At 64.0% G+C, this 55578-nt stretch carries 55 protein-coding genes (2 of these 55 running past the window's edge); 31 read left to right on the plus strand and 24 right to left on the minus strand.

The features are described from left to right. Positions 1-203, plus strand: the final stretch of a protein-coding gene (gene lplT, locus LNV09_RS02240) for a lysophospholipid transporter LplT (RefSeq protein WP_263555440.1). Its footprint begins 1087 nt before the window's first position; only the last 203 of its 1290 coding nucleotides appear in the window; the start codon falls outside the window, past its left edge; it ends in the stop codon at positions 201-203. A gap of 29 nt (positions 204-232) precedes the next feature. On the opposite strand, the gene LNV09_RS02245 is transcribed toward lplT, so the two are convergent. Next, positions 233-847 carry a GNAT family N-acetyltransferase gene (locus LNV09_RS02245; protein WP_263555441.1) on the minus strand — a complete coding sequence of 205 codons (615 nt, stop codon included), beginning with the start codon at positions 845-847 and terminating at the stop codon, positions 233-235. A gap of 111 nt (positions 848-958) precedes the next feature. Between LNV09_RS02245 and LNV09_RS02250 the strand changes: the two genes are divergently transcribed. The 4 genes from LNV09_RS02250 (at position 959) to LNV09_RS02265 (ending at position 2879) form a co-directional block, all read left to right on the plus strand. Further along, entirely contained in the window at positions 959-1639 is a 681-nt protein-coding gene (locus LNV09_RS02250; RefSeq protein WP_263555782.1) for a helix-turn-helix transcriptional regulator, read from the plus strand. Positions 1640-1723: 84 nt separating this feature from the next. Beyond that, positions 1724-1918 (plus strand): YgaP family membrane protein, encoded by a 195-nt coding sequence (locus LNV09_RS02255; protein ID WP_263555442.1) that lies wholly within the window; start codon positions 1724-1726, stop codon positions 1916-1918. Positions 1919-1965: 47 nt separating this feature from the next. Next, complete coding sequence (locus LNV09_RS02260) at positions 1966-2499, plus strand: lipocalin family protein (protein ID WP_263555443.1); 534 nt, start codon at positions 1966-1968, stop codon at positions 2497-2499. A 32-nt stretch (positions 2500-2531) separates the two neighbouring features. After that, positions 2532-2879: a carboxymuconolactone decarboxylase family protein gene (locus LNV09_RS02265; RefSeq protein WP_263555444.1), complete on the plus strand. Its 348-nt coding sequence runs from the start codon at positions 2532-2534 to the stop codon at positions 2877-2879. A 27-nt stretch (positions 2880-2906) separates the two neighbouring features. Here LNV09_RS02265 and LNV09_RS02270 read toward each other — a convergent pair whose 3' ends face one another. Together LNV09_RS02270 and LNV09_RS02275 are read right to left on the minus strand one after the other, a co-directional pair. After that, positions 2907-4019, minus strand: a complete 1113-nt coding sequence (locus LNV09_RS02270) for an acyltransferase family protein (protein ID WP_263555445.1) — start codon at positions 4017-4019, stop codon at positions 2907-2909. Positions 4020-4232: 213 nt separating this feature from the next. Further along, entirely contained in the window at positions 4233-5159 is a 927-nt protein-coding gene (locus LNV09_RS02275; RefSeq protein WP_263555446.1) for a LysR family transcriptional regulator, read from the minus strand. Positions 5160-5260: 101 nt separating this feature from the next. On the opposite strand from LNV09_RS02275, the gene LNV09_RS02280 reads away from it, so the two are divergent. Continuing rightward, positions 5261-6220 carry an alpha/beta hydrolase family protein gene (locus LNV09_RS02280; protein WP_263555447.1) on the plus strand — a complete coding sequence of 320 codons (960 nt, stop codon included), beginning with the start codon at positions 5261-5263 and terminating at the stop codon, positions 6218-6220. On the opposite strand, the gene LNV09_RS02285 is transcribed toward LNV09_RS02280, so the two are convergent. Together LNV09_RS02285 and LNV09_RS02290 are read right to left on the minus strand one after the other, a co-directional pair. Next, positions 6211-6552, minus strand: coding sequence for an NIPSNAP family protein (locus LNV09_RS02285; RefSeq protein WP_263555448.1), 342 nt, complete (start codon positions 6550-6552; stop codon positions 6211-6213). The genes LNV09_RS02280 and LNV09_RS02285 overlap by 10 nt on opposite strands. Next, positions 6543-7076, minus strand: coding sequence for a DUF1579 domain-containing protein (locus LNV09_RS02290; protein WP_263555449.1), 534 nt, complete (start codon positions 7074-7076; stop codon positions 6543-6545). Before LNV09_RS02290 ends, LNV09_RS02285 begins: the two co-directional genes overlap by 10 nt. A 120-nt stretch (positions 7077-7196) precedes the next feature. On the opposite strand from LNV09_RS02290, the gene LNV09_RS02295 reads away from it, so the two are divergent. The 3 genes from LNV09_RS02295 to LNV09_RS02305 all read left to right on the plus strand — a co-directional run bounded on the left by LNV09_RS02295 (position 7197) and on the right by LNV09_RS02305 (position 12094). Beyond that, a complete protein-coding gene (locus LNV09_RS02295) occupies positions 7197-8099 on the plus strand; it encodes a LysR family transcriptional regulator (RefSeq protein WP_263555450.1) in 903 nt (300 codons plus the stop codon). Positions 8100-8195: 96 nt separating this feature from the next. Next, complete coding sequence (locus tag LNV09_RS02300; protein WP_263555451.1) at positions 8196-10127, plus strand: sensor histidine kinase; 1932 nt, start codon at positions 8196-8198, stop codon at positions 10125-10127. Positions 10128-10186: 59 nt separating this feature from the next. Next, the gene (locus tag LNV09_RS02305; protein ID WP_263555452.1) at positions 10187-12094 is read left to right on the plus strand and encodes a sensor histidine kinase; all 1908 of its coding nucleotides are present in this window, start codon (positions 10187-10189) and stop codon (positions 12092-12094) included. A 210-nt stretch (positions 12095-12304) separates the two neighbouring features. Here LNV09_RS02305 and LNV09_RS02310 read toward each other — a convergent pair whose 3' ends face one another. The 5 genes from LNV09_RS02310 to LNV09_RS02330 all read right to left on the minus strand — a co-directional run bounded on the left by LNV09_RS02310 (position 12305) and on the right by LNV09_RS02330 (position 16989). Next, the gene (locus LNV09_RS02310; RefSeq protein WP_263555453.1) at positions 12305-13597 is read right to left on the minus strand and encodes a hypothetical protein; all 1293 of its coding nucleotides are present in this window, start codon (positions 13595-13597) and stop codon (positions 12305-12307) included. 100 nt (positions 13598-13697) lie between these two features. Further along, on the minus strand, positions 13698-15158 hold the full coding sequence (locus LNV09_RS02315) for an aminotransferase-like domain-containing protein (RefSeq protein WP_263555454.1): 1461 nt from the start codon (positions 15156-15158) through the stop codon (positions 13698-13700). Positions 15159-15167: 9 nt separating this feature from the next. Beyond that, positions 15168-15758, minus strand: coding sequence for a LysE family translocator (locus tag LNV09_RS02320; RefSeq protein WP_263555455.1), 591 nt, complete (start codon positions 15756-15758; stop codon positions 15168-15170). 104 nt (positions 15759-15862) lie between these two features. Next, positions 15863-16195, minus strand: coding sequence for a darcynin family protein (locus LNV09_RS02325; RefSeq protein WP_263555456.1), 333 nt, complete (start codon positions 16193-16195; stop codon positions 15863-15865). 20 nt (positions 16196-16215) lie between these two features. Beyond that, positions 16216-16989 carry an SDR family NAD(P)-dependent oxidoreductase gene (locus tag LNV09_RS02330; protein WP_263555457.1) on the minus strand — a complete coding sequence of 258 codons (774 nt, stop codon included), beginning with the start codon at positions 16987-16989 and terminating at the stop codon, positions 16216-16218. A 29-nt stretch (positions 16990-17018) separates the two neighbouring features. Between LNV09_RS02330 and LNV09_RS02335 the strand changes: the two genes are divergently transcribed. Both LNV09_RS02335 and LNV09_RS02340 read left to right on the plus strand, forming a co-directional pair. Further along, positions 17019-17615 (plus strand): Crp/Fnr family transcriptional regulator, encoded by a 597-nt coding sequence (locus LNV09_RS02335; RefSeq protein ID WP_263555458.1) that lies wholly within the window; start codon positions 17019-17021, stop codon positions 17613-17615. A gap of 24 nt (positions 17616-17639) precedes the next feature. Beyond that, positions 17640-18317, plus strand: a complete 678-nt coding sequence (locus LNV09_RS02340; RefSeq protein WP_263555459.1) for a DNA alkylation repair protein — start codon at positions 17640-17642, stop codon at positions 18315-18317. Here the strand turns inward: LNV09_RS02340 and LNV09_RS02345 are convergent. Continuing rightward, positions 18314-18973 (minus strand): PEP-CTERM sorting domain-containing protein, encoded by a 660-nt coding sequence (locus LNV09_RS02345; protein ID WP_263555460.1) that lies wholly within the window; start codon positions 18971-18973, stop codon positions 18314-18316. The genes LNV09_RS02340 and LNV09_RS02345 overlap by 4 nt on opposite strands. Positions 18974-19122: 149 nt before the next feature. Between LNV09_RS02345 and LNV09_RS02350 the strand changes: the two genes are divergently transcribed. The 7 genes from LNV09_RS02350 (at position 19123) to LNV09_RS02380 (ending at position 26649) form a co-directional block, all read left to right on the plus strand. Next, positions 19123-19482 carry a hypothetical protein gene (locus tag LNV09_RS02350; protein ID WP_263532546.1) on the plus strand — a complete coding sequence of 120 codons (360 nt, stop codon included), beginning with the start codon at positions 19123-19125 and terminating at the stop codon, positions 19480-19482. Positions 19483-19768: 286 nt separating this feature from the next. Further along, complete coding sequence (locus LNV09_RS02355) at positions 19769-20902, plus strand: TolC family protein (protein ID WP_263555461.1); 1134 nt, start codon at positions 19769-19771, stop codon at positions 20900-20902. Further along, positions 20899-21546, plus strand: a complete 648-nt coding sequence (locus tag LNV09_RS02360) for a hypothetical protein (protein WP_263555462.1) — start codon at positions 20899-20901, stop codon at positions 21544-21546. Before LNV09_RS02355 ends, LNV09_RS02360 begins: the two co-directional genes overlap by 4 nt. Further along, on the plus strand, positions 21543-22667 hold the full coding sequence (locus LNV09_RS02365) for an efflux RND transporter periplasmic adaptor subunit (protein WP_263532543.1): 1125 nt from the start codon (positions 21543-21545) through the stop codon (positions 22665-22667). The genes LNV09_RS02360 and LNV09_RS02365 overlap by 4 nt, the downstream gene beginning before the upstream one ends. An 8-nt stretch (positions 22668-22675) precedes the next feature. Beyond that, positions 22676-25825, plus strand: a complete 3150-nt coding sequence (locus LNV09_RS02370; RefSeq protein ID WP_263555463.1) for an efflux RND transporter permease subunit — start codon at positions 22676-22678, stop codon at positions 25823-25825. Positions 25826-25894: 69 nt separating this feature from the next. Continuing rightward, positions 25895-26269, plus strand: coding sequence for a hypothetical protein (locus tag LNV09_RS02375; protein ID WP_263555783.1), 375 nt, complete (start codon positions 25895-25897; stop codon positions 26267-26269). Next, a complete protein-coding gene (locus tag LNV09_RS02380) occupies positions 26266-26649 on the plus strand; it encodes a hypothetical protein (RefSeq protein WP_263555464.1) in 384 nt (127 codons plus the stop codon). The genes LNV09_RS02375 and LNV09_RS02380 overlap by 4 nt, the downstream gene beginning before the upstream one ends. Here LNV09_RS02380 and LNV09_RS02385 read toward each other — a convergent pair. The 5 genes from LNV09_RS02385 to LNV09_RS02405 are packed head-to-tail and all read right to left on the minus strand — an operon-like array spanning position 26646 to position 30330. Next, entirely contained in the window at positions 26646-28031 is a 1386-nt protein-coding gene (locus LNV09_RS02385) for an ATP-binding protein (RefSeq protein WP_263555465.1), read from the minus strand. The two genes, LNV09_RS02380 and LNV09_RS02385, sit on opposite strands and share 4 nt — an antisense overlap. Then, positions 28028-28705: a winged helix-turn-helix domain-containing protein gene (locus LNV09_RS02390; RefSeq protein WP_263555466.1), complete on the minus strand. Its 678-nt coding sequence runs from the start codon at positions 28703-28705 to the stop codon at positions 28028-28030. The genes LNV09_RS02385 and LNV09_RS02390 overlap by 4 nt, the downstream gene beginning before the upstream one ends. 42 nt (positions 28706-28747) lie before the next feature. Next, positions 28748-29491 carry a cytochrome b/b6 domain-containing protein gene (locus LNV09_RS02395; RefSeq protein ID WP_263555467.1) on the minus strand — a complete coding sequence of 248 codons (744 nt, stop codon included), beginning with the start codon at positions 29489-29491 and terminating at the stop codon, positions 28748-28750. Beyond that, positions 29463-29930, minus strand: coding sequence for a diheme cytochrome c (locus tag LNV09_RS02400; RefSeq protein WP_263555468.1), 468 nt, complete (start codon positions 29928-29930; stop codon positions 29463-29465). The genes LNV09_RS02395 and LNV09_RS02400 overlap by 29 nt, the downstream gene beginning before the upstream one ends. 10 nt (positions 29931-29940) lie before the next feature. Continuing rightward, a complete protein-coding gene (locus tag LNV09_RS02405; RefSeq protein WP_263555469.1) occupies positions 29941-30330 on the minus strand; it encodes a DUF1924 domain-containing protein in 390 nt (129 codons plus the stop codon). 96 nt (positions 30331-30426) lie between these two features. Between LNV09_RS02405 and LNV09_RS02410 the strand changes: the two genes are divergently transcribed. Beyond that, positions 30427-33036 carry a cation-translocating P-type ATPase gene (locus LNV09_RS02410; RefSeq protein WP_263555470.1) on the plus strand — a complete coding sequence of 870 codons (2610 nt, stop codon included), beginning with the start codon at positions 30427-30429 and terminating at the stop codon, positions 33034-33036. On the opposite strand, the gene LNV09_RS02415 is transcribed toward LNV09_RS02410, so the two are convergent. Then, complete coding sequence (locus LNV09_RS02415; protein ID WP_263555471.1) at positions 32949-34592, minus strand: SulP family inorganic anion transporter; 1644 nt, start codon at positions 34590-34592, stop codon at positions 32949-32951. The two genes, LNV09_RS02410 and LNV09_RS02415, sit on opposite strands and share 88 nt — an antisense overlap. 183 nt (positions 34593-34775) lie before the next feature. After that, complete coding sequence (locus LNV09_RS02420; protein WP_263555472.1) at positions 34776-34994, minus strand: hypothetical protein; 219 nt, start codon at positions 34992-34994, stop codon at positions 34776-34778. 237 nt (positions 34995-35231) lie between these two features. Between LNV09_RS02420 and LNV09_RS02425 the strand changes: the two genes are divergently transcribed. Further along, a complete protein-coding gene (locus LNV09_RS02425) occupies positions 35232-36302 on the plus strand; it encodes an ABC transporter substrate-binding protein (RefSeq protein ID WP_263555473.1) in 1071 nt (356 codons plus the stop codon). Positions 36303-36384: 82 nt separating this feature from the next. Then, positions 36385-38127: a GGDEF domain-containing protein gene (locus tag LNV09_RS02430; RefSeq protein WP_263555474.1), complete on the plus strand. Its 1743-nt coding sequence runs from the start codon at positions 36385-36387 to the stop codon at positions 38125-38127. 11 nt (positions 38128-38138) lie between these two features. Here LNV09_RS02430 and LNV09_RS02435 read toward each other — a convergent pair whose 3' ends face one another. From LNV09_RS02435 to LNV09_RS02445, 3 genes are all read right to left on the minus strand, one after another. Beyond that, entirely contained in the window at positions 38139-40112 is a 1974-nt protein-coding gene (locus LNV09_RS02435) for a tetratricopeptide repeat protein (protein WP_263555475.1), read from the minus strand. A 155-nt stretch (positions 40113-40267) separates the two neighbouring features. Continuing rightward, positions 40268-40744 carry an LEA/WHy family protein gene (locus LNV09_RS02440; protein ID WP_411969193.1) on the minus strand — a complete coding sequence of 159 codons (477 nt, stop codon included), beginning with the start codon at positions 40742-40744 and terminating at the stop codon, positions 40268-40270. Next, positions 40745-41407 (minus strand): alpha/beta hydrolase, encoded by a 663-nt coding sequence (locus LNV09_RS02445; RefSeq protein ID WP_263555477.1) that lies wholly within the window; start codon positions 41405-41407, stop codon positions 40745-40747. It lies immediately after the preceding gene. Positions 41408-41646: 239 nt separating this feature from the next. On the opposite strand from LNV09_RS02445, the gene LNV09_RS02450 reads away from it, so the two are divergent. Continuing rightward, a complete protein-coding gene (locus tag LNV09_RS02450; RefSeq protein ID WP_263555478.1) occupies positions 41647-42432 on the plus strand; it encodes a substrate-binding periplasmic protein in 786 nt (261 codons plus the stop codon). 25 nt (positions 42433-42457) lie between these two features. Here the strand turns inward: LNV09_RS02450 and LNV09_RS02455 are convergent, their stop codons facing one another. Together LNV09_RS02455 and LNV09_RS02460 are read right to left on the minus strand one after the other, a co-directional pair. Beyond that, on the minus strand, positions 42458-43408 hold the full coding sequence (locus tag LNV09_RS02455) for a DMT family transporter (protein WP_263555479.1): 951 nt from the start codon (positions 43406-43408) through the stop codon (positions 42458-42460). 46 nt (positions 43409-43454) lie between these two features. After that, positions 43455-44750, minus strand: coding sequence for a DUF4397 domain-containing protein (locus tag LNV09_RS02460; protein WP_263555480.1), 1296 nt, complete (start codon positions 44748-44750; stop codon positions 43455-43457). A 192-nt stretch (positions 44751-44942) separates the two neighbouring features. Here LNV09_RS02460 and LNV09_RS02465 point away from each other — a divergent pair, with 192 nt between their 5' ends. From LNV09_RS02465 to arsH, 8 genes are all read left to right on the plus strand, one after another. Further along, the gene (locus LNV09_RS02465) at positions 44943-47015 is read left to right on the plus strand and encodes an NADPH-dependent 2,4-dienoyl-CoA reductase (RefSeq protein ID WP_263555481.1); all 2073 of its coding nucleotides are present in this window, start codon (positions 44943-44945) and stop codon (positions 47013-47015) included. A 171-nt stretch (positions 47016-47186) separates the two neighbouring features. Further along, positions 47187-49514 (plus strand): sensor domain-containing protein, encoded by a 2328-nt coding sequence (locus LNV09_RS02470; protein ID WP_263555482.1) that lies wholly within the window; start codon positions 47187-47189, stop codon positions 49512-49514. Positions 49515-49597: 83 nt separating this feature from the next. Continuing rightward, on the plus strand, positions 49598-50482 hold the full coding sequence (ppk2, locus tag LNV09_RS02475; protein ID WP_411969209.1) for a polyphosphate kinase 2: 885 nt from the start codon (positions 49598-49600) through the stop codon (positions 50480-50482). A 62-nt stretch (positions 50483-50544) separates the two neighbouring features. Then, positions 50545-51312, plus strand: a complete 768-nt coding sequence (locus LNV09_RS02480; protein WP_263555484.1) for a phosphatase PAP2 family protein — start codon at positions 50545-50547, stop codon at positions 51310-51312. An 839-nt stretch (positions 51313-52151) separates the two neighbouring features. Further along, positions 52152-52475 (plus strand): ArsR/SmtB family transcription factor, encoded by a 324-nt coding sequence (locus LNV09_RS02485; protein WP_263555784.1) that lies wholly within the window; start codon positions 52152-52154, stop codon positions 52473-52475. 152 nt (positions 52476-52627) lie between these two features. Further along, complete coding sequence (locus tag LNV09_RS02490; protein ID WP_263555485.1) at positions 52628-53140, plus strand: arsenate reductase ArsC; 513 nt, start codon at positions 52628-52630, stop codon at positions 53138-53140. A 10-nt stretch (positions 53141-53150) separates the two neighbouring features. Next, positions 53151-53861, plus strand: coding sequence for an aquaporin (locus tag LNV09_RS02495; protein ID WP_263555486.1), 711 nt, complete (start codon positions 53151-53153; stop codon positions 53859-53861). Then, positions 53854-54585 carry an arsenical resistance protein ArsH gene (gene arsH / locus LNV09_RS02500; protein ID WP_263555487.1) on the plus strand — a complete coding sequence of 244 codons (732 nt, stop codon included), beginning with the start codon at positions 53854-53856 and terminating at the stop codon, positions 54583-54585. Before LNV09_RS02495 ends, arsH begins: the two co-directional genes overlap by 8 nt. Positions 54586-54771: 186 nt before the next feature. Here arsH and LNV09_RS02505 read toward each other — a convergent pair whose 3' ends face one another. Further along, on the minus strand, positions 54772-55242 hold the full coding sequence (locus tag LNV09_RS02505; RefSeq protein ID WP_263555488.1) for an Lrp/AsnC ligand binding domain-containing protein: 471 nt from the start codon (positions 55240-55242) through the stop codon (positions 54772-54774). Between the two features lie 104 nt (positions 55243-55346). On the opposite strand from LNV09_RS02505, the gene LNV09_RS02510 reads away from it, so the two are divergent. Continuing rightward, positions 55347-55578 carry the 5' end (the start) of an L-glutamate gamma-semialdehyde dehydrogenase gene (locus LNV09_RS02510; protein WP_411969194.1) on the plus strand. It continues 3380 nt past the right edge of the window, so the window shows 232 of its 3612 coding nt (coding positions 1-232); the start codon lies at positions 55347-55349; its stop codon lies beyond the right edge, outside the window.

Genomic DNA, 55578 nt, shown 5'->3' on the forward strand with positions numbered 1-55578 from the left:
TCCTGGGCCTGGGCGCGCTCTATACCGGCATGACGAGGATCGGGCTGTCGGCCTTTATCGCCATCTCGATCTTTGGTCTGATCGTGGCCGGCACGATGGCGTTGATCCGGCTTTGGCACAAGAGCAATTGCATCCATCATCGCGAAGAAGTCGAGCGCCTGATGGTGCTGGCGCGTTGCGATGAGTGCCATCCCGGCGTTTGAACCTCCTGCGAGCAAGCAGCGACGCTTGCTCAGCGCCCCAGCAGCTTTTCCATAAATACGCCGAAGGGATTGGCGCGGCGCTCATCGAAGGGGCCGCAGCGCTGAAAGCCTCCGCCTTCGGCCAGATGATGCAGCGCATGTTGGCGCACATCCGCCTCTAGCCTCAGCAGAGGGCGGCCCAGGCGCAGCGCTTCGCTTTCCAGCTTGCGGAGCAAAAGTTTGCCCATGCCTTGGCCGCGCCGGGCTGGTGCCACCATCAAGCACGCCAGCTCAGCGTACTCCTCGTGCAGCAGCAAGGCCCCGCAGGCAATGACCCGCATTTGGGCGTCACGCACCACGGCCAAGCGTGTGCTTGCCCGCCGCAGTGCGGCCTTGGCATTGCGGCGCGGCTCCTGTTGGGGCCGCAGCAGATGGTTCAGCTCCTGATCCAACTCGGTCAGCAGCGTTTGAACCTCGGCCTGAGCCAATGACTCCATTTGCACCGTCGGGCTCGGCGCCGGACGGCTGATCATGTCACCGGCACGGGCAACCCAGATCTGGCCGCGGCCGAAATGCTGGCCGTGCAGGGCCTGCAGCGAGCCGATGAAGGGGTTTTGCAAGGGCAGGGCACCGAGCTGAAAGGTGGATGCAGCAAGTCTTCTCATGGAAAGCTCCTTATCCGTGGTCTAGCGTTTAGCAGGGGGTTGATGCCCTCACTCACGCAAGTCGCGTGCCAATGTCTTGTGCGGGCTGATACTGGCCCGACAATGCGGACCATGCGCCGTGCCGACCGACTCTTTCAACTTGTTCATCTGATCCGCGGGCGCCGCTTGTCGACCGCCGATTTCCTGGCCGATCGCTTGGAGGTGTCGATGCGCACCGTCTACCGCGACATTGCCGCCTTGCAGGCGCAAGGGGTGCCGATCGACGGCGAGGCGGGCGTCGGCTACCGCATGCGTGCCGGCTTTGATCTGCCGCCCTTGATGTTCACCAAGCAAGAGGCGCAAGCGTTGGTGGCGGCCTTGCGCTTGGCGCAGGGCCAGCTGGACAGCGGCCTGGGCCGCCAGGCTGAGGAGGCGATGCTGAAGATCCTGGGCGTGATGCCGGCGGCGGCTCGGGCCGCCGCCGAGAGCTTGGCCTTGTATGCGCCGCTGAGCGGGCTGGATCAGACCATGCGCGATCGGCTGGCGAAGCTGCGTGAGGCCACCGAGAGCCGCCACAAGCTGCGACTCGACTACCTGGACTTGGGCGGTGCCGCCAGCGAGCGCGTGGTGCGACCCTTGGCCTGCTACTTCTGGGGGCCGACCTGGACGCTGGCGGCTTGGTGCGAGAAGCGCAATGGCTTTCGCAACTTCCGGGTTGATCGCATCCAGGGCCTGAGCTTGCTTGACGAGCAGTTTCGCGACGAAGCCGGCAAGACGCTGGCCGATATGCGGCGGGCCGAGAGTCAGGCTTGATCTGGCGCAAGTTTGTCCGCGGCGACGCCCCCACAATCTTCATCTGAGGCTGAACTTGGCCTTGCTTCTGTTGAAGGAGTTGCGATGAAAGCAAACGTGGGTACGGTGGATCGGGTGCTGCGGATTGCGGGCGGCTTAGTCCTGATTGCGCTGGCTGCGACCGGCACAGTCGGTGTTTGGGGCTATATCGGCATCGTGCCGCTGCTGACGGGCGTGTTCCGTTTTTGCCCGGCCTATCCTTTATTGGGCATGAATACATGTCCGATGAAAGACCGGTGAATTTGTCCTTTGCTATGGTGGCGGCCTGATCTCTGACCGGCCACCCCATGCGAAATCCATCTTTTGTCCTGGCAGCACTCTTGGCTTGCTGTGACTCGGTCTATGCGGCGCCGGAGCCTGCTGCTTTGCCGACGGTTGCTGCAGTAGATTTGCAACGTTATGCCGGCGCTTGGTACGAGATTGCGCTGCTGCCCAACCGCTTCCAAAAGCAATGTGTGGCCGATACCCAGGCGCGCTACCGGCTCGATGGCGAGCGGGTCGAGGTGATCAACCGTTGCCGCACAGCCAAGGGCGAGGTCGACCGTACGGCCGGTCACGCCAAGGTCGTGGAAGGCAGCGCTAACGCCAAACTCAGGGTGACTTTCTTTTGGCCGTTTTACGGCAATTACTGGGTGCTCGATCTGGACAGCGACTACCAGCATGTCTTGATCGGCGAGCCCAGCCGCAAATACGCCTGGGTCCTGTCGCGCACGCCGCAAATGGATGAGGCTGTGTTGCAAAAACTGCTGGACCGGGCGGGCGAGCTGGGTTTCGATCGCGCGGCGTTTCAGCGCACGCCGCAGACGCAGCCGCTGGACTGAACAGTCACTTTACCGATATCTGGAGCATCTGCATGAGCACCTTTGACCATATTGGGCTGATCAAAGACATCAACGCCAATCTCGCGCCGTTGAGAAAGTCGCAGCCCGAGGCGATGCAGGCCTTTGGCCGATTGGCCGGCGCGGCGATGAAGGACGGTGCGCTGAGTGCCAAGCACAAGGAGCTGATCGCGCTGGCTATCGGCGTCACCCAGCATTGTTCGGGCTGCATCGGCTTTCACGTCAAAGCGCTGCACAAGCTGGACTGCACACGGGCCGAGTTGGACGAAATGCTGTCGGTTTGCGTTTATATGGGCGGCGGACCGGCGCTGATGTACAGCGCCGAGGTCATCAAGGCCTGGGAAGACATGGCCCCAAAATAACCTGGATTAGCCCAACAACTGTTGCGCTCAGGAGCGTGAGGCCTTGGGCAGCAGGCGGGCCAGCAAGGGTGCCAGGCGCAGGCGCGCCGAAGGCGCTTCGACCCAGCGATAGAAAGGCACGGCCGCCATATTGCTCAGCGCCAGGGCAGCCAAGGCCGCCAGCACAGCTGACCCAGCATGCTCGGCATCGCGGTGCTCAAACAAGCCATTGACCAGCAGGCAAATCGGAAAATGCACCAGGAATAAGGCGTAAGAGTGGGTGCCAAAATGCGCCAACAGAGGCGCAGCACGCGGGTGGTCGGCCAGCAGATGCTGGCCGTTCTGATGGCGCTGCTGCAGCCAAGCGAGTGCCCAAGCGCACACCAGAGCCAAGGCGATGCGCTCGCGGAAGTCAAACAGCAAGGCCAGCAAGACGGCGGCGCTGATCAGGTACAGCGCGAGCCGGCGGTAGTTCACCAAACCCAGGAAGTGAACCAAAGCGCCGAGGCCGTAGGCACCGAAATAGTAGGGCGCCCAGTTGTCGAGGTCGGTGTTTCGGTTGAAGGCAAACAGCGAGGCCAGGCACAGCAGCAGGATCAGCGCCGGGCCGACGAGCCGGGCCTGTTGGCGGCTCAGGCTGGGCGCCAGACTGCGACCCAGCCAGAGCAGCGTCAAGAGCAGCGCAAAGAGCTGGAAGTCCACCGCCACGTACCAGGCGCCGACGGTCAAGGACTCAAATCCGAGCACGCCGTGCAGCAGCGTGGCATGGGCCAGCAACTGCGGCAGGCTGACCGAAGCGGGCACCAACTCGGGCAGCCAGGCAGAAATCAGCGCCGAGCACAGCAGCGTCAGCAGCACGGCGGCCATAAAGGGCAGGGTCAAGCGCAGATAGCGGCGCCCCAGTTGCTCGGGCACGCTGCCTTCAAACAACTGGCCGCGTGCGGACAAAGCGCGTGCGCTCAAGAAGCCGCCGACCACCAAGAAGACCTGCACCGCCATGCGCCCATAGTGATACAGAGCCGAGATCAGTTGTGGTGCTACGGTCTGCACGGCTTCGGCGATGGGCCCGTAGGCCGATAGATGGTGAAGCACGATCAGCTGGGCCGCGAAGGCTTTCAGCGCATCGATATGCAAGAGACGGGCGGTGTTTGGCTTGGGCATACCGAGGGTGCGCGCACGCCCAGCTTGTGGCAGGGCGTGCGAACTTGATCTTCTATCGCGAAATGTTTAATGAGGGCGACCACACGTGACACATAACGTGCAACTTGGGTCGGGCAGCGAAGCTGCCGCTGCGCAAAACCCGCGATTGTAGGAGTTTGGGCCTTGGAGCGCCAGGGGCCCGCCCCGTTTCGGGGGGGGTGTACAAAGCCAGCGCTAAACCAAGGGCGCCAGATGCTCCCGCAAGAAGTACAACAACGCACGCGCTGTCTCCGAGCCCGCCGGCGCGCCCAAGGTCAGCGCCTGTATCCACTCGCCTTCTTGCACATCAAGCCGCCAGCCCGGCAAGAGATCAACCAGGCCTGCCTCGGGCGGCACGCAAAAATCCGGGCTCAGCACGACACCCTGGCCATGCTTGGCCATCACCAGCAGCGCGTCTAGGTCATTGCCCCAGGCGCTGGCCTGCATGCTCAGCTCGACGCGCTCGCCGCTCGCGTGCACCCAGTTGCCGGCGCTGGGCTCTTCATGCTGGCCGACCAGCAGGCAGGGCCGGTCGAGCAGGGCCTGCGGGCCCTCCAGCGGCGTGCTGCCGGCCGCACCATAGGCGCGCACCGCATAGCGCAGCAGGGGCTGCGCCACCCAATCCTCGGGCGGCCGGGCGGTGGCGCGAAAGGCGATGTCCACGCCTTCGCGCAGCAGGTCCACCCGCCGATAGGTGAACATCAGCTCATAGCGCAGCGCCGGGTGCAGGGTTTGAAAGCGCGCCAGCAGCGGCGCCAGCACATGGACGCCAAACACCGGCGCGGCGCTGATGCGCAGCGTGCCGCTGAGCATGTCGCGCTCGCTGCGCAGCGCCAGCCTCGCGCCCTCGGCCGCCTCCAGTACGGCACGGGCGCGAGCGTGCAGGCGCCGGCCGGCTTCGGTCAGGCTGAGGCTGCGGGTGCTGCGGGCGAACAGGGCCAGCCCCACAGCAGCCTCGATCGCGGCCACCCGCCGGCTGACCGCCGCGCGGGTCAGGCCCAGCTCACGCGCGGCGCGCGCAAAGCTGCCGGCCAGCGCAATAAGGGCGAACAATTCCAGGGCGTTGGCGTCCAGCGCCTGATCGGCCGCAGTGCGGCGGCTGCGTGAAATGCTGTGCTTCATTGTCAATATTTAAGCATCAATGTGTCATCGGTAGTGAGTCTAGTCACTGGATGGTTGTCAATCTAGACTGAGCTCAGATTTTTCACCAGGAGCCCAGGGCCATGAACAGCGACAAAAAACCATTCTCCACAGCCGCAGCGCCCAGGCCGCTGCATTTGCGCTGCGCCGACGGCCGCTTGCTGAATGCCTGCTGGTACGAGCCGGATGCTGCCGCCGGCCCGGTGCGTGCTGTTGCCGTCGTCAGCCCGGCGATGGCAGTGGCCAGCCCGTATTACCGCGGCTTTGCCGAGTGGTTGAGCCGGCGCGGCTATGCGGTGCTCAGCTACGACTACCGTGGCATCGGCGCCAATTTGCAAGGGCCGCTGCGCCGCGAAGGCGCCGGCCTGCGGGACTGGGCCAGGCTGGACATGGCGGCGGCCTTGCGCGCCGCCGACAAGCGCCGCCAGCTTGAGCAGCGCGAGCAGGGCCATGCGATCGGCTTGCTGGCGATTGGCCACTCTTTCGGCGGCAATGCGGTCGGTCTGGCGCCCGGCTTCGAGCAAGCCGACGCCTTGCTGGGCGTGGCGGCTCAAGCCGCAGATTGGCGCTTTTGGTCGGGCCTACCGCGCACCAAGGCCGTGATGTTCTTTCACGCCCTGCTGCCGGGCCTGAGCCATGCGTTTGGCCACGCGCCACGCTGGCTGCTGGGCGCCCGTGCCGAAGGCTTGCCCAAGCAGGCGGCGCTGGACTGGGCCCGTTGGGGCCGTCGCAAAGGCTATATGTTCACCGACCCGGCCTTGGCCGGCGAGTTGGGCTTCCACCGCTTCACCGGCCCGGTGCATCTATGGAACGTCAGCGACGATCATTTGTTCGGACCCGGCCCGGCCGTCGATCACCTGGGCAAGCAATTCAGCAGCGCCAGCGTGGCCCGCCACACGCTCGATCCCAGGGCGCTGGGCCTGCGCGCGATCGGGCATTTCGGCATGTTCAGGCGTGAGCTGGGTGAGCGCATCTGGCCGCTGCTGCTGGCGCCGATCGAACAGGCCAGCCCGGTCTTGCGTGCGCGCCTGGCTCAGACTTGAGGCGCAAGCAGCCGCAGCGCGTCGATCGCGGCCTCGCTCAAGGCCAACACCACATTGCTGTCGGACTCGATCAATTCGATGATCGCCTCGCGTGGCCCCTGGCGCCAGCCGGGGCTGGCATAGAACGCCGCTTGCGCAGCGTTCAGCTCGGCCAAGTCGGCAAAGGCGCGCATCAGGAAGTAGCCCGTTTCGTCTTGCAGCGATGGCCCGTGGTTGAGCACGTCAATGCCCCAGGCCTGCATCAAGGGCAGGCTGTGCTGCTCGACCAATTGATGAAAGCGCTCGCGGCTGCCGGCGCGCAGCCGGTAGCTCCTGATTTCGATCACGCGCATGGCGTTGCAGTTTGGCCGGCTGGGAGGGGGCTGAAATCCATCACCCAGTTGCATTCCCAGCTTGCGCCGCCATCGTTTGAGAAGGCTTGCTCCCAGCGCGGCTGGCCCGACTCGGCCCGCGTCGTCCACATGAAACGCACGCGAATGGGCTGGCCTCTGAGCGTGTCATCGGCGTAGAAGCAGCCGATCCCGTCGCGGAATTGGCCGACCACCGGCACATCGAGCTGGCCGGGCCGGCGCCCGTCAAGCCACCAGATAGCCCATTGCCCGGTCGCCGCGTCGAAGCTGCGCAGCGTCAGCGCGCGGTAGTCGCCGTCGGGTAAGTGGAGCAGGTTGTCGTCCACATTGGCGAGGCCGCCGAGCATTTTTTGCATCACCGAGCTGCCCTCGAAGGAGTCCCATTCCTGGCAGCCGAGCAGGCGTTCTTTCAGGCGCCGATGCTGGATGCGCCAGGCGCCGATGAAGAAGTCGAAGTCCGCCGCACTGCCGGTGGGGGTTGCTGCGCTGATGTCGAATGGAGTCATGTGAATGCTTTTTGCAGGCTTGATGGGATGCGCAAATTCTAGAAAAACAAGGACTCGGCTGTTCAATCAATTTTGCAAACATAATTGTCAAATTTGCAAGCAATGTCGAACCCGCCAGCCATGAATATCAGCCCGAGTTCCTGGGACGATCTGCGTCTGTTCTTGCATATCGGCCGCGCCGGCTCCCTGACGGCGGCGGCCGCCAGCCTGCGGCTCAGTCATGCGACGGTATTCCGCCGCCTGCAAGGACTTGAGGCTGAACTGGGCGTGCGTCTGTTCGATCGTTCCAGAGCCGGCTACAGCTTGACGGCGGCGGGAACCGAGTTGATGCGGGTCGCCGCAGCGATGGAGCTCGACTTGGCCTCGACCACGCGGCGTTTGGGCGCGCGAGCCGCCTGGCCGGGCGGCATCGTGCGCCTGACCACCACCGACACCTTGATGCACGCGGCGCTGGCGCCGCTGCTGAGCGCATATCAACGGTCCGCCGGCGTGCAATTGCTGATCAACACCTCAACCGTGCAGCAAGACATCTTGAAGGGTGAGGCCGATGTGGCAATTCGCGCGGGCGGGCGCCCGGCCGACCCGCTGGTGGCCAGGCGGCTCTGCCGGATCGAGTCGACCGTTTATCGCTCGCGCAAACTGGGCGGCGTGACGCCGGACAACTTGGCCGACTTCCCATGGATTGCCGGCGACGACACTTTCGCGCATCTGGACTCAAGCAAATGGCTGCGCCAGCAAGGTCTCGACGAGCAGGCGGTCTTGCTGACCAATAGCCATGTCAATGTGCTGAACTTGGTCAAGGCGGGTGCCGGTTTGGCCGTTTTGCCCTGCTATCTGGGTGATTTGGAGTCGTCTATCTGCCGCGTTATTCAAACGCCACCGAAGCAATGGCGCAGCGATCTTTGGCTATTGACCCGCCAGGACTTGCGCCACGTGCCCCGCATCAAGCAGTTGTTTGATGCGGTTTATGAGGGCACAAGGGCGCTGCTGCCACTTTTTGAGGGGCAGGCGCCGATGGCGTGACTTGGTCTAAAGTAGGGCTAGCAAGGGGGTCTGAGCTGCGGGTACAGCGGCTGGCAAAACGCCGAGCAAAATGCCGAGCAAAGGGCGGACTTCACTATGACGTCGGTTCGAACAGATGTGAGCGATGCAGAGGTGGACGGGGTCTACACCGCTGCCGGCAGCTACCGAATGAGCGAGGCGCTGCAGTTGTCGCGGGCACTGGTCGGGAGTTATCCCGATTCGCAGCGCTGCAAATTTTTGCAGTCTTGGCTGGGCTTGCGACTTGGCGAGCAGGCCGCACCCGAGCTGCTCCAGCAGGCGGAGTCGCTGGAGCAAGATCTCACGCTTGACCCGATGGAGCGAGCCGAGCTCTTGCTGCTGCTGGCGGTTCGACGCATGGCGCAGGGCTTGACGCTCACGGCGTTGAAGAATGAGGGGGAGGCGCTAGCGCTGTTTGAGCACGCGGGGCGCAAAGTTGGCGAGTGCATGGCAGCCTGGCAGATGCTGGTGCACTTGATTTCCATCGGCGACCTGGATGAGGTGGAGCGCCTGCAGCCACTGTTGGAGCGGCGCCTCCTCGGGCGCTATGACTGGGCCGACGCCGTTTTGGCTGTCGGCCGGGCCTCGGCTGCCTACGGCCGCGCCGAAGCCGGGGACAAAAACAGCCGCTCGACCTGCATTGCGATTTACCGTGATTTGTACGAGCGCAGCAAACAGCCCGCGCTGTGCGAGTTTCGCCGCATGGTGGGTACCAATCTCGCGGTCAATTGCGCTTTGGGTGGGGAGTTTGAGCTTGCGCAGCAATTGCTCAGCGAGCTTGAACTGCTCGATGCCGGAGTCAACCAAGTTGCCGTGATTACGATGCATGCCTGGCGCGCCTATACCCATGCCTTGGTGGGTCTGCGCGATGGGCATCTGGACCTCGCCGCCGTCGAGCTGACGCGTGCGCTACAGCTCGAAAATAAGGGCCAGCGCGGCGCCAATTTGCAGAGCAAGATTCTTGAAGCGCAGGCCGAATGTGCGTTCCGCCAGGGCCGTATCGAGGATGGTCGCACTGCGCTGCAGGAGCGCCAAAAAGTGCAAGACGATGTCTTGCGGCAACTGCGCGCCAAACACAATGCTGGCATGGAGGCGCTGTTGCGTGAGGCGCAACTGGCTACCGAGCTGCGCGCGCGCAATGCCGACCTGCGCCTTGCATACGACGAGATGGAGCAACGCGTGCGCGAGCGCAGCGCCGAGTTGGCCGAGGCGCAGCAGGCGCTGAACAGGCACGCGCAGCGCGGCGTCGTCAGCAAGCTCTTGATCGGCGTCGCCCACCAGCTCAACACGCCGCTGGGGACGGCCGGCCTCACGGTGAGTGCCTTGCGCGACCAGCTGCAGGGCCTGCAAGCACAGCTGCAATCGCCGATGCGCAAGCAAGATTTGCTGGCCAGCGTGGGGCAGATGGACGATGCCGCTGCCTTGATCGAAACCAATCTGGTGCGCTCACGCAGCCTCTTGTCGCGCTTCAGCGAGCTAGGGCTGCATGAGCAGCTGCATCAAAGCCGGCGTGTGCAGCTGGCACCCTGGTTGTGCGAGCAAGTCGAGGTCTTGCAGCAGGAATGGCTGGCGGTGGGCGTGCAGCCGGATTTGCAGCTCGAGGAGGGCATCGAATGGCTGGGCGCAGTTGATGCTCTGGGCCATGTGCTGCAGCATTTGTTCCGCAATGCGATGCGCTTTGCTCGGGTAGACGGGCGCGCCGCGCCGGTGAGTCTGATCTTTCAGCGTCTGCTGCCTGGGCCGGGTCTGTGCATCGAGGTGAAGGACCAGGGTCCCGGTATGAGCGAGTTGCGGCGCGCCCATGCCTTCGAGCCCTTCGCCGAGCAGTTGGTGACCGAAGGCGGCCTCGGCCTGGTGCTGGTGCGTAACTTGGTCGAGGGCTTGATGCGCGGCCAAGTCGAGCTGAGGGCCAATCAGCCGCAAGGTTTGTGCGTGCGCATCATCCTGCCGGATTCGGCTACGGGCAGTTTGTATCAAAACGTTGGCCAGACGCTCAGCGACCGAGCTTGAGCGGCGAGTGCAAATGGTCTGACTTTGAGCAGAGTTTGCGGCGAACTGGAGAGTGAGCCATGACCGAAGTGCGAGAAAGCGATGCGGCCGTGGAGGCCATCTATACGGCAGTCGGGTCCCTGTGCTGGCATGAAGCCCAGCAAAGCCTTCAAGAGCAACTGCAGCGACCGCAAGAGTCACCGCGTTTCGAGCTTCTGCAGGCTTGGATGGAACTGCGTCAAGGTCGCGTTGTCGCTCCTGAGTTGACCCAGTTGGCGGAGCGCTTGGAGCTTGACGCGTCGCTAGACCCCAGACAGCGAGCCGAGCTTTTGATGTTTTTGGCACTAGGTCGCAAGACCCTGGGTTTGACCGTGCAAGCGCTGAAGAACGAGGGCGAGGCGATGGCCTTGTTCGAGCGTGCTGGTGCGCGCGTGGGCGAGTGCATGGCTGCGCAACAGATGCTTGCACACCTGATTGCGATCGGCGATCTTGATGAGTTGGACCGTCTATTGCCCAAGCTGGAGCTGCGCCTGCTTGGGCGATTTGATTGGGTGGATATCTATCTCGGTGGCTGCCGCGCTTCGGTGGCCTATGGTCGCGCGGAGGCCGGTGATGAGGGTAGCCGGCGCCTGTGCATCGAGCTGTATCGCAGCCTGTATGACAGGACAAAGGTTGCGCACCTGCGTGAGTTTCGCCGCATGATCGGTACCAATTTGGCCATCAATTCAGCCTTGGCCGGTGACTTTGAAGCGGCGCAACAGCAGCTCGACGAACTTGAACTGCAGGATGCTCTGGTCACGCGAAAGCCGAATTTTTTAATGCAAGCATGGCGTGCCTATACCCGTGGTCAACTGGGTTTGCGCGATGGGCATTTGGACTCGGCGGCGGCCGAGCTCGAGCAGGCGCTGCAGCTTGAGTTGGGCAGTGCGCGTAGCGCGAATTTGCAGAGCAAAGTGCTTGAAGCGCAGGCCGAGTGTGCATTTCGCCAAGGCCGCGTGGCAGATGGGCGCCGCGCCGTTCAGCAACGCCAAGAGGTGCAAGACGAGGTATTGCGGCAGTTGCGCGCCAAACACAATGCCGGCATGGAGGCGCTGTTGCGGGAGGCCCAATTGGCCACCGAACTGCGCACCCGCAATGCCGAACTGCACCAAGCCTATGAGGAGATGGAGCAACGCGTACGCGAGCGCAGCAGCGAGTTGGCCGAGGCCCAGCAGGCCTTGCACCGACATGCGCAGCGCGAGGTGGTCAGCAAATTGCTGATCGGCGTCGCGCATCAGCTCAACACGCCGATGGGTACGGCGAACCTGACCATTAGCGCGTTGCGCGACCAAGTGCAAGCGCTGCAGGTCAAGTTGCAGGCGCCCATGCGCAAACAGGATCTATCGGCGGCCTTGTCGCAGGTGAGTGATTCCGCCGCCTTGGTGGAGGCAAACCTGGTCCGATCGCGCAGCCTGTTAGGTCGCTTCAGCGAGCTGAGTCTGCATGAGCAGCTGCATCAAAAACGGCGCATGCAGTTGGCGCCCTGGATCAGAGAACAGGTGCAGGTACTGCAGTCGGAATGGCAGGCGGCCGGTGCACAGCCCCTGTTGCAACTGGAGGAGGGCATCGAATGGTTGGGCGCGGTCGATGCCTTGGGCCAGGTCTTGCAGCATTTACTCAAAAACGCCTTGCGCTTTGGCCGGGCGGCCGGCAGTCCGCCCGAGATCACACTGCTGCTCGGCAGGCGGGCTGCCGAGCCCGGGCTATGCATCGAGGTGATCGACCGGGGGCCCGGCATGAGCGAGGCCCGCCGCGCTCATGCCTTTGAGCCCTTTGCGGAGCAATTGCTGACCGAGGGCGGGCTCGGTTTGGTGCTGGTGCGCAATCTGGTCGAAGAGCTGATGCGCGGGCAGGTTGAGTTGCTGCCCAATCAGCCGCAGGGCTTGCGCGTGCGCATCACCTTGCCGGACTCGGGCGCGCCGGGATTTGAACCTAAATCCAGCAGTTGACCGCTTGCTTTTGCCCGAAAGAGCCGTTGAATACTGATGAAGTTCGCTTCGATGTGAATCACCATTTTGGTGAGAGCGCTACGCAGCCAATTGCGGCGCGCTACGCCACGCTGGCGTCGTTGCTCCTCCTTGCGGGCATCAGCCCGCTGCGTCGTCGCGCCTTGCCAACGCACCACATCGCACCACACTCGGGCTCGTCCAACTGCTGGATTAAGGTTCAATCGACGCATTGAGCCGTTCGGTGAAGGCGAATTTTTGCAGCACCCCGTCGGCGTTCAGCAGCAAGACGAGCTCGGTGCCGCGCTCGGCCGACATCGGCGAGGCTTTGGCGGCCTTGGCCGCCATTTCGATCACAGCGGCCTTCGCCTTTGCCGCGTCTTCGATGCCCTTCGCGCTGGTCAAGTCGGCCAGGCCAGCCGACCCCGCAAGCGCGGCCATTTCGGTCAGCCCGGCGGTTGTCGGTGCGGCCCCGGCCTTCCAATAACGCCAAATCTGCATGCCGTTTTCAAAGCGCAAGAGTTTGAATTTGAGATTGCCCGCCAGCGCGCGGATCTCGGCCTCGCTGCTCACGCCGGGCTTCAGCGCTCGTGCCAGCTCGGCCAGCCGATGCTTGGACTCTTGCAGGCCCAAGTTGATCGAGGGCGCGGAGCTGGCCATAGTCTCCAGCAGCACCCGCGTGTCGTCGGGCCAAGTGAGGTCACCCAGCGGCACGCGGAACATGCGGTCACGCAGCAAGAAGCCCCAGTCATAGTCCTCGCCTGATTCATCAAACAGGCCATGCAGATTGCGCTGGTTGAGCCTCAAGCGCCGGTCGCCGTGCACCAAGGTGACAGAGAAGATCGGCTGGTCGGCAAAGTTGCTGGGGCTCCAGTCGGGCTTGTTGCATTGTTCATCGTCGGCACTGAAAAGCTTGCTCAAGGTACCGATCCACCCCGCGTCGGTGCGCGCAAGGCCGCTGCCAAAGGCGACTCGGCATTGCAGGCGCAGGTCGCCCAGGCGGCGCTCCCCATCCGGCCGGCCGGGGGTGCGGATGTCGGCCCGCCAGGTGACTCGCCCATCGGCGAGCTTGCTGCGCACCTCGCTGTCTTGGTCCAAGAGGCGCCAAGCTGGATCGGCGACAAAGCGCTGCTCCTCATCCAGCGTGACCGGGGTGCGCCCTTGCGCGCCGACCAGGCCCAAGTCGGCGCGCAGCAGATCGTCGGGGTATTTGCGGGCATAGACGCGATAGTTCAAACTGGCCTGGGGTGCCAGCTTGTGATACTTCTGGAACAGCGCTTGCGCCTTGAAGATCTGTGCCAAGGTCTTGCGTTCGCGGGCCACCGTGGAGACGCCCTGCACCTGCACTTGGTGCAGATGGGAGGTGGCTGTGGCGCTGGGCTCAGCCGTCAGGTCTTGGGCTGGCTCCTCGGCCGGGGTTTCCTTGGTGCTGGGCTCGGCGGCGCCTGCCAGGGTGCTTAAAAACAGGCTGACAGTCAGCAGTACGGGCCAGATAAGGCGTGGCATAACGGGGGGCTCTCGAGGTGCAAAGGTCGTCAGCCTAGCCATTTGCCCGGCCTCGTTCGCGGGCTGCCCGACGAAGCGCGGCCTGGGGATGATGAGTTGCCTACTCAGGGGCTTTGGACGCAGCCTGGCTCGCCCGGGTCAGCGCCTGCTGTGCGCCCGCCAGCGACTGCAGGCGCTCACGCAGGTAGTCGGCCAGGCGTGGCTGCTGGCTGAAAGCGACATTGAAACGGATATGCGAGTCATAGGCCTTGCCGCCGGAGAAGGTAGCGCCGCGCACCAACAAGATCTTGTTGCGGTAAGCATCCTGCACCAGCAGGTTCAGGTCCACCTCGGCAGGGACCGAGCCCCAGATGAACAAGCCGCCTTCGCCGGGGTGATCGAGCATGACACCGGCAGACTCCAGCTGACGCGCACTGGCATGGCGGGCCGCCAGCAGCTTGGCATTCAAGCGATCGAGATGCTTGCGCCAGCGCCCGGCCGCCAACACTTCCAGCAAGACATATTCCAGCAACGCGGCGCCGGTCAGCACCGAGTAGATCTTCTCGCGCATCAGCGCCTTCAAAAGCAGCGGGTCGGCGGCGATATAGCCCATGCGCAGCGCCGGGCTCAAGGCCTTGCAAAAGCTGGAGTAATAGATCACCCGGTCCAGCCCCGATAGGCTGGCAAGACGGGTGGCATGGCCGGAGTGAAAATGCCCCTGCACATCGTCCTCGGCGATCAAAAAGCCATGCTTGTGAGCCAGCACCAGGACCTTGTGCAGATTGGCGGCGCTGCTGCTCCAGCCGGTCGGGTTGTGCAGCACGGTCTGGATGAAGAGCAAGCGCGGCCGGTGGGCCAGGGCGGCGGCTTCCAACTCGGCCAAATCGATTCCGTCGGCGCGACGAGTTATAGGAATCAGGCGTATGCCATCTTTGCGCAGCCGGTCGAACATCAAAAAATAGCCGGGGTCTTCCACCAAGACGCAGTCACCGGGCTGCAAAAAGGCCCGGCAGATCAAGTCGATCGCGTGGGTGCCGCCGAACGTGGTGAGGATGCGGCCGGCGTCGACTGCAATGCCGATGCCGCGCAGCATCATGGCGATGCGCTCGCGCAGCTCGGGCAGGCCTTGCGGCGGGCAGCGCGAGGCCATGCCGGCTGCGGCGCGCGCCAGGCCGCGTTGAACGGCGGCGGCCGGCACCCCATCCTCCAGCCAGGTCGGCGGCAAGGCGCCGCCACTGGCGAGCAGCACGCCGGCACGTTGATCGCCGGACTGCTGTACCAGCCAGACGGCTTCTTGTTCTTCGCCCGCTTCCAGCACCGCCGCGTCCGGCAGGGCCGAATGGCGCGAGCTTTCGCTGACGAAATAGCCGGCCGTCCCCCTCGACTCGATCAGACCCAGCGCGACCAGCCGGTCATAGGCGGTTACGACGGTATTGGGGCTGACCTGCAGTTGCGCAGCGAGTTGGCGGATCGACAGCAGGCGCGCGCTGGCCGGCATTTGGCCGGCCGCGATCAGCTCGCGCAGGCGCAGCTCGATCTGGTCGGCCAAGGGCGTAGCGGCATTGCGGTCGAGGGAAAACATGGCGCTAGATTAGCGCAAGAAGCTGATCGCCAGAACCAGCAAGGTGCCGCCCATGCTCAGGTTGAAGATGCGGCGCTTGAGCGGGTCGTCCAGCCAGCGGCGGATCGCGACGCCGAACAGCGCCCAGGTCGAGGAGATTGGCAGGCCGACAAGCACGCCGGTGACGGTCACCAACAGCGCCCCGACCGGTACGCTCAAACCCACCGGCATGAAGACGGAGGCCAGCGTGATGGACTTCATCCAGCTCTTCGGGTTGACAGCCTGGAACAGCGCCGCCTGGATGATGGTCATCGGCTTGGCGGCGTCGCCGACCTTCATGGTGCCGAGCTTCCAGGCCAGAAAGATCAGGTAGAGCGCACCGGCCACACGCAGAATTTGGTGCAATACCGGAAAGGCGTTGAACAAGCTGCCCAGGCCCAGGCAGGTGACAAAGGTCAGCAAGGCGCCGCCGACCTGAATGCCAATGATCAAGGGCAGCGCGCGGCGGTAGCCGAAGTTGGCGCCCGAGCTGGCCAGCATCACATTGTTAGGCCCGGGCGTGCCCGAAATCACGAAGCAGTAGCTCATCAAGGGCAGCAATTCGGCGGGGGATAAGGACATGGTCTGGGCTCCAACAGCAAGGCCTCGACTGTGGCCGGGGCTGCTTGATCCGCCAAGGTACAGACCGGGTTGACAAGGCTTGCGTTGTATCAGTCGGGCGACCCCTACAAGCCCGACCTCCGTGCCTGTTCATAGGCGCGGTAGCCGTCTTCCCAAGTCGGGATGATGTGGACGAGCTCGAAATAGGGCGTGGTGTAGATCGTCGAGTCGCGCAGGCCTTCGATGAAGAAGTGCAGCGCCTTGGCATCCGGCACCTGCAACATCAGCACATCGCTGCAGACGGCCGAATAGGCCTCGGCATCGAAATGCCGCATCTGAATGCCGGGGTGTTGGGGCAGCAAACTCAGCACTTCCTGGGCGAAGACCTCGGCGCGCTGGCCTCGGCTCAGGCGCAACCAGGCTGGCAACGCGTTGACGAGCATGAAACAGGTATTCATGGTGATTCTTTCTTGAGGGTTCAACGTAAAAAGACTTGTTTGATCGTCATGGGGGCGAGGCGCAAGAGCCAGGGCAGCCAGCGCGCCGGGCCGACCCAGATCTGCGCCGGCGGCCGGCGCGAGCGCAAGGCCCGCAGCAGACTGCGCGCCACCACCGCCGGCGCCAGCTTGCGCTTGCCGCCACGGCCGGCCGTCATCGGCGTGTCCACCAGCGGCGGGATCAATTCGCTGACCTTCACCCGTCTGCCGCGCAACTGCGCTCGCAGGCTGCAAGCGAAGGCGCTCAGGCCGGCCTTGCTGGCGTTGTAGGTGGCCGATCTGCGTTTGGGCACATGAGCCAGGGCGCTGGTGACGAAGACGATGTGCGAGCCGGCCTGGCGCTGCAGATGCGGCAACAGCGCACGCGTCAACTCGATCGGCGCGGCCAGATTGACGAGCAACTCCGCTTCGATGTCGGCGGCGCCATAGCCCGGTGTTTCGAGCAGCAACTCATGCTGAATGCCGGCGCAATGGATTACCCCGCTCAGTGCGGGCCATTGCCGCAGCATGTCCACGCAGGCTGGCGCGAGCCCTTCCAGCTTCGCCAAATCATGGCGGGCCGTGGCCACAATGCTGGGGTGGCTGGCTTGCAACTCGGCTAGGCGGGCGGCGTCACGGCCCCAGGCGATAACTTGCTGACCCGACTCGGCCAGTTGCAAGGCGATCGCCCGGCCAAGCCCCGAGCTGGCACCGGTGACCAGCCAAAGTTGCGTCGGCCTTGCCGCTGAGGTGCGGAGGTATGTGTTTGAATGCATGCCACGAACTTTAGGGAGGCGGCAGCGCGATGTCGTTTACAAAAGATAAGCCGGCCAGCGATGCCCTGTTGCTGCTCTTGCTACAAAACCTGGCCGGCCAGCCTTTGCCCGAACGCGAGGGGCTGAAGCTGAGGCGGGTCCAGCTAGAGGCCGGCCAGACCTTGTTCGAGGCCGATCAGCCTCACCCTTATGTCTATCTGGTGCGCAAGGGTCTGCTCAAGCTGCACTATTTGCTGGCGAATGGCGACGAGTGGGTCAAGTCTTTCAGCCACGAGGGCATGTTCTTCGGCAGCCTGACCGCGCTGAAGGCCGGTGGCCTGAGCAGCTTCGACGTGATGGCCTTGGAGGACAGCGAACTGGAGCGGGTCGACTACTTCGAGCTTGAAGCCTTGGCCGCGCGCCACCCCGCTTGGCTGCTGGCGCTGTACCGGGCGATGCAACACTTTGCGGCGCTGAAGGAGGCGCGTGAGCGTGAGCTGTTGACCTTGAACCCCGAGCAGCGCTACGCCGCCTTTGTGCAGGCCCATGCTAGCCTGAGCGAGCGTCTGCCCAAGAAGGACCTGGCCCGCTATCTGGGCGTCACGCCGGTCAGCCTGAGCCGCATCCGCGCGCGGCTGCGGCCTTGAGCCCGGTCGAACAGGAAAACCAAGATGACCGAGCTCAAGCAGGTATTGGCATTGTTGAAACAGCAGGCGCGCCCCGAGCAGCTGGGCGCGATGGCCAAATTTGGCCTGACGGGTGATGCGCGGCTGGGGCTGTCTGTGCCGGCGCTGCGGGCCTTGGGCAGGCAGCTCGGTACGGATCACCCTCTCGCGCTGGCGCTGTGGGACACAGCCATTCCCGATGCGCAAATCTTGGCGGCGCTGCTTGCCGATCCCAAGCAACTGAGTGTGAGCGAGATGAACCACTGGACCGAGGGCATGCGGGCCTGGGATGTCTGCGATCAGACTTGCCTTAACGCCTTCCGGCGCTCCCCGTTGGCTTGGGCGCGCATCCCGGTGTGGGCGCGCAGCGACAAGGAGTTCGTCAAGCGTGCGGCCTTCTCGTTGCTGGCAGTGCTGGCCGTGCACGACAAAAAGCGCGCCGATGCCGACTTCATCGCTATCTTGCCCTTGATCGCGGCAGCCGCTGACGATGATCGCAACTTCGTCAAGAAGTCGGTCAACTGGGCGCTGCGCCAGATCGGTAAGCGCTCAAGCCAGCTGCTGCCGCAGGCGATCGCCCTGGCCGAACAGCTGCGCGAGCGACCCGAGAAGGCGGCCCGCTGGATTGCGGCCGATGCCTTGCGCGAGTTGCGCGCCAAGCAGTCTTCGGTGAAACAGGCCTAGCGTGCGCAACCGCGTCGCTTGGCCAGCAGGCCAGCCAGGCCCAGCACCATCAGCGCATAGCTGGCCGGCTCCGGCACCGGGGCTGCGGCCTCGAATTTGAGGTTGTCGACGGCCACCCAATCGCGAAAGTTTCCCGCCGCGACGCCAACCTTGGTAATGCTGGCGGCGCTAAAGCTCAGTGTTTGCTGGCCGGTCCCGCCTATGGCAGTGACGCTGCCGAGCAAGCTCGCGCCGTTGTAGACAAATAGCCGCGTGTCGGCCGAGGGCGAGCCGATGCCGGCAAAGTCCATGCTGACCGAGCTGACCGCGGCGCTGAAATTGATCCAGAAGCTGGGGTCGCCGTCTTCCGACTGCCAGCCCGAGAAGCTGTGCAAGACATTGCCGCTGACCAAAGACGGTCCGCCCAGGCCGGCCACATCGGTGGCGGTCACCGTCATATCGGTGTTGCTGGCCCAGGGCTTGCCCGAGCTTGAGCTGCCCGAGCCGCTGAAGGCATTGGCAACGAAGTTCACGCCCAGGGCGCTGTACTGTGTGCTCAACAGCGTGCCTTCAACGAGATCTTCAAACGTGATGATCGTCGTGTCGGCCGCGGCCGAGCCGGCGTTCAGCAGGGTCAGGCCGGCGGCCAGTGCGAGGGAGCTTGAACTGAGCTTCATATCAATCAATCCTTTGCAAGTTGGCCGTTCTGCGCGTCGTCAGGATCGGCGATTTCCGCCGTCATGGTAATCAGGGTTGCTCCGGAGAAAGTCCGGAATTGAGCGGTCTTGACGTCGCTCATGCGAAGCTTCCGCTAAACTCGCCGCCCATGAACCGCCGCTTCACCGCCTACTTGTTGATGTTCTGCCTGTTTTGGCAGGCGCTGAGCTGCGCGGGTGCGGCGGTGCTGATGGCCAGCCCGAGTGAAAAGCTGCATGCCAGCTTGCATTTCGAGGGTGCGGCGCATCACCATGCCGCCCATGACCATGCCGAGCTTCAATTGGATGAATCGCAGGCTTCGGCCCAGCATCTGATCGATGACGCCTGCGTGCATGCGCCGGCGTTGCTGCCCGTGGTGGCAAGACTGCTGCCCGGTTTGGGCCTGGTGGCCCCCTCGGCCCCGCTTCCCATCGCGGCGCCGCTGCCATTTCTGGCCGGTCTTGAGCGACCACCGCGACTGAGCGCCTGAACCGCAAGTGAAATGCTCGCCTCGGCGGGCAACCTTCGTTCGGCGGCAGGAACTCCTGTCTTTGAGAGACGCTTTTGGCCAAGGCCTGGCGTCAGCACCTGCCGCTCTCGTCTCTGTCAGGACTATCGTGAAAACCCATCCTCGGATAGGGCCTAGGTGCGCTCGCTCGGCTGTGCTGAGCCTGCTCGCAAGTGCCTGCCTTGCTGCGGCGGCATCCGCCCAGCCTTTGGCCGACTCTGGCCATTCTTCTACTTCTACTACTTCTTCTCTTACCGCCAGGCCCAGCTTGGCGCAAGCGCTGGACGCGGCCTGGTCGCGCAGTCTTGAGTCTGCCGAGAGCCGCGGTCAGCTCGGCATTGCCCAGGCCGAGCGGCGCGTCGCCGATGCCTGGTTGGCGGGCGCGCCGGCGCTCGAAATGTCGCAGCGCCAAGGTCGTGGCTCGGCTGCGGCAGGTGCGCGTGAAACCGAAATCGGCTTGCAGCTGCCGCTGTGGCGCCCCGGGCAACGCCAACTGGGCGCCCAAGCGGCGCAGGTCGAGCAAGACTGGGCGCAGGCCGCAGAGCGCGCGGCCCGCTGGCGGCTGCTGGGCCAGCTGCGCGAGCTCGGTGGTGGTTTGCGCGCGGCCGAAGCCGACTTGTCGGTGGCCGACTCGCAGACGCAATTGCTGCAGCAACTGTCTCTCGACGTGGCGCGACGGGTGCAGGCCGGTGACCTGGCTCCGGCCGACGCGCTGGCCGCCAAGGCCGAATGGCTGGCGGCGCGCTCGTTGCTGGCCGAAGCGGAGCAAAACTTGTTGGCGCTTCGCTCGACCTGGCAGCTGCTGACCGGCTTCAATGTCGAGCCGCCAGCGGAGGCTTTGCTTGCGCCGCAGGACGGGGCGCAAGCGACAAAGCATCCGGCATTGCTGCTCGCCGATTTGAGCGTCGAGCGTGCGCGCCAGCGTGTGGCGCTCGGGAAGGCGCAGCGTGGCGCGCCGCCGGAGCTGGGCATCAGCATGCGTCAAGAGCAGCCCGGTCAGGGCCAGTCGGCGCAAAGCAGTGTGGCTTTGAGCTTGCGTCTTCCTCTGGGCAGCGAGCCGCCGCAGCAAACACAGCAGTTGGCGGCGGCCTTGGCCGAACAAGAACTCGCCCTCGCAACCGCCCAGCGCAGCCGCCTGCAGATCGAAGGCGAGCAAGCCCTTGCACGTGCTCGCGAGCAATCAGCCGCCGCGCAAGCCGCGGCCGAACGCGAGCGCGCAAGCTTGCTGCGCGAGCGGGCGCGCTTGCTCGACAAATCATTCAAGCTCGGCGAAACCTCGCTGCCCGACTTGCTGCGTGCCCTCGGTGCCGCCACGCAAGCCGAGTCCGCTGCCGAACGCCAAGCTGCCGCCCATGCGCTGGCGCAGGCGCGGGTCAAACAAACATTGGGCCTCTTTCCATGAATACATCTCTTTTTCAAGCAGCAGGGCGTGCGCGCATCCGCAAAGCCTGTGTCGTCGTGTGTTGCAGCCTGGCCGCCACCTGGGCCTTGGCCGGCCCTGGCGCCCATGGCCCGAACGGCGAGCATCTCGATCAAGCGCCGGCGGCCGGCGCTGCGCATGCGGCAGGCCCGCGCGTCGAAGCCCAGACTGATTTGTTCGAACTCGTCGCCCGGCTTGGGGCAGGCGAATTGACCCTCATGATCGACCGTTTCGCCAGCAACGAGCCCGTGCTCAAGGCCGAGGTCGAAGTGGAATCCGGCGCGCTCAAGGCCAAGGCCAAGTTTCAGGCCGACTCGGGCGCTTATGTCCTGAGCGACCCGGCCCTGCTCAAGCTGCTCGCCACGCCGGGCGAGCACCCATTGCTGATCACCATCGTGGCCGGCGCTGAAACCGACTTGCTGGATGGCGTGTTGCGGACCTCGGCCGCAGATGCTGCCGGGCTGGACCACGATGCCGAGTTCGGCCACGGCGAGAGTCGCTTCCCGGCTTGGGCGCGCTGGTTGGGTGGGGGCGTGCTGCTGTTGGCACTGCTGTTGGCACCACGCGGCTGGGTGCGCGTGCGCAAAGCCAGAAAACTTGGCATGAACTCGGGAGCACAAACATGAAGGCATTGACGAGCAAATTCATCAGCGCTTGCCTGCTTTGGCCCGTGCTGGCCGTATTGCCGGCTCAGGCCGGGCCGGGCGCGCATGGCCCGAACGGTGAGCATCTGGATGCGCCGACGGTGGCCGCTGCCGATGGTCTGGCTCGGCTGGCCGATGGCAGCGTCAATATGCCCAAGCTGGCGCAGCGCCGTTTGGGGATCAGAACCGTGTTGGCCCCCGAGAGCGAAGCGGCCGCGACGCTGCTGCTGCCCGGCCGTGTGGTCGCCGACCCGAACGCCAGCGGGCGCGTGCAAGCGACCCATGGTGGCCGCATCGAAGCCGGGCCCAAAGGTTTGCCGGTGCCCGGCCAAGCGGTGCGTCAGGGCGAGATCCTGGCCTGGGTGCGCCATCATGCCGATCCCTTCGCCGTCGCCTCGCAGCAGGCACAGCGCGCCGAGCTGCGCGCTGGCCGTGAACTGGCGGAACAGCGCGTCAAGCGTTTGGAGGCGCTCGAAGGCACGGTGCCGGCCAAGGACATCGCGGCGGCGCGGGTCGAGGCCCAGTCATTGGCTGCGCGGGAGCAGAGTGTTGCCGCCAGCCTGGATGCCCGTGCGCCGCTGCGCGCGCCGGTGTCTGGCGTGATCGCACGCAGCGAGCTGCAAGTGGGGCGTGTCGTCGAGCCCTCCGAGGTCTTGGTCGAAGTGGTCGACCCGGCGCGCCTGATGGTGGAGGCGAGCACCCCAGACGCTACGCTGGCCGCGCATATTGCGGGTGCGGAGCTCGCCGGATTGCCGGGTGTCAAGCTGCACTTTCTGGGTGGCGCGCTGGCCTTGCGGGACGGGCTTTTGCCGCTGAGTTTCAAGGCTCAGATGAGCGGTGGCAGCTTGGCGCTGGGTCAGCCGGTGGAGCTGGTGGTGGCGCTGAAGGAACGTCGCAAAGGCATCGTCTTGCCGGCCGAGGCGGTGGTGCGTAACCCGGCCAATGAGCGGGTGGTCTGGATCAAGCTCAGCGCCGAGCGCTATATGTCCATGCCGGTGCAAGTGCAGCCGCTGGACGCGAGCCGGGTCTTGGTGACCAGCGGCCTGTCGCCCGACAACCGCGTCGTCGTTCAAGGCGCCGCCTTGATCGCGCAAATCAGATAGGCCGAGCCATGTTCAATTGGATCGTTAAATTCAGCCTGCACAACCGGCTATTCGTCTTGGCCTTTGCGGCCTTGCTGATGGTGGCCGGCGCCATCACAGCTTGGCGCACGCCTATCGACGTCTTCCCTGACCTCAACAAGCCGGTGGTCACCGTGCTGACCGAGGCCGGCGGCATGGCGCCCGAGGAGGTCGAGCAACTCATCACCTTCCCCATGGAAACTGCGCTCACCGGCATGCCCGGCGTGACGCGGGTGCGTTCGACATCGGGGGTTGGCCTGTCCGTCGTCTATGCCGAGTTCGATTGGGGCAGCGATATCTACCGCAACCGCCAGCTGGTGGCCGAGCGTTTGAGTCAGTTGCGCGAAACCCTGCCCGCCGGTGTCACGCCGACGATGGGGCCGGTCTCGTCCATCATGGGCGAGGTGATGCTGATCGCGCTGCCGCTGGACGGCAAGGCCACGCCCATGGCGGCACGCGAGTACGCCGACTTTGTGCTGCGGCCGCGCTTGCTGGCGATTCCCGGTGTGGCGCAAGTGATCCCGATCGGCGGCGAGGTGCGGCAGATGCGGGTCGAGCCTGACCCGCTGCGGATGGCGCAGCTGGGCGTGTCGCTGAGTCAGCTCGAGCAGGCCTTGCGCGGTTATGCCGGCAATGCTGGCGGCGGCTTTGTCGATCTGAACAGCCGTGAGTACCTGATTCGCCTGCTGGCCCGCAGCAACAAGATAGAGGATCTGGCCGGCGTCGCCGTGGCCTGGAAAGACGGCCGGGCCGTTTTGCTGGAGCAGGTGGCCACGGTGCGCTTCGCGGCCGCTGTCAAGCGTGGAGACGCCGGCTACATGGGCGCGCCGGCGGTGATCGTCAGCGTGCAAAAGCAACCGGCCGCCGACACGGTGCGCCTGAGCGGCCAGATCGAAGCGGCCTTGGCTGAACTCAAGCCGGGCCTGCCGCCGGGCTTGGCGGCACCGGTGGTCTTGTTCCGCCAGGCAGACTTCATCAAGGCCTCGATAGGCAACGTCAGCGAGGCGCTGCGCGACGGCGCCATCATGGTGGCCATCGTGCTGTTTGCGTTCTTGCTGTCCGCGCGTACGACGCTGATTTCGCTGATCGCCATTCCGCTGTCCCTGGCCGTTACGGCGCTGGTGTTCCGCTGGCTGGATCAGTCCATCAATGTGATGACTCTGGGCGGTCTGGCGATCGCGATCGGCGAGTTGGTCGATGACGCGGTCGTCGATGTTGAGAACATCTTGCGCCGCCTGAAGGACAACCGCGCCGCCGCCCAGCCGCGGCCGATCTTGGAGGTGGTGCGCCAAGCCAGTGTCGAGGTGCGTTCCGGCATCGTCTATGCGACCGTCATCGTGGTGCTGGTGTTTGTGCCGCTGTTCGCGCTGCCCGGCATTGAAGGGCGCTTGTTCTCGCCACTGGGCATTGCCTATATCGTCTCCATCCTGGCTTCGATGCTGGTGTCGATGACGGTGACGCCGGCGCTGTGCACTTATCTGCTGCCGGGCATGAAGCGCCTCGATCATGGCGACAGCCCCTTGGTGCTGAAGTTGAAGGCCTGGGACGCCAAGCTCTTGAATTGGTCCTTCCCGCGCGCCCGCGCCCTGATCCTGGCGGCCGGCCTCGCGGTGGCGCTGGCCGTGGCCAGCGTGCCCTTCTTCCCGCGCGCGTTTTTGCCGGCTTTCAATGAGGGCAGTTTGGTGCTTTCGCTCTTGTTCAACCCCGGCACTTCGCTGGCCGAGTCCAATCGCATGGGCGCATTGGCCGAGCAGCTGATCAGCCAGGTGCCGGAGGTGACGAAAGTTGGCCGGCGCACCGGCCGCGCCGAGCTCGACGAGCATGCCGAGGGCGTGCATTCGGCCGAGATCGATGTGGACCTGGCGCGCGGCGGCAAGGCCGTGGACCGCGAGGCGGTGATGGCCAAGATACGGGCTCAGTTGGCGGTGCTGCCCGCCCAAGTGGCGATAGGCCAGCCGATCTCGCACCGGCTCGACCATCTTTTGTCCGGTGTGCGCGCGCAGATCGCGGTGAAGATCTATGGCGATGACACCGACACGCTGCGCGGCTTGGCCGAGCAGATGCGGGTCGGACTGTCTGGCATTCCGGGCCTGGTGGACTTGACGGTGGAGAAACAGGTCTTGATCCCGCAGGTTTTGGTGCGCATTGATCCGCGCCGACTGGCGCAGACCGGCTTGTCGCCGGGCGAAGCGGTGCGCGTGCTGCAGGTGCTGACCGATGGCGCCCACGCCGCGCAGATCGTCGACGGCCCGCGTCGCTTCGACCTGGTGCTGCGCTTGGCCGATGGCCAGCGCGGCCCGCAAGACTTGGCCCGCATGCTGGTTGACACGCCGGCCGGCCGCTTGCCGGTCTCCAGCTTCGCGACGGTCGAAGAATCCGACGGGCCGAACCAGATTGGTCGCGAGAACGGACGCCGCCGCATCGTCGTCTATGCCAATACCGACGGCGCTGCCGGAACCGATATGGCCCATGTGATTGCAGACATTCGCCAGGTGGTCGCCAAGACCAATCTGCCCACGGGCAGCTTTATCAGTCTGGAGGGGCAGTTCCAGGCGCAGGAGCAGGCAACGCGATTGATCCTGGGCCTCTCGCTCGTCTCGCTGACGATGATGTTTCTGGTGCTTTACTCGCGCTACCGCTCGGCCGTGCTGGCGGCCATCATCATGGCGAATATTCCGCTCGCTTTGATCGGCGCCGTCGCGGCGATGTGGGCCAGCGGTGTCAGCCTGTCGGTGGCGACCATGGTGGGCTTCATCACGCTGGCCGGTATCGCGACGCGCAATGGCATCCTGAAGATCAGTCACTACATCAATCTGTGCCGATTCGAAGGCGAAGTCTTCGATCAGAAGATGATCGTGCGGGGTTCGCTGGAGCGCCTCACGCCGGTCTTGATGACGGCGCTGGTGGCAGCCTTCGCGCTGACGCCGCTGCTGTTCGCCGGTGATGCGCCGGGCAAGGAAATTCTGCACCCGGTGGCGGTGGTGATCTTTGGTGGCCTGATCAGCTCGACCCTGCTCGATACTTTGCTCACGCCGCTCTTGTTCTGGCGCTTGGGTCAGAATGCGACCGAGCGGCTGCTGCAGGACGATGAAGGTGGCGAAGCCGGCGACGCTAGTTACCAGGCGCGCGAGGCGTTTTGATAATAAGGTCTAGCGGCGCCTCCTCGTGAAGTGCGCCGCATTCAATCGAGAGAATTCAATATGCTGACTATGAAGTACTGGGCTCAAGCCCTGGTTCTGGGCCTGAGCGCTCTGACCCTCAACACAGCCAACGCGCATGGTGCGGCCAAGCCGCAGCATGGCGGCGTGGTGCAGACCGCCAATGACGTCAGCTTCGAGTTGGTGCTGCTAGCCGATGGCGCGCTGATTTATCTGGTGGACCATGATGAGCCGATGCCTTCGGTGGGCATCATCGGTAAGCTGACGGTGCTCAATGGCACTGCCAAGAGCGAGGCCGAGCTTAAGGCCGCTGGTGATAACAAGCTCGAAGCCCGCGGCATCAAGATCGCCAGTGGCGCCAAGGTGGTGGCGACCTTGAACAATGTTGAAGGCAAGACGGTCACGGTCCGTTTTGCGATCAAATGAAGCGGCCTCTATCGTTGACCGTCGGTTTGGCGTTCGGCCTTGCGCTACTCGGCACTCAAGTGCGTGCCGAGTTGATCGAGATTCAATGGAACGAAGCCGGGCGGTTTGAGCATGCCAAGCCATTGGCTCCGGGCAAGTTTGTTGAGATCTGCGGCAAGCTGGACAAAACAAGGCCGGTCAGCTGGCAGTTCGGCGCCGAGCGGCCGCTGAACTTCAACATTCACTTTCATGAAGGCGAGAAGGTCACTTACCCGGCCAAGGTCGAGGGCGCTACTGCCGCGTCGGGTCTGTTGAAAATCGTCAGCGAACATGACTATTGCTGGATGTGGTCGAACAAATCGGATCAAGCCATTGAGCTCAAGCTGAGCTTGAGCCGCTAAGCTTGCAGCGGCTTCGCGGGGAAGTCGACCTGCACCTGCAGGCCGCCGAGCCGCTCACTGCGCTGCACTTGCAGCCGCGCGCCATGCAAGTCGGCGATCCGCCGCACGATGGACCAGCCCAGTCCGCTGCCGCTCGCTTCGTTGCCCAGCACGCGATAGAAACGTTCGCCCAGGCGCTGCAGTTCGGCGTCTGCCAGACCTGGGCCGCTGTCGGCCACCTGGACCTGAATGCGACCCGCCGAAGCTTGCAGCGTCACCTCGATGCGCGCGCCGGCCGGGCTGTAGCGCAGCGCGTTATCGATCAGATTGCGCAAGAGCGCTCGCAGCAAAGGTTCACTGGCGACGATTTCGGCCAAGGCTACATCGGCCAAGGCTACATCGGCCATGTCAAGGGTCAGGTCTTGCCTGCGCTGCAGTGCGGCAGGTGCCAGATCGCCAACGATCTGGCGCAGCAATGCGGCGAGATCGAGCGCCACAGTAGCCGGCCGCTCGCCGCCCTCAAGCCGCGCCAGCGTCAGCAATTGGTCAACCAGGCGAGTGGCTCTATCGCAGCCGAGCAGGGTTGCTTGCAGCGCATGCTGACGCAAAGCCTCATCTGACTCGCTCAGCGCCACCTGCGCCTGTGTGCGGATGGCGGCAATCGGGGTGCGCAGCTCATGGGCGGCATCGGCGGTGAAGCGGCGCTCCGCCAACATCATGGCCGCGATGCGCTCGAACAGGCCGTTCATGGCCTGCAACATCGGCGCCATCTCGGTCGGCGCGTCCGCCAAGGTCAGCGGCGCCAGGTCAAGCGCCGAGCGGTCGGTCAAGCGGCGCCCCAGTTCACGCAGCGGCACCGTGCCGCGCCACACCGCCCACCACACCGCCAGTCCGAGCAAGGGCAGGGCCAGCAGCATGGGCCACAGACTGCCGCGCAACACCGCCCAGAGAATGGAAAGCCGCGAATCGATTTGCTCGCCCACATAAACCTGCACATCGCGCTCGGCTCCATAGGCGGCAAACACGCGCCAGCGGGTGCCGGCAATCAAGGTGCTGCGCAGGCCTTGGCGAAAGCCCTCCTCAAATGCAATCATCGGCGTGGCCGGTGCATGGGCCGAACGTTGCACCAACTGCCCCTCGTGAAAAACCTGAAAGGCGACCTTGTTGGCATAGCGGTGCAAGGTCGGCGCGTCTATGGGGTGGTCGTCGCTTTCTGATTCGCCGACTTGTTGCGCGACCAAGAGCGCAGCAGCCTGGGCGAGATGGCCGTCCAGCAGCTCATCCAACTCATGCCGTGCGTCCAGCCAGACGGTGGCGGCCAGGCTCAGCCAGATCAGCAAGACCAGACTCAAGACCAGGGCAATTAAACGGCCCTGCAAGGAGCCGGGCTTGCGCGCGTTCATGTCGGTGCCGCCTCGCGCAGCAATACATAACCGACACCACGCACGGTCTGTATCAAGTCTGCCCCGAGCTTGCGGCGCAGATGGTGGATGTGGACCTCGACCGCATTGCTGTCGACCTCCTGGCCCCAGCTATAGAGTTGCTGCTCCAATTGTTCGCGCGACAGCACGCGGCCGGCGCCCAGCATCATGGCCTGCAGCAGATCGAATTCGCGGGTCGACAAGCTCACCGCAGCGCCGCCGCGCAGCACGGTGCGGGCGGCCGGATCGAGCAGCACATCCTGCGCCCGCAGCAACTCCTGCGGCTGGCCGGCGGAGCGACGCACCAGCGCACGCAGCCGGGCACCCAGCTCGAACAGATCGACCGGCTTGATCACATAGTCGTCCGCACCCAGATCCAGGCCACGAATGCGATCGGGCACCGCGTCGCGGGCGGTCAGCACCAGCACCGGCAACGTGATCTGGTCGCGGCGCAGGCCGGCGAGCACATCCAGGCCATCTTTCAGCGGCAAGCCGAGGTCCAGCACGGCGGCCGCATAATTTGCAGCCTCAGCGCGCAACTCGCGCTCGGCAGCCAGGCCGTCGCGCACCCAGTCGACCGCAAAGCCCTGCTGACGCAGGCCGGCACGCAGGCCATCTCCCAGCAGGGCATCATCTTCGGCTAGCAAGATCCTCATGCTGCGATTATTGAGCGAGCGAAAGAACAAGCCAGCAGGTGATCAGTCGTCATCATCCTTGCCGCTTTGTTGGCGAGCGTTGATGGCGGGCCGGTCCGTCAAGCCGCTTGGCGCTTGTTGCCATTGCCAGTACCAGAAGCCCAAGACCACCGCCACCAGCAGCAAAGCCAAAGGCCCCAGGTTCTGCTTGACCAGGTCCGGGCCCTTGCCGGGCGTGCGGCCGGTCAGCATGGGCAGGGCATGGTTGTGGCGGCGCAGCAGACTGACCCCCGCAATCAAGGCCAGGTGGGCGAGCACCACCATCAGCGTGGCGTTGCCCATCAGCTCGTGCAGTTCCTCCAAAACGTCTTCCCAGCGATTGCCGAACCACTCCAGCTCCAGCCCCATGCCGCTCAAGGCGGCCATCAGGGCCGCCAGCAGCAGCAAGGCCACCGCCAAGGTGTTCAGGCCTTGATAGCTGGCCAGCAGATTGCCGCGCCCTTGCGGCCAGGCCAGCATTTGTTGCGGCAAGCCGCGCAGTTTGCTGGCCCAGGCGGCCAGGCCGACCCGCTTGGGGCCGAGCAGGCCCCAGACCAGCCGAGTCAGCACCAAGCCCAGCACGGTGTAGCCCAGCGTGATGTGCAGCAGATGCCAGCGCTCGCTTTCGGCGCTCAGGTAGGCGCCGGTGAAGCTGATGGCCAGCAGCCAATGCAGCGCGCGGGTGGGCGCGTCGATGATGCGGCGGCCTGGGCCCTGGCCCCGTGCCGCCCCAGGCAGCTCACTTGGGGATGCGGACGCGATGTTCATTGAAGTCTCCTTGTTCGGCTTTGGTGTGACAGGCGGCGCAATTGGCGGCGCTCTTGATGCTGGCGCGCTGCCAAGTGGCGGCTGAAATTTCTTCGTGTTCGCGTACAAACCAGCTTGAGCGGCTGATGCGGTCTTCGGGCGGTGGCGCGCTGCTCACGCGCTTGGTGGTCCCGGCATTGCCGACCAGCCAGCGGTTCAGCTCATTCAGCGTGGCCGGGTCCAGCGAGGCATCGGAGCCGAAATGCTTGGGCAAATTGCTCATCAGGCGCTGCCAGGATGCGGCAGGCAGCATGCCGGGCGGATAGGCCAGATGGCAGGCCGAGCACTCTTGCTGGTACTTGGGTAGCAAGGGCAGGGACGCGCCAGATCGGCCGCGATCTTCGTCGGCGTGGGCCGCAAACAGGCTCAAGGCCAAACTAGAAAAGAGCAAGATTTTCATGTGCAAGCCTTCAGGGTTTGAGTGTGATCAGCCAAGCCAGCACGTCGGCCTTTTCGGCCGCGCTGCATTCGCGGCTCAGCACATCCTTGCAGTTACGCCTGAACCATTTCTCGACCTTGGCCGGGTCGCTGAAGCGCTTCGGGTTGAAGGCCGGCGCCAGCGCGTCGATGCTCTTGCCAGTGCTGGCATGGCGGCCGGCTCCGGTCGGCAGCGCTTGATGGCAGGAGGCACAACTCCATTCACCACCATGCTGGCTGGTGAAGAAGCGCTGGCCGCGACCGGCGTCAGCGGACCGGCCGGCCTCGGCGCTGTAGCCGGCCAAGAAGTCGGCGGGTGCGGCAACCGCAGCGGCGACGCACAGCCAGAGCAGAACCGAGACGGTGAGTGCAGGTGTTTTCATGCTTTGGATCTTGCTTGCCTCAGCTTAGGGCAGTCTTAAGCTGTTGCCTTGCGCTGTATCAGTGGCCTGACTGGGTGCAAGCCGACAATCATGTGTATGAATCAACACGATGCCAATGAGCCCTTCAATGGCTTGAGTCAAGCCCAGGCCGCGCAAGGCCTGAAGGACGACGGCCCCAACGAACTCAGCCCACCGAAGAAGCGCACGGTCTGGCATATCCTGGCCGACCTGGTGCGCGAGCCGATGCTGCAACTGCTGCTGGCTGCTGGGGCCATCTATCTGCTCTTGGGCGATAGAGGCGAGGCCTTGATGCTCTTGGCCTTTGTGCTGCTGACGGTGGTCATCAGCGTCAGCCAGGAGCAGCGCACCGAGCGCGTGCTGGAGGCCTTGCGCGACCTGACCAGCCCCCGCGCCTTGGTGATGCGTGACGGCGAAACCGTGCGTGTTGCCGGCCGCGAGGTGGTGCGAGGCGATCTGCTCCTGCTGACCGAGGGCGACCGCGTTGCCGCCGACGCGCTGCTGCTGCAGGCCAATGATCTGCAATGCGATGAATCGCTGCTCAGCGGTGAGTCCATGCCTATGGCCAAACGGGCCTTGGAGTCTGGCGACACCGAGGCCGAGCAACACCGGGTCTTTGCCGGCGCCTTGGTTGTCGGCGGTCAGGGGCGCGCACGCGTCACGGCGACCGGGCCGCGCAGCGAGATGGGCCGCATCGGTAAATCCTTGGCCGAGATCGAAGCGCCGACTACGCCCTTGCACCAGCAAACCCGCCGACTGGTGCGGGTGTTCTCGTTCCTGGGCCTGAGTCTGAGCGCTGCCCTGGTGTTGATTTATGGCTTGTTGCGGGGCGACTGGCTGGCCGGACTGCTGGCGGGCATCACGCTGGCGATGTCGATGTTGCCGCAGGAATTCTTGCTGATTCTGACGGTGTTCATGGCCATGGGCGCATGGCGTTTGTCCAAGCAGCGCGTGCTCAGTCGGCGCTCGGCGACGATTGAGACCTTGGGGTCGGCCACGGTGCTGTGCACCGACAAGACCGGCACGCTGACCTTCAATAAAATGGCGGTGGCCGGGTTGGCCGTGTCGCTGGCGGACGAAAAAGGCCTGCAGCTTCGGTCTGCCGAGGCTCCGGTCTTGCCCAGCGAGTTCCATGTGCTGCTGGAGTTTGCTGTGCTGGCCAGCGAGCTTGATCCGTTTGACCCGATGGAGCGAGCCTTGGTCGAGCTGGGTCAGGCGAGCTTGCCGCCTGCAGCGCTGCATCCGAACTGGCGCTTGCTGCATGAATACGCGCTCAGCGCGGCGCTGCCGGCCATGACCCATGTCTGGAGCGCGGACGAAGCCGGGCATGTCGTGGCCATCAAGGGGGCCGTCGAGTCGGTGCTGGCGCTCTGCCACCCGACCGCCACGCAGGCGCAGGCACTGACTCAGCAGGCCGAGGCCATGGCCGCGCGCGGCCTGCGCGTGCTGGCGGTGGCGCGAGCCAGCTGGCCGGGCGAGCCCTGGCCCGCCGACCCTTCGGGCTTTGAGTTCGAATTGCTGGGCCTGTGCGCCTTTGCCGACCCTTTGCGGCCCGAGGTGCCGGCGGCGATTGCCGAATGCCGCGCTGCAGGCATTCGGGTCTTGATGGTCACCGGCGATCACCCGGCGACTGCCTTGGCCATCGCTGCGCAAGCCGGCCTGGCGCAGAGCGGCCCGGCCCTGACTGGCACCGCCATGGCCGCTCTGAGTGCCGATGAATTGGGCCGTCAGGTGGCGACACAGCATGTGTTCGCCCGCATCAAGCCGGAGCAGAAGCTGGCGCTGGTGGAGGCGCTGAAGGCGCAGGGCGAGGTGGTCGCGATGACCGGCGACGGTGTCAACGACGCGCCTTCGCTGAAGGCGGCCCATATCGGCATCGCCATGGGCGGGCGCGGCACCGACGTGGCACGCGAGGCCTCCAGCCTGGTCTTGCTGGACGACAACTTCGGAGCCATCGTGCAGGCGGTGCGGCTGGGTCGGCGCATTTTTGACAATTTGCGCAAGGCCATGGCTTTTGTGTTGGCTGTGCATGTGCCGATCGCCGGCCTGTCCTTGTTGCCGCTGCTCTTGGGTTTGCCGCTGATCCTGTCGCCGGTGCACATCGCTTTTTTGGAGTTGCTGATCGACCCGGTCTGCTCGGTCGTGTTCGAGGCCGAGCCCGAGGAGGCTGATGTGATGGCACGCCCGCCGCGCGACCCGGCCGCGCCCTTGTTCTCCAAAGGCATGCTCGGCTGGAGCTTGCTGCAGGGTGGCCTGATTTTGTTGGCGGTGGGCGGTTGGTTTGCCGGTTTGCTGTCTTACGGCGTGGCACCCGAGCAGGCGCGCGCCTTGGCCTTTGTGGCCTTGGTCGCTTGTGATGTGGCCTTGATTCTGGCCAACCGCAGTTTCAGCGGCCCGCTGCTTGCGGCTTGGCTGCGGCCTAACCGCATGCTGGGTTGGATGCTGGCGGCCACCGCGCTCTTGCTGGCGCTGGCACTCGGTCTGGCGCCACTGCGAGCGGTGTTCAAGTTCGAGCTGCCGCCGAGCGAATTATTGGCCGCGTCGCTGGCGCTGGGCTGCGTGGTCTTGCTCTTGCTGGAAGCGCTGAAGCGCTTGTTCCATCAGTTCTTGATCGGCGAAGCCGCAAGTCTTGCCTCCAAGCGGGACACCGCATCGCTGACGCTGCCGCCGTCGAGTTCATCGGCATGAAAGCTGCCAGCCAAGCTCAGCACCGCCAGGGCATTGTCTTTCAGCCGCGCCAGTATCAAGGCGACGCCGCGCGCGCGCAGCTCGGCCACAAAGCCTTGCAAGACCTCGATGCAAGTGCCGTCCAGATCCGGTGACTCTTCCAGGCTGAGCACCAACGCGGCTTGCTCGGACTTGCGCAGCCGCGCCAACACATCGGCCAGCATCGCGTCGACATTGCCAAAGTACAGCGGCGCTTCGGGCCGGAGCACCAGGATGCCTGGCGTCAGGCGAGCGCCCGGGTGGGTGGCCAGACTTAAAAAATCATGGCCTTCGCGCTGGCGGCCGAGCTCACTCACGCGCGGCATCGACAGATCACGCAAGGTCATCAGCAGGCTGACACCAATGCCCACCAGCAGACCGTACAAGACGCCCAGCAAGACTACCGCTGCAGCTGCGCCGACCACCACAAAGCGGTCTCTTTGCCATAGAAAATAGGGCCGAAAGGCTTCGAGCGACAACGCATGCCAGAGCGCGTTGATGACCACCGCTGCCAAGACCGGCTCCGGAATCATCTCAACCCAGGGCAGCGCAAAGGCCATCATCAACACAATGCAGACAGCGGCGACCCAGGCTGCGCGCTGGCTTTGCGCGCCGGCCGCTTCATTGGCCGAGCTGGCGGAGTAGCCGGCGCCGACCGGCGTGCCGCCGCACAGGCCCGAGGCCAGATTGGCGGCGCCGAGTGCAAACAAGTCGCGGTTGGGCACCACCGGGTCACCGTGTTTGAGCGCCAAAGTGCGGATCGCCCCATAGCTCTCTGCAAACAGCAACAGCACGACCGCAAAGGCCAACTCACCCAGTTTGAGCCAGTCATTTTCGGCCAAGCTCGGCAGGCCGGGTGTGACGGCGGCGAGCTTGATGCTGCCCACCATCTCAACTGCCTTGGTGTCGAGTTCGAACAGCTGACCCACGGCGATGCTCGCGGCCAGCAAAGCCAAGGCCACCGGCCATTGGCGCGCTCGTTCGGCCAAACGCAGTACGATCAAACTGGCCAAGCCCAAGCTCAGACCCCAGGGGTTCCAATGAGCCAACTGTTGAATCAAATGCCATGCAAAGCTCAGCATGTCTGAGGCCGGCGGGTGGACACCGGTGATCTTGGCCAACTGCCGCAACACAATACTGAGAGCCAAACCAAAGGCGAAGCCGCGCAAGACCGGCTTGGAAATGAAGTTGGAGACCGAACCCAGCCGGGCCAGGCCGGCAGCGATGAAGGCAATGCCGGTCAAGATGACCAGTCCTGCCGCCAAGGCCAAACGGTGATCGGCCTGCCCCGCCGCCAGCGAAAGCGTTGCGGCGCCCAGCACCGCTGCCGATGAAGAAGTGGCCGCGACGATCGCGAAACGGGAGCTGCCGATCAGGCCGTAGATCAGCAAACCGCACAGGAGACCGATCAAGCCGGCGTGAGGCGGCAGGCCGGCCAGCCCTGCGTAGGCCACCGCCTCGGGCAGCAGCAAGCCCGACATGGCCAGCCCGGCCAAGATATCAGGGCGCCATGGCGAGGCCGGGCTGGCCCCGATCACGGGTGCATCCTGGTGACGGGAAAGGCCAGCAGCGCTGCTTGGCCGTGTAGCTGCGGGGCTGCTTGAAGGACAGGGTCTGAGCTGATCATGTCAGCAATTATTGCCCCTGCCTATCGCTCAAGCTATCGGCCCTGCTTCAATGCCGAACGCCGCTCTCGCCGGCGTCCGCGTTGACCAGACTATTTATGCCACAACATTGAGTTTATTGCCCGAGGTTGCAGATGGAGGCGCCGGCTTTGGGACTGCTGCCCGGGCTTCCATTTGCTTGGCCTGAGCCTGCCGCGCTGTGTTGGCTTTTTGCTCGGCCGCATTGCTTGCGGCGGCAGCCGCCTTGTTGGCCTGGGTCTGGCGTTGCTGTTGGGCGGCTTGAGGCGCGGGTGAGGGCGAAATGCGGTTGCTCATGAGCGACTCCTGTGCGGTGCGGGTCAAATTGCGAGCGGGGGATTTCAAGCGCTTTGCCGGCGCCCTGTTCGATTGTGGGCCCAGACCAAGCTGCTAGCAAGGCCAAGCCTGCGCAATAGGCCGCACATCAGGGCAGGACTTGAGCAGTAAATGCCATATCGCTGTGCTAAAAATGCGCGTTGAGGGGCCGCAAGCGCGCCGGTACGGCACACTCGGGCCTTGTGGTGATGAGGCGATATGCACAAGCAGCGACGTAAATTGGTTTTGGGGCTCGGCTTGGGCGCGATGTCCGGGTGGCCGCGCGCCGCGCCGCAAGGCAAGCCACGCCTGCGCGTGCTGGCTTGGCCGGGTTATGCGGAGCCCGAGGTCATCAAGAGCTTTGAGCAAAGCAGCGGCGCCAGCGTTGAGTTGACCCGGATCGATTCCGACCTCGACCTGTGGCAGAAGATGAACGCCCGGCAGGGGGCAGGTTTCGATGTCTTCGCCGTCAATACCGCCGAGTTGCAGCGCTATGTTCGGCAAGGTTTGGTGGCGGGTGTTGACACCCAACTGATCCCGAACCTGGCGCTGCAGTTGCCGCGCTTTCGTCAATCGGCGGGCATTCCCGGCCTGAGCGCCGGCAAGGATTTGGTTGGCGTGCCCTTTGCTTTTGCCGAAATGGGCTTGATCTACGACCGCCGCCAATTGCCGCGCGCCCCGGACAGCATTGCGGCGCTGTGGGAGCCCAGTTTGGCTCGCCGTGTCGTCGCCTACAACGGCGGCACACACAACTTCTCCTTGGCCGCGCAGGCCTTGGGCTTGTCGACGCCCTTCAAATTGAGCGACAAGGCCTGGGCGCCTGCGGTGGATCGCTTGATCGCGCTGCGGCGCAATGCGGCGGGCTTTTACACCCAGCCGGAAGAGTCGGTGGCTTTGTTCAAGAGCCGACAAGCGGCGCTGATGTTCGCCAATTTTGGCCGGCAACAATTGCTCTTGCTCAAGGCCGCGGGGGTCGATGCAGCCTATGCGATTCCCCGAGAAGGCGCCTTGGCTTGGCTGGACTGCTGGGTCATCAGCAGCGCTACGCAGCAAGCGGGCCTGCAAAACACCCATTTGGCTCATGCCTGGATCAATCATCTGCTGGGCGAGTCGGCCAGCCAATTGCTGAGCAGGCGCCAAGGCCTGGGCAACACGACGCAGGAGACGCCCGACTATCCCGCCGATGACAAATTGATCTGGCTGCAGGCGGTGGAAAGCGAAGAGCGCCGCAACCTGCTCTGGCACCGCATCTTGTCGGGCGACCGTGCGGCCAAGGTGTTAGCAGCATGAGAAACAAGCGCAGGGCCGCTCCCAAGTTGTTTCTCCGCCCCCTCGGGGGTGCTGGCGCGCAGCGACAGGTCTGGGGGAGCTTATGAAGTACGGCATCGCCTTCAAGCTGGGTGTGCTGCTGGCGGTGGTCGGCGTGGTGGCGGCAGGTTTGAGTGGTTTTTATGCCTACCAGGCCAGCCGCGACATCTTGCTCAAGTCGGCTCGCCAGGAACTGCTGACTTCGACCCGCGTGTTGGCGCGGCGCATCACGCTGAGCCGCGAGGAGATCAGCCGTAATTTGCAGGTGCTGGCGACGCATCCGGCCGCGCTGCAGGCCTTGCGAGCTGCTTCTGCGGGCCCAGCGGCCGATCAAGCGAGGGAACAAGCGGCGGATCAAATCGCAACCCTGTTCACCCAGCTGATGCAGGCCAACCCGTCTTATTTTCAACTGCGCCTGATCGCGGCGAGCGACTATGGCTTGGAGCGCGTGCGGGTCGACAGAGGCCAGGCGGGCTTGTTGCGTGTCAGCGGTGATGCGCTGCAGGAGAAGGGGCACTTTGAGTATGTGGCCGACACCTTGATGCTGGCCACCGGTGAAACCTATTTGTCCCGTGTCAGCATCAATCATGAGTTAGGCGCCAACACCGGGCAGGAGCAGCCGACCTTGCAATTGGCGATGCCGGTCAGGGCCGATGGCGCAGACCAGGCGCTGGGCCTGATTGTCGTCAACATCGATTTGAAGGGCATGTTTGCCCTGTTGCAAGCCGACCTGCCGGCGGGCTACCAGGTATTTTTGGTCAATGGCGAAGGCGATATCCTGATCCATCCGGATGCCAGCAAGACCTTCGGTTTCGACCGTGGCCAGCGGGCCTTGATACAAGACGAAATGCCGCAAGCGGCCGAAGTCGTCAGCGGCAAAGTCAATGCCGCGGTGTTCGAGACCGCCGGCAAGGACGCTGCCGATTCGCCGAGGGTAGCGGCCTTTATCGGCCAGCCCATCAAGGTGCGCTCGAACGAGAGCCGTATGGTGCTGGGGGTGGCGCAACCCTTGGCCGACATCTTGATCCGCAGCCAACCCTTGGCGCAGCAACTGCTGCAAATTGTTTCACTCTTGTGTCTGCTTTGTTTGCTCTTGGCGGTTGGCCTGGCGCGTGCGATCACGCGGCCCATCAATGCCGTCAGCAAGGCGGCGCAGCGTTTTGCCGAGGGGCAAGCTGCGGGGCCGTTGCCGCTGGCGCGCAAGGATGAGATCGGCAGCCTGGCGCGCAGCTTTGCGCGCATGCAGGCGCAGATCACCGAGCAATTGGCCGATCTGCGGCAAAAGCAAGAGGAGCTGGAACATCTGGCCCAGCATGACATGCTGACCGGTCTGCCGAACCGACGTCTGTTGGAGGAGCGCTTGGACACGGCGATCGCCAACGCGCGTCGCCACGGCGGCGGTATCTGTGTGCTCTTCATCGACCTGGATCGCTTCAAACAGCTGAATGACCGCTACGGCCATGATGCCGGTGACGCGGTGCTGAAGATTGTCGCCGGCCGCCTGCTGGGCATGATGCGCGAGGTCGACACGGTGGCACGCCTGGGCGGGGACGAGTTTGTGGTGCTGCTGGACTCGCAGACCGGCGTCGAGCATGTGCTGGCGGTGGCCGACAAGCTCTTGAACGGCCTGACCGCGCCGATTTCATATCAAGGTCAGGAATTGGCGCTGGGTGCCAGCATCGGCATAGGCCGCTACCCGCAAGACGGCCAGACCCGTGCCGAGATCATGGTCAAGGCCGACAAGGCCATGTACGAGGCCAAGGCGGTCGGGCAGGGCGGCGTGAGGTTTTATTCGGCGGTGCAGTAACGGTCACGTTCTCAAGCCAAGGCGCGCTTGAAGGCCAGGGCAGCGTCGGTGCTCAAATGTCGTAACAGGCCTTGCTCGCGGGCGCCCCAAGGCTGACCTCGCTCCAAGTCCAGCACCAGCACGCCCGGGGTGGCATCGTCACCGACCATGGGTGCAAAGATTCGCGTCGCGCCGGACGCCAGTTGCTGTTGGCGCTCGGTCCAGTCGCGGCTGCATGCGGCACAGGGGTGCTGCGCATCATTGAGCGCAATGCTCAGCGGCAGACCCTCATGCTCGCCTTTGGACGATTCGCCCAGTTGCAGCGCTCGGCCAGCGTTGTCGGGCCGGTAGCTGGCTAAGAGTTCAAGCCCCAGCAGCGAGCGCAGCGCGCGGCCCAAGGCGCTGAAGATCATGCCCGGGCTGGGTTGGCGCCAAAGCTCCCGACTCAAAATGACCAGCTGCTGCAAGTCCTCATGCGCTGCCTGCAGCTTGTTCATGCGGGTTTCCTTGGCATGAGCCAGGGCCCGGGCATGTTGGCGTTCATTGCGCGCGATCTCGATCTGCTGCCGCGCGTGCTTGGCGGCGATATTCCAACTCGCTTGCCGCGCCGTTGCGGCCCGTCTGGCCATCGCATAGGCCTCTTGCGGGCGACCAGCTTGATCGAGCGCCTCGGCGGCGGCATCGAGCAGGCTAGGCGGGGTTTGGAAGCCCTCCAGGGCCTGGGCCTGCTCAAGCGCCAAGGTCAGCCAATTCAGCACCAACTCGGGTGCGCCGCCGCTGCGCTTTTCAATCTCCGCCAGCACTTGGCGCAGTTCCACCAGGCTTGATTTTTGTTGCTGTGCGGCGGCGGCCTTGGCTGCTTCCAGCGCGACCTCGCGCGCTTCATCGAGCCGATTCAGATGCATCAGCGCCCGTGCGCGCCCTAACACCACGTTGTTGCGCATGTCCGAGGCATGGGCCTGCGTTTCACGCTCACCCAGCACTTCAAAATGCTTCAGCGCGACCTCGAAATTCTCCTCATCCAACTCGGTCTGGCCGAGGTAATTCAGGGCCAGCATCGAGGTGTGGTTGTTCGGGTGCTGAGACAGGGTCTGCAAGCATTCACGCAAAAGCTCTCGGGCGGAGCCGGTCTGACCGACCCGCCGCAGCGCGTCGCCGGTATGGGCCAAGCACATGCCGATGGAGCCGGGCCAGCGCACCTTGCGTGCCAAGGCCAGACCTTTTTTGAGCCAAGCCAAGGCGGTCTCAAAGTCTGCGATTTGGGTATAGGTATAGCCTTGATTGGAGGCCACTGCGATGGCGCGCCGGACTTGGCCCGATTCGAGGCTGGCGTCGTAGGCCACGTTCAGCCAGCGCGCGGCCTCGAGGAAGTCGGAAGCGAGGCCATGTTCGAGTGCCCGGTAGTCGGCCAGTGCTGCGCTGCACTGGGCCGTTAAGCCTTCGACGCTGTGCGGTAGCTGCTCCGACCAAGTGACGCGGGCCAGCTCGAAATCCCGGAACAGGTCCGACCTGGCCAAGCTGGCGCGGTAGTAGAGCTGGCGCTCGCTGTCCAGCGCCTGATCGGACAAATCCACCGCGCTCTGCATCGCCTCGCGGTGCGCGTCGACCTCGCCGCGATCGACATGTATGCTGGCGCGCAAGCTTTGCAGGTCGGCCTGAGCGCTGGGATTCGGATAGGCATCCAACTCTGCGCTCGCTGTGACCAGCAGCGGCTCGGCTTCGTCCAAGCGCATCATCAAGATCGCCACCTCGGCCTGGATCAGCAGCAGGCGCCCGCGCATATGACTCAAGACCGCCGGGTCCACAAAAGCGACCTGCTCGGCTTCTTGCTCTAGCTCCGCCTGCAGCCCGGTGGCCAGGGCCAGCGCACGCGGACTGTTGAGTTGGCGCAGACCCCAGGCGACGTAGAGGCGCGAGTTCCAATCCGAGCGCTCATTCAGCAACTCGTTGGCCGCCAGCACCTCGCGCTCGAGCGGGAACAAAGTGAACTCATTTGCTATTGCCATCGAAGCCACCCTGAGGTTCTAACCAAATCAAGTTCTCCCGGGAGCCCGCCTTGCAGTTCATTGGGCAACAAGCGTGGGCGGGGAGCACAAGAGCAAATTAACACAAAGCGGGCAGGCTCATTCGCCGGAAATGAGGCCGCCCGCGCTCGGCGGCTTCACTTCGGCAGTTTGAGCGTCCCGCTGCTCTTGAACCTGACAGTGCCGAACAGGCCGCCGGCCAGTTTGCCGCTGAGCACATAGGGCATCTCGCCCCGGTCGGCCGCGCCGCTCAAGCCCATCGCCTGACGCACGGCGGCAAAGGCAGACACCGTCAACGGCACTTCCAGCAGCGTTTCTCCGAAGCGCGGCACGGTGCCTGCTTGGTCGTTGACGCCGCTGGCCAGGGTCTTGCCGTTGAGTTCCAGCTCCAAGGCCACGCCATTGAATTCGACCGATGCGTCATTGGGGTTCTGCACCCGCAGCTTGACCAGAAAGCGCAACTCCAGCCCTTCGCCCTGCATGGGCTCCACCCCGGCCACCGTCACATTCAAGGCGTCGCGCGATGCGAGTGTGGCGCAAGCCGACAAGAACAGCGGCAGCAAGCCGGCCAACAGCGCGCGCCGCCGAGACTCAGTGCTCATGGATGTCTTCATTCAGTTCCATACCTTCAGCAGCCAGTGATTGAGATCGGTGACTTCTTCCATGCACATCGAGTGTTCCATGGGGTAGTCATGCCAGTCGATGTTGTAGCCGAGCGCCGTCAGCGCATTGCGGGCGTTGATGCCGCGCTCCATCGTCACCATCGCGTCCTGGCGGCCGTGGGCCATGAAAATGGGCACCAAGGCATTGGCGTCATGCCGCTCGGCGGCGGTGCTGCCGGCCAGTGGTAAGTAGCCGGACATCGCCACCAAGCCGCCGAGGCGTTCGGGATAGCGCAGACCCGCCAACAGCGTCATGGCGCAGCCTTGGGAAAAACCGGCCAGCACGATGCGATGGGCCGGTACGCCGCGCTCGCGCTCGCGGTCGATCAAGGCATGGACCGCGCGGATCGATTCACGCAGGCCGACCTCATCCTCGCGGCGCTGCAACTCCATGCCGTAGAGGTCATACCAAGCGCGCATGCGGTAGCCGTTGTTCAAAGTGATGGGGCGCTCGGGCGCGCGCGGCAGCACAAAACGCACCGGCCCGACAGCGGACAAATTCAGTGCATCGCACATCTGAATGAAGTCGGCGCCATCGGCACCCAGGCCGTGGAGCACGATCAGGCTGGCCTTGGCCGGGTCGGCGGGGCAGAGTTCAATGGTTTGAAGAGGCATGGTGTGGAGGTTTGTAGCTGGGCCGAATTTGCTTGGCGCTGATGGTAGCGTCTGCCAGCTCCTTGCGGGTTGTCTCGCCTTGCCCGGCCCCGGCAAATGTGTGAGCATGGCGCCCCAATGGGCCTAGCTCTTGCCTGGACCTTGTAGCGGTGCGGAGAACAATGCGATTCGGGTCAATAGGGTAAATCGGGCAAATAGAGCGTTTGAGGCGTTTGGGGCGTATGGGACGTATGGGGCAAATGAGGCGTTCTTTGATTTGTGCTGTGCTGAGTCTGTGGCTTGGCATCGCCGTCGCCGCTGATGGACCGGTCAAGCTGTGTTTTGAGGACAGTTCGGTCTACCCCTGGATCACTGGCGACGCCAAGGGTCTGGCCTTGTTGGAGTTGGCCCTGGTTGAACGAGAGCTGAATCAGAAGTTTGAATACATCCGCCTGCCCTGGCGACGCTGCCTGTTGGAGGTTCAGACCGGCCGCCTGCATGCGGCGATTGCCGCCAGCTTCAACGGCGAACGCGCCAGTTGGGGCAGCTATCCGCAAAATCAGGACGGCAGCCTGAACCGGGAGCTGCGCCTGCACACCGATAGCTTTCATGTGTTCCGGCGCATCGACAGCCCGGTGCGCTGGCTCAATACGCGCTTCGAGAACCTCGGCGGCCAGCCGGTCGGGGTGCAGCTGGGCTATAGCGTCGGGCGCAATATCGAGGAGCTCGGTTACCCCATCAAAACCGCCCGCAGCGCCGAAGATCTGATGCGGATGTTGGAGCTTGGCGCCTTGCAGGTGGTGGTCTTGCAGCACTTTGAAGCGCAGCGCCTACTGAAGATCAAGCCTGAGTTGAATACAGTGGCGGTTGAAGACGGCCCGCCGGTCAAGGTGGCCGATCAATACCTGCTCTTCAACAGCCAGTTCTATGCCGGCAACGAGCTGCTGGTCAAATCGATCTGGTCGGCGATAGAGCGGGCGCGCAAGAGCAAGCGGTACCAGGACGAAGAGGCGCTGATGCTGGGCACCGACAGCCGGGTCAAATAGCCCGGCCAACGGGCCAGGGCTTGAGTCAATCCACGCGGGTCAGGCCGTCAACCGGGATGGCGCGAAGCTGCGGCGCAAACTGTGCCAATGCCACCCCGCTCAAAGTAATGGCCGCACCGAGCAGCTTGGCCGCCGTGAACTGCTCACCGGTGCTGGCCCAGGCGGCCAGGCCGGCTATCGGCGGCATCAGGTAGATCAAGGGTGCGGTGCGCGCTACGCCGCGCTGGGCATTGACCCAACCCCAGGCCAGCCAGGTGATGAAACCGATGCAGACAATCGCCCAGACCGCGCCCAGCCAGAGCAGCGGCGCTACCGCTGCCCAATCGACTTGGCGCGCCTTTGGGGCGGCATAGATCAAGACCGGCAGCGTCGCGGCCAGGCTGGCATAACACATCACCAAGACGGCGCCGAGGCGCTCGATCAGCGGCTTGGCGGCGACCGTGTAGTAGCTGAACATCGCGGCGGCCAGCAGCAGCACGGCGTCGCCACCGCCGGCGCGCCAATTGGCGGCCAACAACTTGTCCGACATGAACAGCAAGGCGCCAGCCGCCGCCACCGCGATGCCCAAGAGCTGCTTGCGCTGCAGTCGCTCGACCCCATAGGCGCGCAGGATCAACAAGGTAAAAACCGGCCCGCAGGCCAGCAAGACCGAGCTGGAGAACGGCGTCGAGAAATGGATGCCGTAGCTGCTCAGGGCCAGGTGCAGGCCTTGGCCGAGCAAGCCCAGGCGTGCCAAGGCCCAGGCGTCGCTGCGTGAGACCCCAGGCCAGCGCAGGCCATAGCGTTGCACCAGCAGCCCCGTCACCAGCAAGGGCATCAAGGCAAAGCGCAGGAACAAGAAGCCCTCCGGTTGCATCGCGGTCAACAATGCTTTTTGCAGCGGGAAGTTCAGGCCCCAGGCGATCACGATGGCCAGGCCGACGGCCAGGCTGTGACGCGAAGACGGACTTGGGTTTGCGGCGGTGGCGAGGGACATGGCGGCATCTTGCCTGAAGTCTCCAGCGGCGCCGCCCCCAGCACCGCTACCTTTCGCGCCGCAGCGTGCCCACCATCTTGTCAGCGGCGCCCAGCATGAAGACGCTGTAGACGCCATTGCTCACCAGCGGCAACTCGGTGATCGAGTAGGCCGGTGTGCTGCTGGCACTGGAGTTGACGCTCAAAAGCGAACTGGTGCTGGACGACAGCAGGCTTGGCGTCGAGCCGGTGCCCGGTAAAACCGTGGATGCGATGGCGCTGTAGTCAACCGACAGGCTCAGGCCTGAATTCAAATTCGTGACCGCATTGACCAGGCGCATCTTGACGGCGCCGGCGGTGGCGGCCAGGCGGTTGTCGTCGCTCAGCACGGTCAGCTGCGGCGCGGCGCTGTCGCCCCAGACCAGCAGCGTGTAGTCAGCGCCGGCCTTCAGGACCGGTGCGCTCAAGTTCATCGGGTTGCCGTTGATCGTCACATTCAAGCTGCTCGCACCCGCCTGGGTGTTGATGTATTCGCCGATGGCGGGTGCGACGGCATTGCCCATCAAGCTGTTGCCGTTGAGCTGTGCAGTGACCCGGACACCGTCACCGAAGGACGTGATCACGCGGGCGCGCGCCTCGCTGCTGAGGAAATTGCCGGCCTCCCCTTTTTGTTGCAGCAAGATGCCGTTGACCAGGATACCGCCGTCGTTCGACGTCACGATCAGGGTGGCGACGCCGGTTGAAGCCAGCGTGATGCTGGGTATATCCAAGCGCACTTCGCTCTTCTTGCCGGCGCTGGTGATGCGCAGGCGATAGCTGCCGCTGTTGATGGTGTTGAAGCCGCTGCTGAGTCCACCGGCGATGTTGCTGGCCACGGCCGCTTCATTGTCAAGGCTGTCACCGACCACGGACAGATAGAAGTCCAGCGCGCCTGCATCTGGGGCCAAATTCATCAGCAAAAATTTGGTCTTGCCACTGGCGGCGGCTTCCTGATCCTCTTGCAGCATGCTGGTGTGGACGGCGCCGGCCCAGCCGTAGGCGATCATGGTGTAGTTGCTGCCCTTGTTCAGCGAGGGCGAGAGGCTGGCCACCGTGGTGCCGATGCCGGTGGTTTGAATCTGGCTGCTGGTCGTACCGGTGTCGACGCTGGCATAGCTGCCCACCGAGGCGTAAGCCACATCGGAGTTGACGCTCTTGTCATTCATGCTCAAGGCCAGGCCGGCGTAGCTGCGCGTGGCATTGAGCAGGCGGATATTGGCATTGTTGTCGCCGGATCCGCCACCGCCGCAGGCGCTCAACAGCAAACCGGCGCAGGTCAGCGTCAAAAGGCCCCAGTTTTTGGGGGACAGAAAGTTGGATCGCATCGAGAGAACTCCGTTGAAAGGTGCTGCGCGATTGGGCTTGAGCCATGTTGCTGCTGCATGTGGCCTTGTGTCGGGACCGTGAAGTCTTGTTGCTGGGACTTCTTAGGGCAAGCTCCCCAATAGAGGGCAAACCTGGGCGATTCGGCGCTGCTCGACTGCTAGCATCGGCCACCGCCGTCACCGAGCCCCCTCATGAGCTACCCCCATTTGCTTGAACCGCTGGACCTGGGCTTTACGACCCTGAAGAACCGGGTGCTGATGGGCAGCATGCATACCGGCTTGGAAGATGGTCGCAAGCATTTCGAGCGCATGGCCGAGTACTTCGCCGAGCGCGCGCGCGGCGAGGTCGGGCTGATCGTGACCGGCGGCTACGCGCCCAATATCGAGGGCTGGGCCAAGCCTTTTGCGGGGACCTTGGCGACCGGCGGCGCGGCCAAGCGGCACAGCATCATCACCAAGGCCGTGCATGCCGAGGGCGGCAAGATCGCTTTGCAGATCCTTCACACCGGCCGCTATGGCTATCAGCCTTTTTGCGTGGCACCCTCGCGCATCAAGTCGCCAATCACGCCGTTCACGCCGCGTGAGCTGAGTGCACGTGGCATCGAGCGGCAGATCCGCGCTTTCGTCCGCTGCGCCAGGCTGGCGCGCGAGGCCGGTTACGACGGCGTCGAGGTGATGGGCTCTGAAGGCTATTTCATCAATCAGTTTTTGGTCACGCACACCAATCAACGTTCCGACGCTTGGGGTGGCAGTTATGCGAACCGGATGCGGTTGCCGCTGGAAATCCTCACGCGCATGCGCGAGGCGGTCGGGCCGGACTTCATCATCATCTACCGGCTTTCGATGCTGGATCTGATCCCGAACGGCAGCAGCTGGGATGAGGTGCTGGAGTTGGCGCGTGGCGTCGTCAAAGCCGGTGCCACCATCATCAACTCCGGCATCGGCTGGCATGAGGCGCGCGTGCCGACGATTGCGACCTCGGTACCGCGCGCTGGTTTCGCCTGGGTGACCAAAAAACTGCGCGACCAGCTGCGCCTTGAGGGCATCACCATTCCGCTGATCACCAGCAATCGCATCAACACGCCGGTGGTGGCCGAAGGGCTGCTGGCCGACGGTTCGGCCGATATGGTCAGCATGGCGCGGCCGTTCCTGGCCGACCCTGAGTTCGTCAAAAAGGCGCGGGAGAACCGCGCCGAAGAGATCAATACCTGCATCGCCTGCAACCAGGCCTGCCTGGATCACACCTTTGCGCAGAAGATTTCGACCTGCCTGGTCAACCCGCGAGCTGCGTTCGAGCAAGAAATTCGCGTCATTCCGCTCGCCAAGAGCCAGCAGCCGCGCAAGAAGATCGCCGTGGTCGGCGCCGGCCCGGCTGGTTTGGCGGCGGCGACCACGCTGGCCGAGCGCGGCCATGAGGTCCATCTATTTGACGGCGCCGCTGAAATTGGCGGTCAGTTCAATATGGCGCGGCAGATCCCGGGCAAGGAGGAGTTCGCCGAGACGCTGCGTTATTTCCGCCGCCGCATCGAGATCACCGGCGTGCATTTGCATCTGCAAGAGCGCGTGGCGGCCGATACCTTGCTAGGTTTCGACGAGGTCTTGCTGGCGACCGGCGTGACACCGCGCGACCCGCGCATCAAAGGCCAGGCCGAGGGCGAAGCGCGGGGTCAGGTCTTGAGCTATATCGATGTCTTGCGGCACAAGAAGCCGGTCGGCCCGCGCGTGGCCATCGTCGGCGCCGGCGGCATCGGCTTTGATGTGGCCGAATATCTGGCCGAGCAGGGCGCTGAAGCAGGTCATTCGCTGACCCTGAATCCGCCCGCCTGGCGGCGTGAATGGGGGGTCGGCGACCCCAGCTTTGCGCGCGCCGGCCTGGTGACGCCGGAACCGGCCAGCTCAGCCCGCATCATCTCCTTGCTGCAGCGCAAGCAGGGCAAGCCCGGTGCCGGTCTGGGCAAGACCACCGGCTGGATACACCGGGCGGCGTTGAAGATGAAGCAGGTCGAGATGCTGGCCGGAGTCAACTACGAAGAAATCACCGACGAGGGCCTGTGGATCAGCTATGACAAAGGCCGTGTTGATAAGCAGCTGATTGCCTGCGACAGCATCATCTTGTGTGCCGGCCAGGAGCCCTTGCGCGAGCTCGAGGCACCTCTGCGTGCGGCAGGCGCACGCGTGCATTTGCTCGGCGGCGCCTTCGAGGCCGGCGAATTGGACGCCAAGCGTGCAATATTGCAGGGAACCCAGCTTGGCTGCCTGCTGTAAACCCTAGCCGGGCTCAAGCTGGCCCCGACACTACCGAAACGACGAGAACGAGGGGACACCGGTCGCAGCCAAGCGTGCGGGGGTGGACTTGGAAATCTACAAAAGCAGGGCACGGCAGGCCGGCTCACAAAGTCGACCTGTCTGGGCTTTAGCAAATAGTTTTGGTAGCCGATGAACAACATCTTTCACCGCTTGATGAGGGCCGTGGCCGCTTGCGCTGCCTGCGCCGCGCTATGGGGCGGGGCACCGGTCAGGGCCGCTGGCGAGCATGCATCGGGGACTGTTGGCGTGGATCTGCGCGACCCGATGTTCTGGTTGATCGCCTTCAGCCTGCTCGGCGCCGTGGCCATGGGTCTGGTGCTGGCGCTGGTGCATTCGCAGCGCTTGCGCTTGCGCCAGCGTCGCAGTGAATTGCTGCGGGTGCGACGCGAGCGCAGCAAGCTCAGCGCGCTGCTCAATGCCATTCCCGACCCGGTCTACTTCAAGGACGCGAACGGCGCCTACGAAGGCTGCAATCCGGCCTTCGAGCGTTGCACCGGCTTGCTGGAGGCGCAGCTGTTGGGTCGCCGTGATGATCAGGTAGAGCATCGTCCGGCCTGGAGTGACGCTTTGGCCGGGGCCGGCGGCGCAACTCAGCGCACGCTGGCCTGGGTGACGCAGCCGGACGGCGAACGCGCTTGCCTGGATGTGGCGCAAGCCCTGGTGTTCGACGAGGGCCTGTGCCTGGGCCAGATCGGCGTTGCTCGCGACGTCACCGCGCTGCGCGAGGTGACGACCAAGCTGCACCGGGCGGTGACCGTGTTCGAACATTGCGGCGAGGGCATCATGATGATGGACGCCGATCTGTTGATCCGCGACGTCAACCCGGCGCTCAGCGCCATCACCGGCTATGCCTGCGATGAGTTGCTGGGCACCATGCCCAATTACCTCCAACTCGGCGAGCAAGGGGCCGAGCTCTTGAAAGAGTTGTGGGCCGATGTCGGCGCCAAGGGCAAATGGAGCGGCGAGTTGGTGGATCGTCACAAGGACGGCAGCTGCGTGCCGCTTTGGGTGACCATCGTCAGCGTGCCGGCGCCCGAGCACGGCGGCGAGCCGCATTACCTGGCGGTGCTGACCGACATTTCGCGCATCAAGCAGACCGAGGCCGAACTGCTGCATCAAAAGCTGCATGATCGCTTGACCGGCCTGCCCAACCTCGCCTTGTTGCGCGACCGGATCGAGCGTCAAGTCGGCCTAGCCCAGCGCGACCAGACTCGCGTGGCGGTGTTGTATGTGGATCTGGACGGCTTCCGTGAGGTCAATGACATCGCAGGCCATGCGGCGGGTGACGCGGTGCTGAAGGCCGCCGCCGCGCGTTTTGTCAATGTGGTGCGGGCCAGCGACTCGGTGGCCCGCGTTGGTGCGGATGAGTTCGTCATCGTGCTGTCCGGCCTGGTGGATGAAGAAACCGCCATGCGTCTGGGAGAGCGCCTGATCGACGCGATGCGCGAGCCTATCTTCGACGGCGCCAGCGATATCAGCAAACGCTTCAATCTGGGCGCCAGCATAGGGCTGGCGCTGTTCCCGACTGACGGCGTGACGGTGGACGATTTGCTGCGCAACTCCGAGGCGGCGATGGTGCGCGCCAAAGTTCATGCTCGCAACAGTGTGCAGGCTTACCGGCCGGAGCTGACGCAGGCGGTCAAGCAGCGCTTTGAGCTGACCCATGCGCTGCGCCATGCCAATGAAGCGGCGCAGTTCCGGCTCGAATATCAGCCGCAGGTGCGGTTGTCGGACGGGGCGCTGATCGGCGCCGAGGCGCTGTTGCGCTGGCGCCATCCGACCCGTGGGCCGATCTCGCCCCTGGAGTTCATCCCATTGGCCGAAGAAACCGGTTTGATCATCCCGATCGGCCGCTGGGTCTTGGAGACCGCTTGCGCGCAGGCCGCGCGCTGGCAAGGTGTGGCGGGCAAGCCGCAGCAAGTCGCGGTCAATGTGTCGGCACGGCAGTTGCGCCAGGCCGACTTCATTCAAACCGTAGATTTCATTCTGGCCGAGACCGGCTGCCCGGCCCATGCGTTGGAACTCGAAGTAACCGAAAGTCTGCTGCTCGAGGATGCCGAGGGCGCGATCGAACTGCTGGGTGCCTTGAAGTCGCGCGGCGTGCGGGTGGCGATTGACGACTTTGGCACCGGGTATTCCTCGTTGTCTTATCTGCGCCGCATGCCGGTCAACACGCTGAAGATCGACCGCAGCTTTGTCTCCGAGCTGGGTCAGGACGCCAACGTCGCCGCGATTGCCCGCACCGTCATCGTGCTGGCGCGCAGCCTGCATCTGGATGTCTTGGCCGAGGGCGTGGAGACGGCCGAGCAGGCCGCCTGGTTGCAGCGCGAAGGTTGCGACTGGGCGCAAGGTTGGTATTACGGCCGACCGATGCCGGCCGAGGACTTCGTCGTTATTCCGCAGGTCTTGCCGGCGGGGCCGAAGTTGGCGGTGGTGAAGCGGCTGCAGCTGGCTTGATTCATCATCTTGTCATGCGGCGCTGGCAGGCTGCTGAAATGACGAGTAAAACACCCCAGCAAGAAGCCGCAGAACAAGCCGAGATGATGCAGCGCATGCAGGCCGATCTGATCGACAGCTATGACGAAGAGCTGGAGATGGAGATCGATGACCGCGCTTTTGACGAGGGCGGCGGCGCCTTCAGCGCCGAGCAGCGGGCCCAGCGCCGCGCCTATTTCAAAGAGCTGTTCCGCTTGCAGGGCGAGTTGGTTAAGCTGCAGGACTGGGTGGTGGCGACCAAGCACAAGGCGGTGATCATTTTTGAGGGCCGCGACGCGGCCGGCAAGGGCGGCGTCATCAAGCGCATCACCCAGCGCCTGAACCCGCGTGTTTGCCGCGTGGCGGCGCTGCCGGCGCCGAACGACCGCGAGCGCACGCAGTGGTACTTTCAGCGCTATATCTCGCACTTGCCTGCAGGCGGCGAGATCGTCCTGTTTGACCGCAGCTGGTACAACCGCGCCGGCGTCGAGCGGGTGATGGGCTTTTGCTCGGACGACGAGTACGAAGAGTTCTTCCGTTCGGTGCCCGAGTTCGAAAAGATGCTGGTGCGCGCCGGCATCCAGGTCATCAAATACTGGTTCTCGATCACCGACGAGGAGCAGCACACGCGCTTCCTCGGGCGCATTCACGACCCGCTCAAGCAGTGGAAGCTGAGTCCTATGGATCTGGAGTCGCGCCGCCGCTGGGAGGATTACACCAAGGTCAAAGAGACCATGATGGAGCGCACCCATATCGAGGAAGCGCCTTGGTGGGTGGTGCAGGCGGTCGACAAAAAGAAGGCGCGGCTCAACTGCATGGCGCATCTGCTGGCGCAAATGCCCTACCACGAGGTCGAACATGCGCCGGTCACGCTGCCGCCGCGTGAGCGCCATGAGGACTACGCGCGCCAGCCGGTACCGCCGGAAATGGTGGTTCCCGAGATTTATTGAACGGAATGCGGCAAGCGCCTGTCATCTGCTGCCGCTAGCATGGTGGCATGTCTTTGTTCAGCATGTCATCCGTTCCCAATGCCGTTCCTGCGTCGCCGTTTTGGCAGCTGCTGACCCGCCTCGGTGAAATTCAAATTCTGCTGCCCTTGGCGCTGCTGTGCGCGCTGTGGTTGTGGCGCCAGTCCGTGTCGAGTCAAACCCCGCAGCAGGCACGCTTGGCCGGTCGTTGGATGCTCTGCTTGGGGGCGGCCATCGCCCTGACCGCCGCCAGCAAACTGGCCTTTTTCGGCTGGGGTTGGGGTATCGCGGCTTGGGATTTCACCGGAATTTCAGGCCACGCGATGGCCTCTGCGGCAGTGCTGCCGCTCTTGGCTTGGTGTGCTTTTTTGGGTGCATCGCCGCGGTTGCGCCGCCTCGGCGTGGCGCTCGGCTTTGCCCTGGCAGCTTTGATTGCCTACTCTAGACTCAAGGTGGGCGCACACTCACCTGCTGAGTCTATGGCCGGCTTTTTTGTGGGTGGACTGGCCAGTTTGCTGAGCCTGCAACTGCTGCCGCGCGAGCAGCCCTGTATTGCCCCGCCTGTCAATGCCCCGCCACTATGGCTGCCGGTCGGCTTGCTGGCCGCCTTGCTCTTGATGCCGGTCGGCGCGCCGAAATCGCGCAGCCATGATTGGGTGATTCAACTCTCCTTGCGGATGTCGGGTCGTACGCAGCCCTTTGTGCGGGGCGATCTGCACCGGCCGCAGCTTACTGCCGTCAGTGCCGAGTCACCGCGCCGCCCAGCACCCGTGCCCAAAGCTGCTGCACAGTGGGGTCCAACTCCTCGGTGACGCTCAGGCCGTGGCTGAGCTCAAAACTGGAGTCAAAGTAGCCGCAAGCACCGCGGACCGGTTCGGGGTTCAGGAACACGAGGCAAGCTTGTTGATTCTCGCTTGAAGCGACGATTGCGATCGAGTTAGCGGCCTGGACTTGCATTTTGGACTCCGTATCTGGGGAAGGGCGGGGGTAGCTGCTGATGCAGTGCAGCAATATTCGGCGTTGTGGGGGCCGATTCCCATCCAACTGAAGGAGGAATCCGGGTGATTCGAGGGGGGATATGGGGGTGACGTATCCCCCAAAAGGGCGGTGCGCGGCCTTGGCCGGGCATGGCAATCGCTGCCTGTTTGAGCTCAATCCAAAGCCGGCAAAGTGACCAGGGTGGGAGCTTCAGCGCTATGGCCCACGATATTGCGGGTAGATCAACGCAGAACTTCAGTTTCGCAACTGATTGGCAGGCAAGGCCTCGTTCAATCCATGGACTTGATGAGTGCCGCCAATCGAGCAATTTCTACAGGCTCCTCGGCTTGAAGCGCAAGGACTGCATAGCGCACCGCCAATACAACCTGCCCATCCATCACCGTGATCGGCAACGAATCCTGACCGGAGCGCTCCACTTGCGCCCAGGCCGTTTGCTCAATCGATATCGGCCGATGCCGATGCCAGCCTGGCGTCAAAGTCTTGGCCGCACACACCGCTAATGCAGCACACTGCGGGGTTAGAAAAGTCTGAATTGCAGGTATGTCGGACTCCTTGGTTTGAACCTGTCTTCAGATGGATACAAGCTTGACGCGAAGTGCGGATCGCGACATACGCTGTATCAACTATTCCAATGTTGTGGAATAATTGTTTAATGGAAGAGCAACAAATCATCCGCTCCCTCGCAGCTCTGGCGCAAACCCATCGGCTCAAGGTGTTTCGCCTGCTTGTCGTGGCGGGTCAACAGGGCTTGACGCCAGGCAGTCTCGCTGAAGCCTTGGAATTGCCGCCGGCAACCCTTTCCTTTCACCTGAAGGAATTGACCAATGCCGGCATGGTGACCCAGGAGCGCGTAAGCCGGAATATGGTCTATCGCGCTGCGTTTGAGCACATGAACGCCTTGCTGGCCTACCTCACGGACAACTGCTGCCAAGGGGAGGCATGCATGCCAGCCTCGGCAACGGTCTGTGCCTGCTGAGTGTTGTCCACTTCCGAAAAGGATTGCCGTGCAGTGGCACTCGAGCGCCAGACCGGGCTGATGAACTTGCTACCCCTGACGACCCAGGTCAAGATGGCGCTGCAGTAGGCTGTGCGCGACATCGGCCAAGCCTGATTACCCGAGCTCCAACCATGACGACCAACGTACTCATTCTCTGCACCCACAACTCCGCCCGCAGCGTCCTCAGTGAGGGCATGCTGAACCATTGGGCCAAGAAGCTTGGCAAAGACTTGCGCGCCTTCAGCGCCGGCAGCGCCCCGAGCGGCCGACTGAACCCCTTCGCTCTGCAAGCGCTGACCCATGCCGGCATCGACGTGTCCGGCTACCGCAGCAAAAGCTGGGACGAGTTCACGACGCCTGAAGCACCACCGCTGTCCATCGTCATCACGGTATGTGACAGCGCGGCTGCTGAAACCTGTCCGGTCTTCTTTGGTGGGAATGAGAGTGGGGCCCCGCCGGTCAAGGTGCATTGGGGCTACCCCGACCCGTCTAACGCCGAGGGTGGCGATGAAGGCAAGCGCCGCGCTTTCGAGTTGACGCGCCAGGCCATTGGCTATCGCATGCTGCAGCTTCTGCAGTTGCCGCTCGAATCGATGGGCAAGCAAGAGCTTCTCGCCGCGCTCAACGCCATTTCCGCCACCTGAAGTGATCCCCATGACTGTTGGAACTCCGCAGAAGTTGTTGGCCGAAGCCCTGGGCACGGCCTTGTTGCTGACCGTCGTGATTGGCTCAGGCATCATGGCCGAGCGCTTATCGGGCGGCAATGTGGCTATCGCCTTGCTGGCGAACACCCTTGCGACCGTGTGTGGCCTCTACATCCTGATTCAAGTATTCGGTCCGATCAGCGGCGCGCACTTCAATCCGGCCGTGTCTTTGGTGATGGCCGCGCGCGGCGAGTTGCCCAAGGGTCTTCTTGCTCCCTATATCGCCATGCAGTTGCTTGGCGCCATGCTGGGTGCCTGGCTGGCACATGCGATGTTCGATATGAACATCCTGCAGTTCTCGACCAAGCTGCGCACGGGTAACGGCCAATGGATTGCCGAGGGTGTCGCCACTTTCGGCTTGCTGCTGGTCATTCTGCGTGCGCCGGCCGGCCGCGCATCGACCATGGTGGCGGCCTATATCGGTGCCGCCTACTGGTTCACGGCCTCGACCTCCTTCGCCAATCCGGCTGCCGTCTTTGGCCGCATGTTCAGCGACAGCTTTGCCGGTATCGCGCCAGCGAGCGCGCCAGGCTTTGTTTTCGCGCAACTGGTCGGGGCAGGCATTGCGGTGGGCGTCCACCACGTGCTGTCGCCCAAGGCGGCGAACGCCAAGGCCCATGAGTCTGCTGCGGGCACTTCGTCAAAGGCACGTCATGTCTGAGCCACTGTTTCCAGAGGCCACGTTTCCGGCTCTCGACGCTGAGCTGTTTGACGTGCCCACGCAGGAGCGTCTGGCGAACCCCTCGCCTTCGCAGCAGCGGCCTCGCTTCCTGTTGCTCTATGGCTCTCTGCGCGAGCACTCCTACAGCCGCTTGCTGAGCTTTGAGGCCGCACGCCTGTTGGAAGCCATGGGTGGCGAGGTGCGCATCTTCGACCCCATGGACCTGCCTTTGCCGGACGGTGCGCCGGACAGCCATCCGAAGGTCCAGGAGTTGCGCCAGCTGGCCATCTGGGCCGAAGGCATGGTCTGGTGTTCGCCGGAGCGCCATGGCGCGATGACCGGCGTGATGAAGTCTCAGATCGACTGGATTCCACTGGCCTCCGGCGCCGTTCGGCCCACACAGGGCAAGACCTTGGCGCTGCTGCAGGTGTCGGGCGGCTCGCAGTCCTTCAATGCCGTGAACCAGATGCGCGTGCTGGGTCGCTGGATGCGCATGCTGACGATTCCAAATCAGTCATCGGTGCCCAAGGCCTTCGCCGAGTTCACCGAAGAAGGCCGGATGAAGCCTTCCGCGTTCTATGACCGTGTCGTCGACGTCATGGAAGAGCTGTTCAAGTTCACGCTGCTCACGCGCGACCTCGGCCCTTACCTGGTCGACCGCTACAGCGAGCGCAAGGAAAGCGCCGAGGAACTGTCCAAGCGAGTGAACCAGCGCGCCATTTGAAGTGGAGCGGGGTTATGCCCGTCGAGGTCGGCGACAAGGATTCAATGCTGCAAGAGCGACTCACCGGCAAGCTGCCGTTCCGCACATCCGCTTTGAACAGACTTGGTCAGTGCTTCGCGCCAATGGGAAGGTCCGCATTGGGAAGGCCCGCAACGGGCACCATGCTGCTACCGAGTAGTCGACCTTTCAAAACGGCAGCGCCGTCGTATTCTTGACCTCCTCCATCACCGCATAGGTGCGGGTCTCGCGCACGCCCGGCAAGGTCCAGATCACGCTGCCGATGAACTCGCGGTAGGCGCTCATGTCCGATACCCGCGTCTTGAGCAGATAGTCAAAACCGCCCGCCACCAGATGGCACTCCAATATTTCGGGCCGCGCCTGCACGGCGGCCTTGAAGTTATCCATCACGTCTTGTACCGTGCGGTCGAGCAGGATTTCGATGAAGACCAACATCGCGGCGCCGAGCTTTTCCGGGTTCAGCCTGGCCTCGTAGCCGAGGATGTAGTTGTCGCGGGTCAGACGTTTGACGCGCTCCAGCACGGCGGTCGGTGACAGGTGCACGGCTTCGGCCAATTTCAGGTTGGAGATGCGGCCATCGCTTTGCAGCACACGAAGAATGCGGGCGTCTATCTTGTCGAGCGGGGTTTCCGGGTTCATGCTGTATTTTCCACTACTGAAGTGCGAATGATCTGAATTTAAAACATCTGATTCATTCATATAGTTCGGCTCTTCACTAGAAACAAGCCATCAAGGTTGCCGCCATGTCCACATTCGCTCTGCCCCCCGAAGCCGCCCGTCTGCCCGACCCCTACCGCGAGGAGATCGCGGTCGTCCGGGCGCTGGCGCAAAGCATGGGCACTGGACTTGACTGGAGCAGCGTCCTGACGCTGGCCGGCCCTTGGGTGCAGCAGGTGCGCGCCAACCCGGCGCCGTTCTGGGCGATGGAGTCGCTGCTGCGCGAGTACCCGATCAGCAGTTCCGAGGGTTTGGCCT

Origin of the sequence: Paucibacter sp. B2R-40 (genome assembly GCF_025717555.1) — a bacterium.
Classification (GTDB): domain Bacteria; phylum Pseudomonadota; class Gammaproteobacteria; order Burkholderiales; family Burkholderiaceae_C; genus Paucibacter_A.

Coding starts and splice junctions, on each gene's coding strand:
- LNV09_RS02245 (WP_263555441.1), bottom strand. CDS start 847: ATGAGAAGACTTGCTGCATCCACCTTTCAGCTCGGTGCCCTGCCCTTG.
- LNV09_RS02250 (WP_263555782.1), top strand. CDS start 959: ATGCGCCGTGCCGACCGACTCTTTCAACTTGTTCATCTGATCCGCGGG.
- LNV09_RS02255 (WP_263555442.1), top strand. CDS start 1,724: ATGAAAGCAAACGTGGGTACGGTGGATCGGGTGCTGCGGATTGCGGGC.
- LNV09_RS02260 (WP_263555443.1), top strand. CDS start 1,966: ATGCGAAATCCATCTTTTGTCCTGGCAGCACTCTTGGCTTGCTGTGAC.
- LNV09_RS02265 (WP_263555444.1), top strand. CDS start 2,532: ATGAGCACCTTTGACCATATTGGGCTGATCAAAGACATCAACGCCAAT.
- LNV09_RS02270 (WP_263555445.1), bottom strand. CDS start 4,019: ATGCCCAAGCCAAACACCGCCCGTCTCTTGCATATCGATGCGCTGAAA.
- LNV09_RS02275 (WP_263555446.1), bottom strand. CDS start 5,159: ATGAAGCACAGCATTTCACGCAGCCGCCGCACTGCGGCCGATCAGGCG.
- LNV09_RS02280 (WP_263555447.1), top strand. CDS start 5,261: ATGAACAGCGACAAAAAACCATTCTCCACAGCCGCAGCGCCCAGGCCG.
- LNV09_RS02285 (WP_263555448.1), bottom strand. CDS start 6,552: ATGCGCGTGATCGAAATCAGGAGCTACCGGCTGCGCGCCGGCAGCCGC.
- LNV09_RS02290 (WP_263555449.1), bottom strand. CDS start 7,076: ATGACTCCATTCGACATCAGCGCAGCAACCCCCACCGGCAGTGCGGCG.
- LNV09_RS02295 (WP_263555450.1), top strand. CDS start 7,197: ATGAATATCAGCCCGAGTTCCTGGGACGATCTGCGTCTGTTCTTGCAT.
- LNV09_RS02300 (WP_263555451.1), top strand. CDS start 8,196: ATGACGTCGGTTCGAACAGATGTGAGCGATGCAGAGGTGGACGGGGTC.
- LNV09_RS02305 (WP_263555452.1), top strand. CDS start 10,187: ATGACCGAAGTGCGAGAAAGCGATGCGGCCGTGGAGGCCATCTATACG.
- LNV09_RS02310 (WP_263555453.1), bottom strand. CDS start 13,597: ATGCCACGCCTTATCTGGCCCGTACTGCTGACTGTCAGCCTGTTTTTA.
- LNV09_RS02315 (WP_263555454.1), bottom strand. CDS start 15,158: ATGTTTTCCCTCGACCGCAATGCCGCTACGCCCTTGGCCGACCAGATC.
- LNV09_RS02320 (WP_263555455.1), bottom strand. CDS start 15,758: ATGTCCTTATCCCCCGCCGAATTGCTGCCCTTGATGAGCTACTGCTTC.
- LNV09_RS02325 (WP_263555456.1), bottom strand. CDS start 16,195: ATGAATACCTGTTTCATGCTCGTCAACGCGTTGCCAGCCTGGTTGCGC.
- LNV09_RS02330 (WP_263555457.1), bottom strand. CDS start 16,989: ATGCATTCAAACACATACCTCCGCACCTCAGCGGCAAGGCCGACGCAA.
- LNV09_RS02335 (WP_263555458.1), top strand. CDS start 17,019: ATGTCGTTTACAAAAGATAAGCCGGCCAGCGATGCCCTGTTGCTGCTC.
- LNV09_RS02340 (WP_263555459.1), top strand. CDS start 17,640: ATGACCGAGCTCAAGCAGGTATTGGCATTGTTGAAACAGCAGGCGCGC.
- LNV09_RS02345 (WP_263555460.1), bottom strand. CDS start 18,973: ATGAAGCTCAGTTCAAGCTCCCTCGCACTGGCCGCCGGCCTGACCCTG.
- LNV09_RS02350 (WP_263532546.1), top strand. CDS start 19,123: ATGAACCGCCGCTTCACCGCCTACTTGTTGATGTTCTGCCTGTTTTGG.
- LNV09_RS02360 (WP_263555462.1), top strand. CDS start 20,899: ATGAATACATCTCTTTTTCAAGCAGCAGGGCGTGCGCGCATCCGCAAA.
- LNV09_RS02365 (WP_263532543.1), top strand. CDS start 21,543: ATGAAGGCATTGACGAGCAAATTCATCAGCGCTTGCCTGCTTTGGCCC.
- LNV09_RS02370 (WP_263555463.1), top strand. CDS start 22,676: ATGTTCAATTGGATCGTTAAATTCAGCCTGCACAACCGGCTATTCGTC.
- LNV09_RS02375 (WP_263555783.1), top strand. CDS start 25,895: ATGAAGTACTGGGCTCAAGCCCTGGTTCTGGGCCTGAGCGCTCTGACC.
- LNV09_RS02380 (WP_263555464.1), top strand. CDS start 26,266: ATGAAGCGGCCTCTATCGTTGACCGTCGGTTTGGCGTTCGGCCTTGCG.
- LNV09_RS02385 (WP_263555465.1), bottom strand. CDS start 28,031: ATGAACGCGCGCAAGCCCGGCTCCTTGCAGGGCCGTTTAATTGCCCTG.
- LNV09_RS02390 (WP_263555466.1), bottom strand. CDS start 28,705: ATGAGGATCTTGCTAGCCGAAGATGATGCCCTGCTGGGAGATGGCCTG.
- LNV09_RS02395 (WP_263555467.1), bottom strand. CDS start 29,491: ATGAACATCGCGTCCGCATCCCCAAGTGAGCTGCCTGGGGCGGCACGG.
- LNV09_RS02400 (WP_263555468.1), bottom strand. CDS start 29,930: ATGAAAATCTTGCTCTTTTCTAGTTTGGCCTTGAGCCTGTTTGCGGCC.
- LNV09_RS02405 (WP_263555469.1), bottom strand. CDS start 30,330: ATGAAAACACCTGCACTCACCGTCTCGGTTCTGCTCTGGCTGTGCGTC.
- LNV09_RS02410 (WP_263555470.1), top strand. CDS start 30,427: ATGAATCAACACGATGCCAATGAGCCCTTCAATGGCTTGAGTCAAGCC.
- LNV09_RS02420 (WP_263555472.1), bottom strand. CDS start 34,994: ATGAGCAACCGCATTTCGCCCTCACCCGCGCCTCAAGCCGCCCAACAG.
- LNV09_RS02425 (WP_263555473.1), top strand. CDS start 35,232: ATGCACAAGCAGCGACGTAAATTGGTTTTGGGGCTCGGCTTGGGCGCG.
- LNV09_RS02430 (WP_263555474.1), top strand. CDS start 36,385: ATGAAGTACGGCATCGCCTTCAAGCTGGGTGTGCTGCTGGCGGTGGTC.
- LNV09_RS02435 (WP_263555475.1), bottom strand. CDS start 40,112: ATGGCAATAGCAAATGAGTTCACTTTGTTCCCGCTCGAGCGCGAGGTG.
- LNV09_RS02440 (WP_411969193.1), bottom strand. CDS start 40,744: ATGAAGACATCCATGAGCACTGAGTCTCGGCGGCGCGCGCTGTTGGCC.
- LNV09_RS02445 (WP_263555477.1), bottom strand. CDS start 41,407: ATGCCTCTTCAAACCATTGAACTCTGCCCCGCCGACCCGGCCAAGGCC.
- LNV09_RS02450 (WP_263555478.1), top strand. CDS start 41,647: ATGAGGCGTTCTTTGATTTGTGCTGTGCTGAGTCTGTGGCTTGGCATC.
- LNV09_RS02455 (WP_263555479.1), bottom strand. CDS start 43,408: ATGTCCCTCGCCACCGCCGCAAACCCAAGTCCGTCTTCGCGTCACAGC.
- LNV09_RS02460 (WP_263555480.1), bottom strand. CDS start 44,750: ATGCGATCCAACTTTCTGTCCCCCAAAAACTGGGGCCTTTTGACGCTG.
- LNV09_RS02465 (WP_263555481.1), top strand. CDS start 44,943: ATGAGCTACCCCCATTTGCTTGAACCGCTGGACCTGGGCTTTACGACC.
- LNV09_RS02470 (WP_263555482.1), top strand. CDS start 47,187: ATGAACAACATCTTTCACCGCTTGATGAGGGCCGTGGCCGCTTGCGCT.
- ppk2 (WP_411969209.1), top strand. CDS start 49,598: ATGATGCAGCGCATGCAGGCCGATCTGATCGACAGCTATGACGAAGAG.
- LNV09_RS02480 (WP_263555484.1), top strand. CDS start 50,545: ATGTCATCCGTTCCCAATGCCGTTCCTGCGTCGCCGTTTTGGCAGCTG.
- LNV09_RS02485 (WP_263555784.1), top strand. CDS start 52,152: ATGGAAGAGCAACAAATCATCCGCTCCCTCGCAGCTCTGGCGCAAACC.
- LNV09_RS02490 (WP_263555485.1), top strand. CDS start 52,628: ATGACGACCAACGTACTCATTCTCTGCACCCACAACTCCGCCCGCAGC.
- LNV09_RS02495 (WP_263555486.1), top strand. CDS start 53,151: ATGACTGTTGGAACTCCGCAGAAGTTGTTGGCCGAAGCCCTGGGCACG.
- arsH (WP_263555487.1), top strand. CDS start 53,854: ATGTCTGAGCCACTGTTTCCAGAGGCCACGTTTCCGGCTCTCGACGCT.
- LNV09_RS02505 (WP_263555488.1), bottom strand. CDS start 55,242: ATGAACCCGGAAACCCCGCTCGACAAGATAGACGCCCGCATTCTTCGT.